Origin of the sequence: Sphingomonas fuzhouensis, assembly GCF_034659795.1 — a bacterium.
Classification (GTDB): Bacteria; Pseudomonadota; Alphaproteobacteria; order Sphingomonadales; family Sphingomonadaceae; genus Sphingomonas; species Sphingomonas fuzhouensis.
The window spans coordinates 265,486-319,605 of the sequence record NZ_JAXSQY010000005.1 but is presented as its reverse complement, the minus strand read 5'-3'; the positions used below and the strand labels follow the sequence as shown (position 1 = coordinate 319,605).

62 protein-coding genes, 2 pseudogenes and 1 riboswitch (2 of these 65 cut by a window edge) are annotated in these 54,120 nt (G+C 64.6%); of the genes and pseudogenes, 29 read left to right on the top strand and 35 right to left on the bottom strand.

Annotated elements, in window-relative coordinates:
- Window positions 1-736, top strand: the 3' end of a protein-coding gene (locus tag U1H82_RS13130; protein ID WP_322965390.1) for a P-loop NTPase. It extends 1,859 nt beyond the left edge of the window; 736 of the gene's 2,595 nt are visible here — the last part of the coding sequence; the start codon falls outside the window, past its left edge; it ends in the stop codon at window positions 734-736.
- A gap of 284 nt (window positions 737-1,020) precedes the next feature.
- Here U1H82_RS13130 and U1H82_RS13125 read toward each other — a convergent pair whose 3' ends face one another.
- From U1H82_RS13125 to U1H82_RS13095, 7 genes are all read right to left on the bottom strand, one after another.
- A complete protein-coding gene (locus U1H82_RS13125) occupies window positions 1,021-1,407 on the bottom strand; it encodes a helix-turn-helix domain-containing protein (RefSeq protein WP_322965389.1) in 387 nt (128 codons plus the stop codon).
- 130 nt (window positions 1,408-1,537) lie between these two features.
- Window positions 1,538-1,738, bottom strand: a complete 201-nt coding sequence (locus tag U1H82_RS13120) for a DUF3606 domain-containing protein (RefSeq protein ID WP_322965388.1) — start codon at window positions 1,736-1,738, stop codon at window positions 1,538-1,540.
- A 92-nt stretch (window positions 1,739-1,830) separates the two neighbouring features.
- Entirely contained in the window at window positions 1,831-2,139 is a 309-nt protein-coding gene (locus U1H82_RS13115; protein ID WP_322965387.1) for a hypothetical protein, read from the bottom strand.
- A gap of 6 nt (window positions 2,140-2,145) precedes the next feature.
- Complete coding sequence (locus U1H82_RS13110) at window positions 2,146-2,805, bottom strand: SDR family oxidoreductase (protein ID WP_322965386.1); 660 nt, start codon at window positions 2,803-2,805, stop codon at window positions 2,146-2,148.
- Window positions 2,806-2,841: 36 nt separating this feature from the next.
- Complete coding sequence (locus U1H82_RS13105) at window positions 2,842-3,249, bottom strand: DUF4267 domain-containing protein (protein WP_322965385.1); 408 nt, start codon at window positions 3,247-3,249, stop codon at window positions 2,842-2,844.
- Between the two features lie 35 nt (window positions 3,250-3,284).
- Window positions 3,285-4,337, bottom strand: coding sequence for a zinc-binding dehydrogenase (locus tag U1H82_RS13100; protein ID WP_322965384.1), 1,053 nt, complete (start codon window positions 4,335-4,337; stop codon window positions 3,285-3,287).
- A complete protein-coding gene (locus U1H82_RS13095) occupies window positions 4,295-4,492 on the bottom strand; it encodes a hypothetical protein (RefSeq protein ID WP_322965383.1) in 198 nt (65 codons plus the stop codon). The genes U1H82_RS13100 and U1H82_RS13095 overlap by 43 nt, the downstream gene beginning before the upstream one ends.
- 318 nt (window positions 4,493-4,810) lie before the next feature.
- Here U1H82_RS13095 and U1H82_RS13090 point away from each other — a divergent pair, with 318 nt between their 5' ends.
- The 7 genes from U1H82_RS13090 to U1H82_RS13060 are packed head-to-tail and all read left to right on the top strand — an operon-like array spanning window position 4,811 to window position 10,308.
- Entirely contained in the window at window positions 4,811-5,278 is a 468-nt protein-coding gene (locus U1H82_RS13090; RefSeq protein ID WP_322965382.1) for a hypothetical protein, read from the top strand.
- Window positions 5,260-6,237: a cytochrome c oxidase subunit II gene (locus U1H82_RS13085; RefSeq protein WP_322965381.1), complete on the top strand. Its 978-nt coding sequence runs from the start codon at window positions 5,260-5,262 to the stop codon at window positions 6,235-6,237. Before U1H82_RS13090 ends, U1H82_RS13085 begins: the two co-directional genes overlap by 19 nt.
- Entirely contained in the window at window positions 6,234-8,108 is a 1,875-nt protein-coding gene (locus U1H82_RS13080; RefSeq protein WP_322965380.1) for a cbb3-type cytochrome c oxidase subunit I, read from the top strand. Before U1H82_RS13085 ends, U1H82_RS13080 begins: the two co-directional genes overlap by 4 nt.
- The gene (locus tag U1H82_RS13075; protein ID WP_322965379.1) at window positions 8,105-8,728 is read left to right on the top strand and encodes a cytochrome c oxidase subunit 3; all 624 of its coding nucleotides are present in this window, start codon (window positions 8,105-8,107) and stop codon (window positions 8,726-8,728) included. Before U1H82_RS13080 ends, U1H82_RS13075 begins: the two co-directional genes overlap by 4 nt.
- Entirely contained in the window at window positions 8,725-9,033 is a 309-nt protein-coding gene (locus U1H82_RS13070) for a hypothetical protein (RefSeq protein WP_322965378.1), read from the top strand. Before U1H82_RS13075 ends, U1H82_RS13070 begins: the two co-directional genes overlap by 4 nt.
- Window positions 9,021-9,893 carry a cytochrome c oxidase assembly protein gene (locus tag U1H82_RS13065; protein WP_322965377.1) on the top strand — a complete coding sequence of 291 codons (873 nt, stop codon included), beginning with the start codon at window positions 9,021-9,023 and terminating at the stop codon, window positions 9,891-9,893. Before U1H82_RS13070 ends, U1H82_RS13065 begins: the two co-directional genes overlap by 13 nt.
- Window positions 9,886-10,308 (top strand): c-type cytochrome, encoded by a 423-nt coding sequence (locus U1H82_RS13060; protein WP_322965376.1) that lies wholly within the window; start codon window positions 9,886-9,888, stop codon window positions 10,306-10,308. The genes U1H82_RS13065 and U1H82_RS13060 overlap by 8 nt, the downstream gene beginning before the upstream one ends.
- Before the next feature lie 31 nt (window positions 10,309-10,339).
- Here U1H82_RS13060 and U1H82_RS13055 read toward each other — a convergent pair whose 3' ends face one another.
- A complete protein-coding gene (locus U1H82_RS13055; protein ID WP_322965375.1) occupies window positions 10,340-12,670 on the bottom strand; it encodes an FdhF/YdeP family oxidoreductase in 2,331 nt (776 codons plus the stop codon).
- 128 nt (window positions 12,671-12,798) lie between these two features.
- Between U1H82_RS13055 and U1H82_RS13050 the strand changes: the two genes are divergently transcribed.
- The 11 genes and pseudogenes from U1H82_RS13050 to U1H82_RS13000 all read left to right on the top strand — a co-directional run bounded on the left by U1H82_RS13050 (window position 12,799) and on the right by U1H82_RS13000 (window position 20,610).
- Window positions 12,799-13,044 (top strand): hypothetical protein, encoded by a 246-nt coding sequence (locus U1H82_RS13050; protein ID WP_322965374.1) that lies wholly within the window; start codon window positions 12,799-12,801, stop codon window positions 13,042-13,044.
- 501 nt (window positions 13,045-13,545) lie between these two features.
- Window positions 13,546-14,721 carry an alpha/beta hydrolase gene (locus U1H82_RS13045; protein WP_322965373.1) on the top strand — a complete coding sequence of 392 codons (1,176 nt, stop codon included), beginning with the start codon at window positions 13,546-13,548 and terminating at the stop codon, window positions 14,719-14,721.
- Between the two features lie 211 nt (window positions 14,722-14,932).
- Complete coding sequence (locus tag U1H82_RS13040) at window positions 14,933-15,775, top strand: hypothetical protein (protein WP_322965372.1); 843 nt, start codon at window positions 14,933-14,935, stop codon at window positions 15,773-15,775.
- 171 nt (window positions 15,776-15,946) lie between these two features.
- Entirely contained in the window at window positions 15,947-17,272 is a 1,326-nt protein-coding gene (locus tag U1H82_RS13035) for a M1 family metallopeptidase (RefSeq protein WP_322965371.1), read from the top strand.
- 239 nt (window positions 17,273-17,511) lie between these two features.
- Window positions 17,512-18,051, top strand: a pseudogene (locus U1H82_RS13030) (NAD(P)H-dependent flavin oxidoreductase); the annotation flags it as partial.
- Complete coding sequence (trbF, locus tag U1H82_RS13025; RefSeq protein ID WP_322965370.1) at window positions 18,017-18,643, top strand: conjugal transfer protein TrbF; 627 nt, start codon at window positions 18,017-18,019, stop codon at window positions 18,641-18,643. The pseudogene U1H82_RS13030 and the gene trbF, both read left to right, overlap by 35 nt.
- Before the next feature lie 60 nt (window positions 18,644-18,703).
- Entirely contained in the window at window positions 18,704-19,033 is a 330-nt protein-coding gene (locus U1H82_RS13020) for a TrbG/VirB9 family P-type conjugative transfer protein (protein WP_322965404.1), read from the top strand.
- Window positions 18,978-19,151, top strand: a complete 174-nt coding sequence (locus U1H82_RS13015; protein ID WP_322965369.1) for a hypothetical protein — start codon at window positions 18,978-18,980, stop codon at window positions 19,149-19,151. The genes U1H82_RS13020 and U1H82_RS13015 overlap by 56 nt, the downstream gene beginning before the upstream one ends.
- A complete protein-coding gene (locus U1H82_RS13010) occupies window positions 19,148-19,399 on the top strand; it encodes a hypothetical protein (RefSeq protein ID WP_322965368.1) in 252 nt (83 codons plus the stop codon). Before U1H82_RS13015 ends, U1H82_RS13010 begins: the two co-directional genes overlap by 4 nt.
- A gap of 328 nt (window positions 19,400-19,727) precedes the next feature.
- Complete coding sequence (locus U1H82_RS13005) at window positions 19,728-20,378, top strand: TraB/TrbI/VirB10 family type IV secretion system protein (protein WP_322965367.1); 651 nt, start codon at window positions 19,728-19,730, stop codon at window positions 20,376-20,378.
- Between the two features lies 1 nt (window position 20,379).
- Entirely contained in the window at window positions 20,380-20,610 is a 231-nt protein-coding gene (locus U1H82_RS13000; protein ID WP_322965366.1) for a DUF2274 domain-containing protein, read from the top strand.
- A 56-nt stretch (window positions 20,611-20,666) separates the two neighbouring features.
- Here U1H82_RS13000 and U1H82_RS12995 read toward each other — a convergent pair whose 3' ends face one another.
- Complete coding sequence (locus tag U1H82_RS12995) at window positions 20,667-20,900, bottom strand: helix-turn-helix domain-containing protein (protein WP_322965365.1); 234 nt, start codon at window positions 20,898-20,900, stop codon at window positions 20,667-20,669.
- Window positions 20,901-21,441: 541 nt separating this feature from the next.
- On the opposite strand from U1H82_RS12995, the gene U1H82_RS12990 reads away from it, so the two are divergent.
- Window positions 21,442-21,642 carry a helix-turn-helix transcriptional regulator gene (locus U1H82_RS12990; protein WP_322965364.1) on the top strand — a complete coding sequence of 67 codons (201 nt, stop codon included), beginning with the start codon at window positions 21,442-21,444 and terminating at the stop codon, window positions 21,640-21,642.
- A gap of 31 nt (window positions 21,643-21,673) precedes the next feature.
- Here U1H82_RS12990 and U1H82_RS12985 read toward each other — a convergent pair.
- Together U1H82_RS12985 and U1H82_RS12980 are read right to left on the bottom strand one after the other, a co-directional pair.
- Window positions 21,674-21,914: pseudogene (locus tag U1H82_RS12985) on the bottom strand (integrase); the annotation flags it as partial.
- Between the two features lie 85 nt (window positions 21,915-21,999).
- Window positions 22,000-22,698, bottom strand: a complete 699-nt coding sequence (locus U1H82_RS12980; protein WP_322965363.1) for a pirin family protein — start codon at window positions 22,696-22,698, stop codon at window positions 22,000-22,002.
- Window positions 22,699-22,811: 113 nt separating this feature from the next.
- On the opposite strand from U1H82_RS12980, the gene U1H82_RS12975 reads away from it, so the two are divergent.
- Both U1H82_RS12975 and U1H82_RS12970 read left to right on the top strand, forming a co-directional pair.
- Window positions 22,812-23,741: a LysR family transcriptional regulator gene (locus U1H82_RS12975; protein WP_322965362.1), complete on the top strand. Its 930-nt coding sequence runs from the start codon at window positions 22,812-22,814 to the stop codon at window positions 23,739-23,741.
- Window positions 23,738-24,334: a TMEM175 family protein gene (locus U1H82_RS12970; protein ID WP_322965361.1), complete on the top strand. Its 597-nt coding sequence runs from the start codon at window positions 23,738-23,740 to the stop codon at window positions 24,332-24,334. Before U1H82_RS12975 ends, U1H82_RS12970 begins: the two co-directional genes overlap by 4 nt.
- Here the strand turns inward: U1H82_RS12970 and U1H82_RS12965 are convergent.
- The 12 genes from U1H82_RS12965 to U1H82_RS12910 all read right to left on the bottom strand — a co-directional run bounded on the left by U1H82_RS12965 (window position 24,324) and on the right by U1H82_RS12910 (window position 36,158).
- Window positions 24,324-25,019: a YoaK family protein gene (locus tag U1H82_RS12965; RefSeq protein ID WP_322965360.1), complete on the bottom strand. Its 696-nt coding sequence runs from the start codon at window positions 25,017-25,019 to the stop codon at window positions 24,324-24,326. The two genes, U1H82_RS12970 and U1H82_RS12965, sit on opposite strands and share 11 nt — an antisense overlap.
- Window positions 25,020-25,030: 11 nt before the next feature.
- A complete protein-coding gene (locus tag U1H82_RS12960) occupies window positions 25,031-26,440 on the bottom strand; it encodes an alginate export family protein (RefSeq protein WP_322965359.1) in 1,410 nt (469 codons plus the stop codon).
- On the bottom strand, window positions 26,433-26,855 hold the full coding sequence (locus U1H82_RS12955) for a DoxX family protein (RefSeq protein ID WP_322965358.1): 423 nt from the start codon (window positions 26,853-26,855) through the stop codon (window positions 26,433-26,435). The genes U1H82_RS12960 and U1H82_RS12955 overlap by 8 nt, the downstream gene beginning before the upstream one ends.
- A 1-nt stretch (window position 26,856) precedes the next feature.
- Complete coding sequence (locus U1H82_RS12950) at window positions 26,857-27,738, bottom strand: glyoxalase (protein ID WP_322965357.1); 882 nt, start codon at window positions 27,736-27,738, stop codon at window positions 26,857-26,859.
- Window positions 27,739-27,764: 26 nt separating this feature from the next.
- Window positions 27,765-29,609, bottom strand: coding sequence for an amidohydrolase (locus U1H82_RS12945; protein ID WP_322965403.1), 1,845 nt, complete (start codon window positions 29,607-29,609; stop codon window positions 27,765-27,767).
- Window positions 29,610-29,689: 80 nt separating this feature from the next.
- Window positions 29,690-29,911, bottom strand: coding sequence for a DUF1427 family protein (locus U1H82_RS12940; RefSeq protein WP_322965356.1), 222 nt, complete (start codon window positions 29,909-29,911; stop codon window positions 29,690-29,692).
- Between the two features lie 21 nt (window positions 29,912-29,932).
- On the bottom strand, window positions 29,933-30,769 hold the full coding sequence (locus tag U1H82_RS12935; protein ID WP_322965355.1) for an alpha/beta fold hydrolase: 837 nt from the start codon (window positions 30,767-30,769) through the stop codon (window positions 29,933-29,935).
- Between the two features lie 36 nt (window positions 30,770-30,805).
- Window positions 30,806-31,465 (bottom strand): hydrolase, encoded by a 660-nt coding sequence (locus U1H82_RS12930; protein WP_322965354.1) that lies wholly within the window; start codon window positions 31,463-31,465, stop codon window positions 30,806-30,808.
- Window positions 31,466-31,595: 130 nt separating this feature from the next.
- Window positions 31,596-31,802 (bottom strand): hypothetical protein, encoded by a 207-nt coding sequence (locus U1H82_RS12925; protein ID WP_322965353.1) that lies wholly within the window; start codon window positions 31,800-31,802, stop codon window positions 31,596-31,598.
- Entirely contained in the window at window positions 31,796-32,629 is an 834-nt protein-coding gene (locus U1H82_RS12920) for an alpha/beta hydrolase (protein ID WP_322965351.1), read from the bottom strand. Before U1H82_RS12920 ends, U1H82_RS12925 begins: the two co-directional genes overlap by 7 nt.
- 101 nt (window positions 32,630-32,730) lie before the next feature.
- Window positions 32,731-35,178 carry an ATP-binding protein gene (locus U1H82_RS12915; protein ID WP_322965350.1) on the bottom strand — a complete coding sequence of 816 codons (2,448 nt, stop codon included), beginning with the start codon at window positions 35,176-35,178 and terminating at the stop codon, window positions 32,731-32,733.
- Window positions 35,179-35,234: 56 nt separating this feature from the next.
- Entirely contained in the window at window positions 35,235-36,158 is a 924-nt protein-coding gene (locus U1H82_RS12910; RefSeq protein WP_322965349.1) for a LysR substrate-binding domain-containing protein, read from the bottom strand.
- A 128-nt stretch (window positions 36,159-36,286) separates the two neighbouring features.
- Between U1H82_RS12910 and U1H82_RS12905 the strand changes: the two genes are divergently transcribed.
- Window positions 36,287-37,060, top strand: a complete 774-nt coding sequence (locus U1H82_RS12905; RefSeq protein WP_322965348.1) for an SDR family NAD(P)-dependent oxidoreductase — start codon at window positions 36,287-36,289, stop codon at window positions 37,058-37,060.
- 91 nt (window positions 37,061-37,151) lie between these two features.
- Entirely contained in the window at window positions 37,152-38,762 is a 1,611-nt protein-coding gene (locus U1H82_RS12900; protein WP_322965347.1) for an FAD-dependent oxidoreductase, read from the top strand.
- On the opposite strand, the gene U1H82_RS12895 is transcribed toward U1H82_RS12900, so the two are convergent.
- Window positions 38,759-39,187 (bottom strand): hypothetical protein, encoded by a 429-nt coding sequence (locus tag U1H82_RS12895; protein ID WP_322965346.1) that lies wholly within the window; start codon window positions 39,185-39,187, stop codon window positions 38,759-38,761. The genes U1H82_RS12900 and U1H82_RS12895 overlap by 4 nt on opposite strands.
- A 339-nt stretch (window positions 39,188-39,526) precedes the next feature.
- Window positions 39,527-40,726 (bottom strand): MFS transporter, encoded by a 1,200-nt coding sequence (locus tag U1H82_RS12890; protein WP_375339527.1) that lies wholly within the window; start codon window positions 40,724-40,726, stop codon window positions 39,527-39,529.
- Here U1H82_RS12890 and U1H82_RS12885 point away from each other — a divergent pair, their 5' ends adjacent.
- A complete protein-coding gene (locus tag U1H82_RS12885; protein WP_322965345.1) occupies window positions 40,727-41,695 on the top strand; it encodes a LysR family transcriptional regulator in 969 nt (322 codons plus the stop codon).
- Between the two features lie 130 nt (window positions 41,696-41,825).
- Here U1H82_RS12885 and U1H82_RS12880 read toward each other — a convergent pair whose 3' ends face one another.
- Window positions 41,826-43,043, bottom strand: coding sequence for a tyrosine-type recombinase/integrase (locus U1H82_RS12880; protein ID WP_322965401.1), 1,218 nt, complete (start codon window positions 43,041-43,043; stop codon window positions 41,826-41,828).
- Between the two features lie 424 nt (window positions 43,044-43,467).
- Here U1H82_RS12880 and U1H82_RS12875 point away from each other — a divergent pair, with 424 nt between their 5' ends.
- On the top strand, window positions 43,468-43,875 hold the full coding sequence (locus U1H82_RS12875; RefSeq protein ID WP_322965344.1) for a hypothetical protein: 408 nt from the start codon (window positions 43,468-43,470) through the stop codon (window positions 43,873-43,875).
- A gap of 36 nt (window positions 43,876-43,911) precedes the next feature.
- Here the strand turns inward: U1H82_RS12875 and U1H82_RS12870 are convergent, their stop codons facing one another.
- The 5 genes from U1H82_RS12870 to U1H82_RS12850 form a co-directional block, all read right to left on the bottom strand.
- Complete coding sequence (locus U1H82_RS12870; protein WP_153007020.1) at window positions 43,912-44,091, bottom strand: hypothetical protein; 180 nt, start codon at window positions 44,089-44,091, stop codon at window positions 43,912-43,914.
- A 202-nt stretch (window positions 44,092-44,293) separates the two neighbouring features.
- Window positions 44,294-44,776, bottom strand: coding sequence for a hypothetical protein (locus U1H82_RS12865; RefSeq protein WP_294195212.1), 483 nt, complete (start codon window positions 44,774-44,776; stop codon window positions 44,294-44,296).
- A 12-nt stretch (window positions 44,777-44,788) separates the two neighbouring features.
- Complete coding sequence (locus U1H82_RS12860; RefSeq protein WP_322965400.1) at window positions 44,789-46,024, bottom strand: molybdopterin-dependent oxidoreductase; 1,236 nt, start codon at window positions 46,022-46,024, stop codon at window positions 44,789-44,791.
- Window positions 46,025-46,113: 89 nt separating this feature from the next.
- Entirely contained in the window at window positions 46,114-47,265 is a 1,152-nt protein-coding gene (locus tag U1H82_RS12855; protein WP_322965343.1) for a TDT family transporter, read from the bottom strand.
- A complete protein-coding gene (locus tag U1H82_RS12850) occupies window positions 47,262-48,134 on the bottom strand; it encodes a LysR family transcriptional regulator (protein ID WP_322965342.1) in 873 nt (290 codons plus the stop codon). Before U1H82_RS12850 ends, U1H82_RS12855 begins: the two co-directional genes overlap by 4 nt.
- A gap of 146 nt (window positions 48,135-48,280) precedes the next feature.
- Here U1H82_RS12850 and U1H82_RS12845 point away from each other — a divergent pair, with 146 nt between their 5' ends.
- Window positions 48,281-49,348 carry a sulfite oxidase gene (locus U1H82_RS12845; RefSeq protein WP_058717476.1) on the top strand — a complete coding sequence of 356 codons (1,068 nt, stop codon included), beginning with the start codon at window positions 48,281-48,283 and terminating at the stop codon, window positions 49,346-49,348.
- Window positions 49,345-49,857, top strand: a complete 513-nt coding sequence (locus U1H82_RS12840) for an MgtC/SapB family protein (RefSeq protein ID WP_058717475.1) — start codon at window positions 49,345-49,347, stop codon at window positions 49,855-49,857. Before U1H82_RS12845 ends, U1H82_RS12840 begins: the two co-directional genes overlap by 4 nt.
- 51 nt (window positions 49,858-49,908) lie before the next feature.
- On the opposite strand, the gene U1H82_RS12835 is transcribed toward U1H82_RS12840, so the two are convergent.
- The 4 genes from U1H82_RS12835 to U1H82_RS12820 are packed head-to-tail and all read right to left on the bottom strand — an operon-like array spanning window position 49,909 to window position 52,993.
- Window positions 49,909-50,679 carry an anti-sigma factor family protein gene (locus U1H82_RS12835; protein ID WP_294195431.1) on the bottom strand — a complete coding sequence of 257 codons (771 nt, stop codon included), beginning with the start codon at window positions 50,677-50,679 and terminating at the stop codon, window positions 49,909-49,911.
- Complete coding sequence (locus tag U1H82_RS12830) at window positions 50,676-51,185, bottom strand: RNA polymerase sigma factor (RefSeq protein WP_058744369.1); 510 nt, start codon at window positions 51,183-51,185, stop codon at window positions 50,676-50,678. Before U1H82_RS12830 ends, U1H82_RS12835 begins: the two co-directional genes overlap by 4 nt.
- A 1-nt stretch (window position 51,186) precedes the next feature.
- Entirely contained in the window at window positions 51,187-52,626 is a 1,440-nt protein-coding gene (locus tag U1H82_RS12825; RefSeq protein WP_322965341.1) for a beta-propeller fold lactonase family protein, read from the bottom strand.
- Window position 52,627: 1 nt separating this feature from the next.
- Window positions 52,628-52,993: a DUF305 domain-containing protein gene (locus U1H82_RS12820; protein WP_206543616.1), complete on the bottom strand. Its 366-nt coding sequence runs from the start codon at window positions 52,991-52,993 to the stop codon at window positions 52,628-52,630.
- Window positions 52,994-53,157: 164 nt separating this feature from the next.
- A riboswitch (Fluoride riboswitch) is annotated at window positions 53,158-53,234 on the top strand.
- Between the two features lie 23 nt (window positions 53,235-53,257).
- On the opposite strand from U1H82_RS12820, the gene U1H82_RS12815 reads away from it, so the two are divergent.
- Window positions 53,258-54,120, top strand: the 5' portion of a protein-coding gene (locus U1H82_RS12815) for a voltage-gated chloride channel family protein (RefSeq protein ID WP_058717471.1). 496 nt of this gene lie beyond the right edge of the window; only the first 863 of its 1,359 coding nucleotides appear in the window; its start codon is at window positions 53,258-53,260; the stop codon falls past the right edge of the window.

Genomic DNA, 54,120 nt, shown 5'->3' with positions numbered 1-54,120 from the left:
TCTTTCGCGGATATTAAAGACCTACGTAAAGTACGAAACGCCAATCATTAAATATGTTAATCGGCAGGACGCGGCGTTGTTTAGGTTCCTTTTGAATCATGATTATGTTTTTGAAAATGCAAAGAGGTTTCAATCGGAGTCTCTTGGAATTGGTCATTACAGTGAGCACGAGATCGCGTTCCAATTGGATGGTCACTTCTGGCTTCAGTATGGGCTGTTTATGGGCCGTCTTGGAAAAGATGAGGAGGCAGTAGACCTTCTAACGAAATCAATTCGCGCCTATCCGGATAATCTATTCGCGTCTCATGCCCTCGCTGATATGCAGCTGAAGATGGCGAGGGGCCGTCGTATTTACGACGCAAAGACTAAGGCTCTCATTGGCAATGCGGTTGCAACTTTACTTTCTCAGGATGCAAGGCATGAAACGAGGACAGATCAGTACCCCATCGTAACTCTTTGCAATGGCCACATTGGTGCGCTTCTTGCACACGGACAGGTCGATGAAGCTAAGGAGCTTGCGCCGGGTTATTACGACAAGCTGTCTCAGCTGGAGAAGACAGTGTCGGCTCCAATGGTAGCGGCAGCTAGAGAGCGCATGCTCTTGTTTGCTTCTACAGGAGAGTGGAACCTTCCGCTTCGTGAGCAGCGCGGGTATAAAGGTGGTCGTTTGAAATCGGAGCAACGTAGCAAAGTAAGAGGAGCGCGCAGCGCGCGGAAGCATGATCGAAGGAACTGATCCAGGGGATCGCTCGATCAACTTGCTATCGTTCGGTGGGTGTCGCTTGTGATTTGAGGAGGTTGCCTAAGCGCTCAGCTAGTTGCAGAACGTGACTATCGTCCAAGTGCGCATATCGAGCCGTGGACGCGATCTTCGAATTACCGAGCCTTCATTGGTCGGCAAACATGCAGTACGGTGGCTCAAACGCTTTGCGGGACCACTTGGTAGCTCCCTTAGCCAAGCTGAACGAGCGACTGATATCGGGACTGTCAAATTTTTCTTTAAATGGCTAATTGTGGGTCTCATTGACTTACGCCGCTCGCGTGCCTTGGCTCGTGATACTCGGCGTCCGTTCCTTCACGTCGTGTGAGGGCGGCAGGCCGAATAGCCAGGGTATATTCACGGCTGAATTGCGATGCGCTTTCATAGCCAACTGCATAGCCGGCAGCTACGACGTCTCGACCCGCGATGATCAGCCTGCGGGCTTCCTGAAGTCGCAGGCTTTTCTGATACTGCAGTGGACTCATCGCAGTGACTGTACGGAAATGACGATGAAACGAGGCAGGGCTCATTCCTTCCTCCTCTACCAACGACTCGCTACGGATCGGCTGATCGAAACGATCGCGGATCATCGCAATCGCGCGGCGCACCTGCGAGAGGCGAATGTCTGCGCGTGCGATCTGACGCACGATCGATCCTTGAGGGCGGCGGGTCCAAGGTGGCGAGCAACGCGTGGGGGCCGGATGTCATGGCGATCAGGAGATACGCGTCCAAAAATGGCTGCGGCCGCTAGGAATATCCAAGCGACCGGCCAAGTCCTCATCCAGCGCCGCGTCGACCCGTCAGTTTTTCGGCCGCAGCGTCCAACTCAGCACGATCATCCCCGATACGGTCGATCAATTCGCGCGCCTGCCCCTGAGACATGCCGTGCTTTGAGGCGAAATACGCGACTTCATAGGGGTCTTTGCCAGCGACCCTGCTACGGCCTTGCTGGCCCTGCTTGTTTTTGTCGTCGGCCATCAGTTCCTCCTGGTTTCGGATAGGTGATGTCCCCCGCGTTCGATCATCCCATGCGCCGATCGCGTTGGGCATCGATATGGCGGGTGGCGAGGCTATTTGTTTCGCATCGCAAATACGCCGATCACGGCGAGGCCGCCGAGCACGGCGCCCACCCCCATGATACCGACTTTCCGTCGCCGTGCGGGGGGCCGCCGCCCGCCATCGATACCGCTGGCGCTCGTGGGTGGCTCGAACAGCGCGCCGTTACTGTCCTCACCAGAATCGGCTTTGCGGCCCCAATTGTCCATGAAGCCGTTCATGAGCCCAGCCGCCAGATTGGGAATGAGCAACTGATTTAGCTTGAGGGCGATCGCGGGGGCACCGATCGCGGTCGTATTGCGGGGGTGATCGGCAAGCCGCACGACCGCCTATGCCACGGTTTCCGGCGCCAGCGAACCGGGGGGTAGTGACAGCTTCGCACCCGTGTAGTTTCCGGCGTGATCGATGCCGGGTGTGTCGACAAAGGTCGGGTAGACGTCGCAGACGTGGATGCGCGGGTGCTTTGACAGTTCGGCGCGCAACGCCTGGCTGAACCCTCGCAGCCCGAACTTGCTGGCCGAATAGGCGGCCGCATAGGGTGTTGCAACGAAGCCCCCGACCGAAATCATGTTGATGAAGATGCCATAATTCTGTGCCAGGAAGATTGGCAGCACCGCGTGCGCGTCGTTCATATGGCCGACCAGGTTGGAAGCGACGACCTGCATATGGTCCGTGATCGGCACGTCCTCATACCGCCCGACGACCCCGACGCCGACATTGCTGAACCAGACGTCAATCCCTCGAAGCGTCTCGGCTGCCTCGGCCGCGAATTCGGCCACGGCCGGGGCGTCGGTTACGTCGAGGGCCCGGATATCGGCCTGCCCGCCCGCGGCACGGCATTTCGCGGCGATATCATCAAGCCCCGCTTGGCCTCGCGCGGCCAGCATCAGCCGCGCGCCGCCCTTGGCGAATGCAATGGCCGTGGCCGCGCCGATGCCGCTGGAAGCACCGGTTATGACAACACGTTTTCCCGTTCGATCCCTTGCCATGCCGACCTCATTTGAAATTAGAAAAATACGAAGATTTCAAGTGGTTGTCGTTCCGGTTGAGGCTGTTCTCATGAGGTCGCGTCCCAAAATTGCCATCGCCGCGAGGCACAGCGCACTGCTCGCATGCAGTACATAGTGAAGCCCAGGGCTGCACGGTGAGAGGATCAGCAACGCCGTATCGCTTATCGGAATGACGACCGTCGCGGCGCCAAGGATCGTCAACCCCCGCACCGAACCCGCATAAGCCAACCCGATCAGATAGGCTGACAAGGCCAGATCACGAAAGCCTACGGCACGGACGTAGAGCAGCATGCCCGGACCATCACCCGCTACGCCATGGATCGCAGCACCCGCCTTCGGCGTGAGGATAAAGACCAGACCAAGCAGCAGAAAGAATCCGCCCAGGACACCCGAAAACCATATGAACAACCATTTCCGGGTCACGAGCAGACGGATCTCAACTCAGGTCCCGCGATGGCTCAGTCAGCTGGTTCGAGTGCGACCTTCAGCCAGCCGGGCTGGCGTGCGTCGAAGGTCTCATAGGCGGTGATTGCGTCGCTCAACCCCTGTTCCTGCGTCAACAGCGCGACCGCATCGATCACTCCCGCGCGAACTAGGTCGATCAGATGTGGCACATATTTGCGGTGGTTGCAGTTGCCCATGCGGATCGTCAGGTTCTTGTTCATCGCCTGACCGATCGGGAAGGCCTCGACCGTCGGGGGATAGACGCCAATGATCGACAGCGTGCCCGCCTTGGCGAGCGCCTCCACGGCCCAACGCAGCGCTTGGGTAGGCGCGTCGCCGGGGGCGAAGGGCGGCGTATCCCGATGGTCAGGGACGATCTTTTCAACCTGTTCGGCGTCATTCCCGGTTTCGGTCTCCTGTGCGGCGGGGCCGTAATGGGCATGTTCGGCCTCGACGCCAACCGCATCGATCGCCCGGTCGACGCCGATGCCGCCGGTCAAGGCCAGGATCGTCTCGATCGGGTCTTCTTCCTCGAAATTGATCGTCTCCGCGCCCTGTCGCCGGGCGATGGCCAAGCGTTCTGGCTTGGAGTCCACCGCAATGATCCGCCCTGCTCCCATCAGCTTCGCGCTGGCGATCGCAAACTGTCCCACGGGACCGGAGCCGAAGACGACGACGCTATGGCCTTCCTCGATCTCCGCGATGTCGGCGCCGAACCAGCCGGTCGGAAAGATATCGGAGATCATGATCGCCTGCTCGTCGGCGACCTCGTCGGGCAGCTTGACCATGGTCATCGCGGCAAAGGGGATACGTGCTTTCTCCGCCTGTAGTCCGTCAATGCCGCCCGCCGCCTCTGGCCCGCCGAAAAAGGCAGTGCCTGCCCGCTTGCCGCCGGGATTGGCCGTGTCGCATTGAGCATAATATCCAGCGCGGCAATAGGAACAATGGCCACAGGACATGGTCGAGCAGATCACGACACGGTCGCCGACCTCGAACCCGCGCACCAGATCGCCCAATGCCTCGATCACGCCGACGCCTTCATGGCCAAGGATCGTGCCAGCCCGCATCCCTGCAAATGTGCCACGAACGAAATGCAGATCGGTGCCACAATCGCCGATGTGGTCAGGCGAACGACGGCGTCGGTTGGTTCCTGAATACGGGGTTCGGACACCGCATCAATCCGGATATCGCCGATCCCGTGCCAGACGACTGCTTTCATCATGCGCTCCTCGCTTCGGCAGAGGAATAACGGAAACGAGAGAACGGCGTTCCGATGTCAAATATACCAACAGATTATCACGCATCACTGATCTGGATTTCGAATTGCTGGATGGGGTAAAATACAAGGGCTAGCCATGGAAGATATATCGCGACATAAAGTGATCACTTATGCTTGCGATTGGTGATGCAGCATATTGACATGTATCATCGAATAATTTCCATTTCTGTCTAAAGATATCCAGCGTTTTGTTGGAGTGCGGTGTGGCGGAAAGGCGAAATCAGGGGAGCGATGCCAGCCTGATCCAGTGCGCATCCAGCCATGTCCGCTACTGATATGCGACGGGCACCGTCCGCCATCCTCGCTATGCTGCTTTGCGGGTGCAGCAACGAGGCGCGGGAGATCGGTCCGACCGTGCCGCAAACCGCACCCATCGGTGAGCGGGACCCGCGCATCGCTTATTATCAGGATAATTTTGGGCAGGTTGCGCAGGGCGGCCGGTATTTCCTCTATTATGGTTGCGCCGGATGCCATGGCGACGACGCGCCGGGTGCGCGCGACCTGACCGATGGGCGATGGAGGCGGGGCGGGGGCTTTGCCGCAGTCTTCACATCGATCGCTCATGGTCATGGCGACCGAGCCTATGCGACGCGCATTCCCGTGGAGCCGCTCTGGCAGTTGACCGCCTATGTCCGCGATCTGGAGCGCCACACGCCTGAGAAGCGACGGCGGCAGGCGCTCGACCAGCAGGCGGAGCCCCAGGGGGCGGCATGGTCGGGGCCGCAATGATGCGGATCATCGTGACGGGCGCGCTGCTGTCACTTGCCGGGTGTCAGGGCATTCAGTCGCCGCTGGCGCCGGGCGGCGACCAGGCGGCGGCGTTGCACAGCCTGTTCCTCCTGATGATGGGGGTGTGCGGCGTCATCTATATGCTGGTTCTCGGCGGATTGAGCTGGAGCCTGTGGCGCGCCCGTTCCACGAGTGAGGCGGCGGTGGTGCCCGAGCGGGGCCTGTGGGTGGCGGCCATCGTGATCGTTGTCGGTCTCACCGTCCTCATCATCGGCAGCTTCGTCGCGGACCGCGCGGTGTTCTCCTCACGGCGACACGGTGCGATGATCGTGCGCGTGACCGGACACCAATGGTGGTGGCGAATCGAATATCGCGACCCCGCCACCGGCCGATGGATCGAGACCGCCAACGAGCTTCACCTGCCACGCGGTCGGACGACGCGGCTCGCGCTGGGCTCGGCGGATGTGATCCACAGCTTCTGGGTGCCCAATGTCGCGGGCAAGCTCGACATGATTCCCGGGCGCCGCAACATCCTGGACCTGACGCCGCGCCGGATCGGCTGGTTTCGCGGCCAGTGCGCCGAATTCTGCGGGACCCAGCACGCACATATGGCGCTCGACGTGAAGGTGGAGAGCGCAGCCGCGTTCGACGCCTGGCTGGCGACGCAGGCGCGACCGGCCGCCGCCATCGCGTCGCGCGGGGCGGCGGTCTTCGCGGGGCCGTGTGCCGCCTGTCATACCATACGCGGAACAGGCGCGTCGGGGCGGGCGGGGCCGGACCTGACCCATGTCGCGGCGCGCCGCTCGATCGCGGCGGGCACGCTGACCATGACGCGGGGTAATCTTCAGGGTTGGATCGCCCAGCCCCAGGCCTTGAAGCCCGGCACCGCGATGCCGAGCGTGCCATTGTCGGGGCCCGATGCCGATGCGCTCGCCACCTATCTGGAGCGCTTGCGATGAGGCCGGACCAGACGCGGCTGGACCGGCTGTCGCTGACCTGGCGCGACCCGCCGGGGCTGTGGGGCTTTCTGGTGACGGTCGATCACAAGCGGATCGCGGCGCGCTATATCGTCACCGCGCTGCTCCTGATGTTCCTGGCGGGCATGTTGGCGCTCGACATGCGGTGGCAGCTGTCGACGCCCGAAAATGTCCGCATGGGGCCGCAGCTCTATAATGAGAGCTTCTCGCTGCACGGGTCGACGATGCTGTTCCTCGTCTCGGTGCCGGTCATGGAAGCCATGGCCTTCTGGCTGGTCCCGTTGATGCTGGGGCAGCGGAACATGGCGTTTCCGCGTCTGGGGGCGTTCAGCTATTGGCTGTATCTGGGCGGAGTGCTGACGCTGTGGATCAGCCATGCATTGGACATCACCCCCGATCTGGGCTGGTTCGAATATCCCCCGCTCAGCGGCCCTGCCTATGCCCCCGGCCACCGCGCCGATATCTGGGCCCAGATGATCACCTTCACCGAGGTCGCGGCGCTCGCCGCCTCGGTCAACGTTGCGGCGACGATCCTGAAGATGCGACCGCCCGGCATGACACTGGCGCGGATGCCGGTCTTTCTGTGGGCGATGCTCGTCGCGTCGATCATGACGATCCTGTCGATGCCCGCGATCATGCTGGTGACGTCGATGCTGATCGCCGACCGGCTGGTCTCGACCCATTTCTTCTCACCCGCCGGGGGCGGAGACGTGCTGCTGTTCCAGCACCTCTTCTGGTTCTTCGGCCATCCGGAGGTGTACATCATCTTCGTGCCCGCAACCGGCTTCGTCTCTGCGATCGTCGAAACGTTTTCGCGCCGCCCGCTCTTTGGTCATTCGGTGATCGTGCTGGCGATCCTGTCGATCGGCGCGCTCGCTTTCGGTCTGTGGGTGCACCACATGTTTGCGGTCGGGCTCCCGCGTCTCGGCAACAATTTCTACACTGCCGCCAGCATGGCGATCGCGTTGCCCGCCGGGCTGCAGATTTTTTGCTGGATCGCCACGATGTGGAGCGGACGGCCCTGGCTGGCGACGCCGATGCTGTGGGTGATCGGCTTCGTCACGACCTTCGTCATTGGCGGGCTGTCGGGAGTGATGACCGCGTCGGCGGCGCTCGACCTGCAACTGACCGACAGCTACTTCATCGTCGCGCATTTCCATTATGTGCTGGTCGGCGGCGCGATGTTCCCGCTCTTCGGGGCGTTCTGCTACTGGTATCCCAAGGCGACGGGCCGGATGATGTCGGAGCGCTGGGGGCGGATCGCCTTTGCGCTGATCGTCGGCGGGTTCAATCTGGGCTTCTTCCCGATGCATCTGCTCGGCCTGCTGGGAATGCCGCGCCGGGTCTATACCTATCCGGCGGGCATGGGGTGGGAAGGGCTGAACCAGGTCGCCACCCTGGGCAGCGTGATTGCGGTGGCGGGCGGTCTGGTGTTCGTCGCCAATGCGATGGTCTGCTACTGGCGGGGTGCGCCGTCCGGGCCGGACCCATGGGGCGGCTCGACGCTGGAATGGGCGGGCGAGGCGCCCGCGCCGTCGTGGAATCTCGCCTATACGCCGATGGTCGACAGCCTGACGCCGATGTGGAACGGCGGCGCTCCGTTGCGCGTCGCGGACGGCGTCGCGATCGAGCGGCGCGAGGTGCTGATCACCTCCGTCACCGATGCCGATCCGCTCTATCGCCAGAAAAGCGCGTCGCCCTCGATCTGGCCGCTTCTGTCCGCGCTGGCGGTCAGCGTGATGTTCATCGCCAGCATCTTCACCCCTTGGGCGATCGTGGTCGGTGCGGTGCCGATCGGCGCGGCCCTGACCGGCTGGTTCTGGCCCGAGCGCCCGCGAAGGACTCGTCGATGACCGCCTCGCCCCCACACCCGTTCGAGGTCGTCGCTGACCTGTCGAGCCTGCCGTCGGGTGCCATCGGCGCGCGGCACCTCGTCTGGTGGGGCAATATCGGTTTCATGGTCATCGAAGGGACGGGCTTCGCGCTGGCGGCGGCGGCCTATCTCTATCTGATGACGCAAAGCCCCGTCTGGCCACCAGCCGGTGATGCGCTGCCCGGCCTGTTGTGGAGCGGGGTCTTCACAGCCGCGCTGGCGCTCAGCACGGTGCCGAACCTCTGGGTGCTGCGTTGCGCCCGCGCCAAAAAGGCGGCGGCGGTGCGCTGGGGCATGGCAGGGCTGGTCCTGATCGGCCTGATCCTGATGGCGCTGCGCGGGGCGGAGTTCGCCCATCTGGGGGTGCGGTGGGACCGGGACGGCTATGGCTCGGTCCTGTGGCTGCTGCTGGTGCTGCATACGACGCATATCGTGACCGAATGGGCCGAATGCGCGGTCCAGGCGGTCTGGCTGTTCACCCATGAGATCGGCGACGACCAATTCTCCGACGTGGAGGACAGCGCCAATTACTGGACCTTCGTTGTCCTGACCTGGCTACCGCTTTATGCGCTGATCTATTGGGCGCCGAGGGCGCTATGAGAATCCGCGCCCGCGCCTGGGCCGCGCTCGTCCTGCCGCCGATCATCTGGTTCGCGTTCGAACAGGGGCTGTCGGCGGTGCTGCACGGCGATTGCACGCGCTCGGGCCTGGGGATCGGCTGGGGTGTCATCAGCCTTGCCCTGTGCCTTGGCGCCCTGTGGTTCGGTTGGCCGTATCGGACGCGGCGGAGCCCGCTTTCGGACGTCTGGCTGGCACGGTCCGCCATGCTGGTGGCTGGCTTCTTCGCGCTCGCAATCCTGTTCCAGACGCTCGCCCTTCTCTGGATTCCGCCATGCGTCGCGTGAAAGCCATGGCCGCGCTGGCGTTCCTGGCCGCCCCGGCCTGGGCGCATGACATCGGGCAGCCCCATGACGAGCCGCCCGGCTGGACCCTCGATCCCTGGATCGTCGTGCCACTGCTGTTCGCGCTGCTGCTGTTCGCGATCGGGTGGCGGCGGCTGGCGCGGCGTTCAGGCCGGGGCAGGGCGCCATGGAGGCGGCGGGCACGGCTCTTTGCAACGGGGTGGTTGATCCTCGGCATCGCGCTCGTCTCACCGCTCCATGAAGCGGGGGAGCGATCCTTCGCGGCACATATGTTCGAGCATGAACTGATCATGCTGGTCGCCGCGCCGTTGCTGGTACTGGCCGAGCCTTTGCCCGTGATGCTCTGGGCTTTCCCGGCGGCCGGGCGGCGCGCCATCGGTTCGCTGGTCATGGCGCCCGTCATCGCGGTGCCGTGGCGCATGGTTTCGGCACCCGTGACGGCGACGCTGGTTCAGGCGACGGCTTTGTGGTTGTGGCATGCGCCCGTCCTGTTCGACCTGGCGCTCGCCCATGAAGGCTGGCACGCGGCGCAGCACCTGTCGTTTCTGGTCAGCGCGCTGTTCTTCTGGAACGCGATGCTGAGCCGCCACGTCGCTGCCGGAACCGCCGCCCTGTGCTTGGTCGCGACCTCGATCGTCTCGGGCGCGCTGGGGGCGTTGATGGCCTTTGCGACGAGCCCCTGGTATGTCGGTTATGCACGGCTGGGCCTTGCGCCGTTCGACCTGACACCCGCCGAGGACCAGCAACTGGCAGGCCTGCTGATGTGGGTGCCCGGCGGTGTCGTCCATGCGGTGGCGGCGTTGTTCGTCATGCGACGTCTGCTGAGGACCGCCCATGCCTAGACGCCCGGTGCCCGCGACACTGATGTGGCTCGCCGCGTTGTTCGGGCTCGCGATGCTCGTGGCGGTCATCGCAGGGATCACTCTCTATGCCGAGACCCGCGCAAAGACGCGGACCTATGCCGAGGCGATCACGGGCGGTCGGGTCGATCGGGGGCGTGCCGCCATCGTGCGGCGCGGTTGCGGCGGCTGTCATGATATTGCCGGGATCACAGGCGCGTCGGGCAGGGTAGGGCCATCCTTGTCCCGGATCGCCACCCGCGCGCATATCGCGGGCGCCTGGCCCAACGATCCCGGCACGATGACGCGCTGGCTGATGCACCCCCAGAAGATGCGCCCCGGCACGGGTATGCCGGAACAGGGGCTGAGCGAAACGGAAGCGCGTGCGATCGCGGCCTATCTCTATACCCTGGATTGACAACCGATCGTCGAAAGCCTGCTCGCGCCCGTCATGCGGTCGAATGATCCTCCATCCCTGGCTCCAGGATCACGTCGCCGTCGCTCGTCACCGTCACAGGGATGGACTTGGCAGCGGGCGTCTTGCTGCCCACCGCATAATGCCAGACCGGCATCAGGACGTTGCACTCGGGGTAATAGCCGCCGATGCATCCGACCGGAATGTCATAGGCGACGACGATCATTCCCGACAGATGCCGGTCGACCCCGTCATCGGAGACGGTGCGCAACGTCACCGCCTGCCCGACCTTCAGACCCCGGCGCTCGATGTCGGAGCGGTTCATCAGCACGACGTTGCGGATGCCGTCGATTCCCCGGAAGCGATCGTTATAGCCATAGACCGTAGTGTTGAACTGGTCGTTGCTGCGCAGGGTCATCAGCCGCAGCACGTCATGCCCGACGTCCGGCATGTCGAGATCCTCGTCCAGCGCCAGCGGCGTCACGAAATTGGCGCGGCCGGTATCAGTTTGCCATTCGCGCCTTTTGGCGGGCAGATCGCGCTGGAAGCCGCCGGGTTCCCACATGCGCGTCTCATAGTCGTGGAAATTGTCGGGCAGGGTGTGGGCGATCTCCTGCCGGATTGCGGCATAGTCGGTCATATAATCGTCCCACCGCACCTTGGGATTGGGCTCGAACACCTGTTTGGCGAGTTCGCACAGCAGCCGTATCTCGCTGATGAGATGCGGCGAAGCGGGCGTGCGAAGTCCGCGATTGCCATGGACGCAGCCGGAGGTGTCCTCCATCGACAAGGCCTGCTGCCCGGCCGCCGTCTCATCGATCTCCAGCCGCCCGATGACCGGCAGGATATAACTGATCTCGCCGGGGAGCAGCGCGGTGCGGTTGAGCTTGGTCAGGACGTTGACGGTCAGCCGCATCCGGCGCCAGGCGGGCTCCATCTGCCCTTGGTCGGGGATAGCGCGGGCGAAATTGCCGCCCAGCATGAAGAACGCCTTCACCTGGCCTTCGAGGATCGCCTCGCAGGCCTCGACCGTATTGTACCCCGCCTCGCGCGGCGGCTCGAAGCCGAATTGCTCACCCAGCTGGTCGAGCGGAAAAAGCTCGGGCTTTTCCGTGATCCCGACCGTCCGTTGGCCCTGGACGTTGCTGTGGCCGCGCACGGGACAGATGCCCGCGCCGGGTCGCCCGATATTGCCGCGCATCAGGAGCAGGTTGACCAGCATCTGCACCGTCTCGACCCCCGCACGGTGCTGCGTCAGGCCCATGCCGTAAATGCCGATGGTCGAAGCTGCACGCGCATAAATCTGTGCCGTCGCTTCGAGGTCGGCACGGTGCAGCCCCGAACGCCGCTCCAACTCGTCCCAATCCTGTGCTCGCAGCCAGTCGGCGAAACGCTCGAACCCATGCGTATGCGCGTCGATAAAGGGGAGGTCGAGGATCGGCGGCTCGCCCGCCGCCAAGGCGTCGTCGTGCAGCGTCAGCACCGCCTTGCAGATACCCGCGATCGCAGCCAGATCGCCGCCATTCTTGACCTGATGATAGTCCGAACTGATCCGCGTATCGTTGCCGGTCAGCATCTCGGTCGGCGACTGGGGGTTCAGGAACCGCTCCAATCCGCGTTCGCGCAGCGGATTGAAGGTGATGATCGGCACCCCGCGCTGGCTGGCCTCCTGAAGCGGGTGCAGCATGCGCGGCGAATTGCTGCCCGGATTCTGACCGAAGAACATTAGGCAGTCGGTGTTCGCAAAGTCCCCCAGATCGACCGTGCCGACGCCCTGGCCGATGCTGGCGGGCAGGGCGACCGAGGTCGTCTCGTGGCACATGTTCGAACTGTCGGGCAGGTTGTTGTTGCCGTAGAGCCGGGCGAACAGCTGATAGAGGTAGCTGCCTTCATTCGACAACCGGCCGGAGCTGTAGAAGACGGTGCCGTGCTGCTTGTCGTCCACGGCGCGCAGTTCGCGGGCGATCTCCGCGATGGCATGGCCCCAGGATACCGGCACATATTTGTCGATCGCGGCGTCGTAGCGCAGCGGATGGGTCAGGCGGCCTGGCTGTTCCAGATGATAGTCGTCCCACGCCAGCAACTCGTTGACCGTGTGTTCGGCGAAAAAGGCGGGTGTGCAGCGATGCGCGGTCAGTTCCCACGCCACCGCCTTCACCCCGTTCTCGCAGAACTCAAAGGGGAGCGGCGTGGCGGGTTTTACCCAGGCGCAGCTGTTGCATTGATAGCCATCGACCTTGTTGTGCCGCGAGAGCGCGATGCTGGCGCTGCCAAGCACGCCCTCCCGGCGCAGGATATTGCCGACCGATCGCGCCGATCCCCATCCGCCGGAGGGGAGGCGATACGGCTTGTAAGTGGCTTTCATCGGGCATCTCCGGCCGGGGCGGCGGGCGTTTCCGTACGAAACATTCGCCGGGTCCTGTCGTTAACCCTGTGGCGGCGGCGGTTATCCCAAATCTGATCTAAGATACGGATTTAAAAAGGAGAAATGCCATGACGGTCGGTCGCGACTATATGCTGAAAAAGACGACGGGCCCTTCGACCCCCAAATTCTTCATCGACACGCAGCTTGTGCCGCGAGTGGTCAACGCCATCGGTCGAGGAGAAGTGATGCTCGACCGTTCGGCGGTCCGTCTTGGCGTTCGCCCCTCGGTCCTTGCCGCCGGGGCAGCGTGTGTCATGGCTGTGCTGCTTTTGGGCATCCCGCGGGGACAGCGAGGGGCGCTGGATCACACGTAACCCATTGAATCAATTTGCCGATCCATATTGAAACCGGGAGCCCCGGTTGCCCCCTGATATTGAAGGAGAATTTAAGCTCGGCTGTTTCTGGGGTTGGCAACCGTCTGTCAGCGTCGATCCGCTCGCATGAACGACCGGGTATGGGGCATCGCGGCGATTGATCGACGGATCGCGCCATGGGCGATCATAGCCGCTCACCGCGTCGATCGCGTTCCCGAAACAAACCCTTTGGGAGGGTCGCGGCTTTCCCGTTACTCCGTCTTGACCCAGTAGTTTCGGGAAAATGCATTCGGGAACAGATTTCGGGAAAGCGGGTCCCGCAAGCCGCCGCCAGCCCGATCGGCGCGGCGGGATACCCGTCACAGGTTCCTTATCGGGAAAATGAAGCCTATCGCCCTATGCGGCGCGGGCCGGGAGTCGTTTTGGCATTCTCAATGCTGACTGCACGTCACAATGCTATGGTCACGCGGAAATACTGCAGGTCCATAGCGGAAACGGCCTTTGAGAACGGAACAAGACCCATCCTGCGCAGCTCGGCGCCATCCCGCAGGCGTTCAACGGCGGGATCATGACCGACGATGTCCAAAAGATCGGCCCCGCGGTGCTGCGCCGCTGGCCGCGATAGTCGGTGGCACCGCTCAACACGTCATCGAAAACAGGTGGAAGAACCGCGATATGAGGATTCCGAAGCAGTTTGCTGCGTTGCTCGCCCTGACCCTGCTCAATTCGGCCTGCGATGCCTCGCAAGCGGTCGATGCCAAGAAATCTGTCGTTGCGACAAACGGAAAGTCGGAGGACTATGCAGGGGTGTGGCAGCAGCCGACCGGATCGGTCCAGATGAACATCTGGCCCGGCCCGGCCCCCGACGGCACCTTCCGGCCCCAACCGCCCGAAAGCGTCGATGTCTATGACGATGCCGGTTCTGCGGGCGGCAAGTCGGAAGTGGTCCTCGACATTTCCGTCCCGACGATGACGGTCATGCCCGCGAAGGGGGCGAATACCGGGACCGCCATTATCGTCTTCCCCGGCGGTGGCTTCCGAAAAGTGTTCGTCGGACTGGAGGGGACGGAAGTTTGCGACTGGCTGGTCGCAAAAGGGATCACCTGCATCGTCTCCAAATACCGCGCGCCGGGCGGCAACGATTTCTGGGATCCGGATCTCGAACGCCAGGTGACGCCAAAAATCCCTCGCGCATTGCAGGATGCGCAGCGGACGATCAGGCTGGTTCGATCGAAAGCAACGGAACTGGGTATCAATCCCAGTCGCATCGGCGTGCTGGGAATGTCCGCAGGCGGTTATCTTGTCGCGCAGACCAGCAACATCCTCAAGCCGACCTATCGTCCGGTCGACGCGATCGACAAGATCAGCAGCCGGCCGGATTTCGCGATCGCCCTCTACCCGGGGCATATCTGTCGCGACGACGGGTCGTTCGATCCCACCCTGCCCGTCACCAAGGTCGCACCGCCGACCTTCATCGTTCAGGCTTGGAACGACGAAACCGATGCGATCTGCAACAGCCTGATGTACGCAACCGCCCTGAACAAGGCGGGCGTCTCGACCGAGGTCCACCTGTTCGCCGAGGGCGGCCATGCCTTCGCGATGCGTCATCCGCAGGAGCCGGTCGGCAAGTGGCCGGAACTCGTCGAGCTTTGGCTGAAGCAGATCAAGATGTTGTAATTTGGCGCACGCGCCGAAATCAAAGTGATCGGGGGCACAGGCGGTGTTCGACAGTATCGGCAGCTCATTGGCATCCGCTCTTCGTGGAGCGAGGTCGGGTAGTTTCCGGGGTCGACGCCGTTTAGCCTTGGCCGTGGGTGTCATGGGCGCGTCGATCGTGGGACTTTCAAGTCCCGTGCGGGCCGATGTAACGAACGATAGGCGCTGCAATATGCCTTTGGGATGGTCCGAGGTCGCAAAAAGGCACCCGCGCTTCGTGATCTTCGGCGAGATGCATGGAACGCGAGAATCGCCGGCCTTTGTCGGGGACGTCACCTGCGCTTTGGCGAGGCGGGGTGAACGCATCCTGGTCGCGATCGAGCACGGCGCGGTGAACGACAAGACGTTTCAGGCAGCGTGGCACCTTCCCCATTCGGCGTTCCGTGCGGCCATCATCAAGGTTGGTTGGGCGGGGCGGCGGGATGGTGTGGCCAGCAGGGCCATGCTCGAGCTGCTCCTGCGCCTGCATCGCCTGAAAACCATGGGCCAGCCGATCGCCATCGTCGCCTTCAACGGCATGCGCGATGACGATCAGCGTCGACGGTTTGCCAACCTCCCCGCGCAAGGCCCGCACGAGGCCGCGCAAGCCGAGAACATCCGCGATGCCGCGAATGCCGGGCATTACGACCGGGTGCTGGTACTCGTCGGCAATCTGCACGCTCGCAAGAATACGGTCGGTGACGGCACGGATGCGTTTCGGCCGATGGCGATGCAACTGGCGCCTGCCGAGCAGATCGTGTCACTGAACATGGTCACGGCAGGCGGCACGATGTGGAATTGCATTATGCGGCCCGGTGTTAATATCGATCCCGGTAAGCCTATCCCGGACAACGCGATCGAGTGCGCCAGTCGCCCAACGCGCGGCGAGGCAAAGCTGGGAAGCCGTTCCTTCATGAGGATCGGGACACCCGATGGATTGGCCAACGAGGGAGGCTATGACGGCATCTTCTGGCTGGGCCCCGTCAACGGGTCTGAGCCTGCGCTACATGACCACTTTCTCTCTTCACCATCCTAACGGGAATGCCCCGGTCGCTTCCCCGGCCGTTCCCAATCGGGAGGTTGAGATTGCCGCGCCGCCCTCAATCTGGGATCGAGCGTTGCGGTCAACTAACCGTCGTTAGTCTCGACCATCATCGCTACGCCTCAAAACCGGCTCGTAGCTGGATTATGCTTAAGGGTGCCAATGATGCGCGGGATGTTTATGGCAACATTGTTGGTCGGGGCATCGCCGGGCATCCCGGTGACCACCGCCACGCCGGGCGATGGCTTCGAGGTAACGAGCTACAGCCTAGCGCTTACTCCGAACATCTTGGCCAAGACGATAGCTGGTCGAGAGACGATCACGTTGCGCGCGACCATCGACGGCGTCCAGCGGCTGAGCTTCTCCGCAAATGCCCTTACCATCGACAGTGCCAGCCTCGATGGCGTGTCGCTCGTCCATAACGTGCAGGGCAATGTGCTTGGCTTCGATCTGCCCCGACCACTCCGCCGCGGACGCAGCGTGTCGCTCCAGGTATCGTATCACGGCCGCCCCGCACGCGGCTTCGCCGGCTCGGCGACTACTCTCTACACCAGTTACTTTGCGTGCGACTGGATGGTCTGTTCGCAGAACAAGTTCGGCGAGAAGGCGGCCTTCTCGCTCGATCTGACCGTTCCGGCCGGGATGACCAGCCTCTCGGTCGGCAACATGATCGCGAAGCGGCGGGGACCGGGCGGCAGCGAAATACATCGCTGGCGGGCGCCCCGACCCTATTCCGCATACCTGTACGGGTTTGCTGTGGGACCATTCACGCGGGTCAGCGAAGCGTCGGGGCCGCGCAGACTCGTCTATCTGAGCGACCTTGCGACCGCGGACGAACTAAGGCGACGCTTTGCAGGGACGAGGGACATGGTCGCCTTTCTCTCTAGCAAGGCCGGCGTGCCGCTTCCCGTCGCCGAATACAGCCAGCTTCTGGTCGAGGGCAACGAGGCGCAGGAAGCGGCGACCTACTCGGTCCTGGGCGCGGCTGCCTTACCGACGAAGCCGGATGACCCCTCGCAGGACTGGGCGATCGTGCATGAGCTTGCCCATCAATGGTGGGGCAATCTCATCACCTGCGAGATGCTCAAGGACTTCTGGCTGAACGAGGGTATCACAACCTTCATGACGGCCGCGTGGAAGGAGCATCGTTACGGTCGTGCCGCCTACGAAGCCGAACTCGACTTAGCGAGACGCCGGGTTGAAAGGGTACAGGCGGCGGGCTTCGACAAGCCGCTGGCTTGGGATGGCGCCTACCCGACCTTAAGCGTCCGGCGGGCGATCCATTACAGCAAGGGCGCGCTGTTCATGGCGCACTTGCGGTCTTCTCTCGGAGAAGACGCTTTCTGGAAAGGTTTACGTCGCTACACCCGTGACCACGTGGGCGGCACGGTTATCAGCGTCGATCTGGAACGGGCGATGGAAGCGTCGAGCGGACGAGACTTGCGCCCGCTGTTCGCCGAATGGGTGTTCGGAGACGGCCTGTCCAGCTGATCGCAGCGATAGCCTAGCGGGCACTTCTTTCCCGTAGAGCAACGCCAACCATCTCTCGGTTGACTATAGGACCTGAGTTTTGGGAAGGGGTTTTCTTTCCCATTTCACGATCCCAATGGGAGTGCTCCCACGTCTAGACGGCCGTTATTGAAAGGAAAGCCCGCGCCGTCCCGACCGCTGTTTCCCGATTTTGGAAGTGATCGCTAGAAGCCGTGCCATCGGTAAAGTGAGGAACGGCCATGTCCACGATAGATCGGTTGCATCTCGCGCTGCCCCTGATCCAGGCGCCGATGGCGGGCGTGTCGACGCCGCAGTTCGCGGGCGCAGTTTCCGAGGCCGGAGGATTGGGCTCGATCGGGGTGGGTGCGACCACTGCCGCCGGGGCGCGCGCGATGATCGATGAAGTGCGTCGGCACACGGATCGCGCTTTCAACGTCAATCTGTTTGTCCATGCGCCGCCAACGTTGAACCCCTCTCGCGAGGCCGCGTGGCTTGGCCGTCTCGCGCCCATTTTCGAGGAGTTCGACGCGACACCGCCAGCGACGCTGCGGACTATCTACCGGAGCTTCGCAGACGATCCCGACATGCTGGCGATGCTGCTCGACGCCGCGCCTTCTGTCGTCAGCTTCCACTTCGGGCTTCCGCCCGCTGGAATGATTGCAGCATTACGAAGCAGGGGCATCATGTTGATGGCGACTGCTACGAGCCTCGCGGAAGCGCGACGCATCGAAGCGGCAGGCCTTGATGCTGTCGTTGCACAAGGGATTGAAGCAGGCGGCCAAGCTCGGCGAGGCACGCGCAGTACAGCCGGCCGACGGCGCATACCGGCCGACCGATCCGCAAGTGGCGTGGCACCTCTCGCGGTTCATCACCAACATTCGTTCGGTGTCGCTCGACCCGGTGCTGATGCGCCGCGACTGGCTCGAGGCCTATGACTTCGCGACCCAGCGCGGTGCCCAGTTCCTGGGGGAATATGCCCGGTCGGCAGCGCCCTTTGCCCAGGTCGGCGACCGGACGGTGTCGGTGCAGGTCACCAGCGTCGTGCGCGCGTCCGACACGTCGTTCCAGGTCAAATGGACCGAGACCATGTTCGAGCGCGGCAGCCAGGCCGGCGTCCAGCGCTGGACGGCAATCCTCACCATCGTCACGCGCGCGCCGACATCGGCCGAGGTGCTGCGCAAGAACCCGCTCGGCATCTATGTCGACGCAATCTACTGGAGCCGCGAACTGGACACCGCGCCATCTTCGCCACCCACACGCCCCGCCGCCCAGTCATCCGCGACCGTACCGCTCGGATCGCCGCTCGACCCTCTCCTCGGCACCCGATCCGGCGCGGCGGGCCTGTCCAACTCACAGGAGAAGAACCCATGAAGTCCGTCATCTTGCCGGCCATCGCCACTATGGTCCTGGCCAGCCCCGCGTGGGCGCAGGATCGCGCCGCGGCACCGCTCAAGGCTGTGCGGTCCGCCACGCGGAACGCCACGATCGAGCCGGCAGCGACCGGGTTCGTCAGCGGCGCAGGTCTATCCGTTCAACGACGGCACAATATATCAAGTCTATACAGCGCCGGGACTGGTGACCGACATCAGGCTCCAGCCAGGCGAAACGCTCGTCGCGGTTGCGAGCGGCGATACCGCCCGTTGGGTAATCGGTGACACCACTTCCGGAGGTAGTGGCAGCGGCTCGGGCGACGGCAAGCAGACGCATGTGCTGGTCAAGCCAGTCTCGGCAGGCGGAGCTGGTCAATTACCGGCTGCGTGATCGCTTCTACGTCGTCGACCGCATCTTCGATGCTGCCGAACTCCCGCTTGGCTTGAAGAAGCAGCAGGTCGTCCGCATCGACAGGATCGCGCCATCCGTAACGCGGAGGGGCGCATGACCGAGGTTAACGAGCCTTCGTCAACCGCACCTTCGCCCGCCGAACCCCCGCTTGACGTGCCCGCACCCGAGGCGCCCGCCCAGCCGTCGAAGGTCGACCCGGAGACATTGGACATCCGTTCCCGTCCGGTACGCGCGATCCGTTTCCGCAAGGGTGCGATCATCGGCATCGCCGCATTCGGCTCGGCAAGTCTCATGGGTATCGCTTGGATGGCGTTGAAGCCGCAGGTCTTCCGACACGTCGCCTAGGAGAGTGATTGTCGCAGCCGATGGCGAAGCCCGGATTTGACGTGCTCTCGGGATTGCCGGCAAGTTACGGCGATGCGCCCAAACTTGGTCCGCCGTTTCCCGGGGATCTAGGCCGTCCAATTCTTCGAGCCCAGCAACGCGCCGAAGTAACTGCTGCACGGCCGCCAGTCGATGCCGAGACAGCGGCAAGACAACACCGGGTCGCCGACCTCAAGGCTGCACGGGAATCGGGCCTGATGGCGCAGACCACGACCGGGCGCGGGGCGGTCGCCTCCGCTTCGCCGGTGGACACCGATGGCACCGACGCGCAATCGGCCCCTCAAGGGCGATGGCGACGCGCAAGGAACAGTTCGCCGCGGCCCGAGATGCGGGTAGCGATCTTAATGCGAGCGGGCTGGCTGCGCCTTTGTCGCCCAATAGCCTCCTTGCCGGCAGCGTGATCCCGGCGAGCCTGATCACCGGGCTCAATTCCGACCTGCCCGGCATGGTGACGGCACAGGTGACCCGGAATGTGTTCGGCAGCGTGACGGGGAACATCCTCCTCGTGCCACAGCGATCCCGGCTGATCGGCAAGTACGATAGCGTCGTGGCGTTCGGACAGCGGCGCGCCCTCGTCGTATGGCAGCGCCTTGTGCTGCCCGACGGTAGCTCCATCCGCCTCGACAACATGCCGGCGACCGACGCGAGTGGCTATGCCGGGCTCGTCGACAAGGTCGACTTCCACACTTGGACGCTGCTCAAGGGCGTGACGATCGCCACCTTGCTCGGGGTGGGGTCCGAGCTGTCGATCGGCGGCGACGGCGACCTCGTACAAGCGATCCGCCAGTCTGCCCAGACGAATGCCGCGCGGGCCGGCGACCAGATCACCCAACGCAACCTCGATATCCAGCCCACGATCACGATCCGACCCGGTGCCCCCGTTCGCGTGCTGGTGACCCGTGATCTCATTCTCGCGCCATGGCGCGGCAGGGAGAACTGACATGGCCGATCTCAAGCTCGGCAAGCTGCCCGACCGGACGCCAGTCAAGCTGACGATCACGATCACGCCGGACCTGCAGGCCGCGCTGCAGGCCTATGCGGCGATCTATACCGCCACCTATGGCGTCGAGGAGCCGGTCGCCGACCTGGTGCCTGCCATGCTTGCCGCCTTTCTTGACAGCGACCGGGCCTTCATGCGCGAGCGCGACGCGCGGGCGCGGAGTTCACGATGATCGAATGGGCAGGCGTATTGTAGATCTTGCGGCGTGCCATCATCAGAAGATTTCGCTCAGGTCGGCTCCGCCCTTGCTGCACGGCGCGATCTGCAGTCGAGGTCAGGCGCCGCCATGACACGAAACAGGGTGTCCAGCTTCGTACCGGTCTGCTCGCCTTCGATGCGGGAGATGGTCTTCTGCCCTGTGCCGACCAAGGCGGCCAATGCTTGCTGGGTGAAGTTGAGCTGGATCTGCGGGTTATGGATGAGCGCACCAAGCTGTTTGGGAGAGCGTGCAATGTGCGCCATCCAAACGCCTTTCAACGACGGCATACCATTCAGGGATAAGGCCGCCATATACCATGCAAGGCATATTTCGGATTTATACCCTGTAGGGAATATTACGGATTCATACGTTGTGAGGCATGATCGGAGCTGCAAACCTTGGGCTATGCCGGGGAGTCGGCAATGCTGCCACCCAAAGCGGGTAGTAGCCGTTCTTATCGGCACCGCTAGATGAGCGCATGTCATCTTCTCCGCTAACGCGTGCGTTTTCGACGTATGCCCGCCCGGCCTGCCCCCTCGCGTAGCTTGGTGGCAACTACCGATGCGTCGCCGGATGGTGTGACACTCGCGCATTCTTCGCCTGTGCGGCTCAAAACAGTACGGGTCCAGGCAGAGCGTCTTGGCATTACACCAGCGGCGTAGATGCCGTTCCTGCAGCATCGCGAGAGACGGTTGCGAATGTCCCTTCAGAGCACCGCCGGGACCTCAGGGAGGCTCTATTCCCCATCAAGCGAAAGCAGGACCTTATCGGCTTCCCAACCGCAACAACCGAAAGGTGACGTCCATGTCCGCTAACCCTGACCGCTTCCTCCGTCTGAAGGCCGTCCTCGCTCAGACGGGACTTCGCCATTCCACCCTCTATCGCAAGATGGCGAACGGCACCTTTCCGACGAACGTTCAGCTCAGTACCCGCTGCGTAGGCTGGCGTGCGTCGGCCGTGGATGAGTGGATGCGCAATCCCACTTCCGACCATCTTGCCGAATAACAGCACCATCATCTGGCAGGCGTCGAAAGTCCTACATGCGCTTGCGAAGCGTGCCCTTGATGACGGCACCGCCGATCCGGCGTAGGGCGATATAATCCGACCACCACTGCGCCATGCGCACCCGTTCCGCCCAGTGCGCGCCGCGATGATAGGCGGCGCGCACCTTGTCCTTCTCGCCTTCGGCCACCACGCTCGATGGCATCGGGATGCCACAGCCCTGACTTGTTGAGGAGCGTGCTGGCCATGGCGCGGATGCCGTCGCTGGTCATCTCGTACGGATTGTTCAAATTTGCATATCGGGCATTCGCGACTTTTGGCGAGGATCGGTCGACGTAGCCGGACCCTCGCCAATCTGCCTTACGCAACGTCGACCAGGATCACTTCGCTATCCTCGATCGCGGTGACGCGCAGCGTCCCGGTCTGGTCGATCGCGGCGCCGTCGCGCGTGCCGACCCGCTGCCCTTCGATCTCGACCGCGCCGGTTGCTGGGACGAGATAGCCACGCCGGTCCGCGCCTAGCGGATATTCCGCCGTCTCACCCGCCTTTAGCGTCGCTGCCACGATCCGGGCATCGGTGCGGATCGTCAGCGCGTCCGCGTCCTCGGCAAAGCCCGAGGCCAGTGTCACGAACTGCCCCGCCCGTTCGCCCTTGGGGAAGGGGCGCGCACCCCAGCTGGGCTTGTCGCCCTTGGCGGTCGGCACGATCCAGATCTGGAAGATTTTGGTCGTCACATCCTCCAGATTATATTCCGAATGGGTGATGCCGGTGCCTGCGCTCATCACCTGGACATCGCCCGCCTCGGTGCGGCCTTTGTTGCCCAGATTGTCCTGATGGGTGATCGCGCCTTCGCGGACATAGGTAATGATTTCCATGTCGCGGTGCGGATGCGGCGGAAAGCCGCTCTTCGGCGCGATGGTGTCGTCGTTCCAGACCCGCAGGCCACCCCAGTTCATCCGGGCGGGATCGTAATAGTCGGCGAAGCTGAAATGGTGCTTGGCGTTCAGCCAGCCATGATCGGCACCACCGAGACCAGCGAAGGGACGAACCTCGATCATCTTCTATCTCCTTGAAACCGGGCGGATCGGCCCGTCTGTTGTCCCGGATATAGGCCTTGCCGACATGCCTGCTCAGTGAGATAAATCAGGCGCTAACGTTCGATGGAATTGAAATGGCCAATCCCGGCTTTCCGACTTTCGACCAGATTAAGATATTCCTGGCGGTGGTCGATACGGGCAGCTTTGCGGGGGCGGGGCGGCGGCTGAACCGGGCGGTGTCGGTCATCAGCTACGGCGTCGCCAATCTGGAGGCGCAGCTGGGCGTGCGGCTGTTCGACCGCGAGGGGACCAAGAAGCCGGTCCTGACGGTCGAGGGCCGCGCCGTGCTGGCCGAAGCGAGGGCGATCGGCGAGGGCGTGGACGGTCTGCGCGCCAAGGTGAAGGGCCTGCTGGAGGGGCTGGAGGCCGAGGTCAATCTGGCGGTGGACGTGATGCTGCCCGCGCCCCGCCTGGGGACGATCCTGCGCGCGTTCCGCATCGAATTCCCGACCGTGTCGCTGCGCCTGCATGTCGAGGCGCTGGGCAGCGTGACCGCGATGGTGCTGGACCAGACGGCGGCGATCGGCATTTCCGGCCCCGTCGCGGCCGGAATCGAGGGGGTGGAGTGTATCGGCGCGGGCGCGCTGCCGATGGTGCCGGTCGCATCGCCCGATCATCCGCTCGCCCAGCTGGAGCGCATCCCGCCGGGCGCGGCGCGCGACCATATCCAGCTGGTCCTGACCGATCGGTCGCGCTTCACCGAGGGGCGCGACTATTCGGTGATGAGCCCGCGCACCTGGCGACTTGCCGATCTGGGAGCCAAGCATTCGCTGCTGCGCGAGGGGATCGGTTGGGGCAACATGCCCCTGTCGCTGATCGAGGCCGATCTGGCGACGGGCGCCCTGGTCCGGCTGCACATGCCCGACCATCCCGGCGGCATGTACCGCTTTGCCGGTGTCTGGCGTCGCGACCTGCCGCCCGGACCCGCCGCATCCTGGCTGCTCCAGCAGTTCGTCGAGGCGGGCGCGGCGGATCGCGATATGCCGGGGCTGGGCGAGATATGAACACCGGGCGGCTGGAAGCCTTCACCGACGGGGTGATCGCGATCATCATCACGATCATGGTGCTGGAATTGAAGGTGCCTGCGGGCGGCGAGCTGTCCGCGCTGTCGCAGGAGGCGCCGGTGCTGCTGGCCTATGTGCTCAGCTTCATCAATGTCGGGCTCTACTGGAACAACCACCATCATCTGCTCCATGCGACCGAGCGGATCGACGGGCGGGTGCTGTGGGCGAACCTGTTCCTGCTTTTCTGGCTGAGCCTCGTGCCCTTCGTCATTCGCTGGCATGACGAAAGCCATTTCGCGGTAGGGGCGACCGCGGCCTATGGCGTCGTGCTGGGCATGGCTGCGGTCGGCTACAAGCTGACCGAGCGAGCGATCATCCTGTGCAACGGCGCACAGTCGCGGGTGGCGAACGCGATCGGACGCGACTGGAAGGGGTGGGGCAGCATCCTGATCTATATGGTCGCGGTGCCGCTCGCCTTTGTCAGCCGGGTCGCCGCGATCATTCTCTATATCGGGGTCATCGCCTTGTGGCTGGTCCCCGATCGCCGCATCGCGCGGGCGCTGGCGACCGAGGACACCCCCCTCACGCCTTGACCACGCCGTTCGCCGCCGGATGCGCGGTGCAGGCCAGCGTGCCGCCCAGTACCAGCAGTCCGGCCAGGGCGAGCGGCGCGGCAAGACCAACATGCAGCAGCAGCGCGGCGCCGACGCACGCCCCGACGAAGATCGCGACCACCGCCGCGATCCGGCGCGCGCCATTGGGATTGCCGCCCCCGGCTGCGGCGGAATCGGCGGCGAGGCCGGTCAGGGTCAGCGTCAGCACGGTGGTGGTCAGGTCCGCGACCTTCATCTGGCGGATGGTCGCATTGCGAAAGCCCATGGCGAGCCCGGTCAGCGCGATGATCGCGAAGACGGGCGCGGACTCCGAGCTGTTGCGCCCCATGCCGATCGCCAGCACGGCGGCGATCCACAGCAAGGCGGTCTCGATCGTCGCCGCCGTCAGCAGCCAGCGCCGTTCGGGCCGCCCGACATGCGCGCGGCCCGTCCGCCCGCCGACCAGCGCGCCGACCAGAAAGCTCAGCAAGGCGGCGACGAACAGCGGCCACGCAAAGCCCGGCGTCCCCGCCGCCGCGAAGCCCAGGAAGACGATGTTGCCGGTCATGTTGGCGGTGAACACCTTGCCCAGGCCCAGCACGCTGGCGGCATCGACCAGTCCGGTCGTCACGGACAGGATCAGCAACAGGGGCACGCGCGGGTCGAAACGGGGGGAGTCGGTCATGGTCATGCTCCTTAGAACCGGAAATTCGCCTCCAGCCCCCACAGGCCCGTGGTGCGGGCAGGGCCGGTCTGGCGAAGGAAGCCGCCCGGCACGAAGGCCGAGAGCGAGGTGGAAAGTTCGAGTTCGGGCGTCACCTGCCAGGCCAGCGCGACCTCGGCCTGCTTGCCGATGAAACGGGCGGTCGCGGTGCCGGGCGCGCGGATCAGGTTGCCGGGAATGTCATAGACGCCGTCACCTAGCGACTGCCGCCAATAGGCCATGGCGGCGACACTCGCCGAGACGCCGTGGCCCAGCACGAAGCTGGCGCGCGGATTGACATTGACGATATTGCTCGGCCCGATGGGCGACAGCTCGCCGAAATATTTGCCCTTGGGGAACAGGGCGTTGAAGGTGCCTAGCTGTCCGTCTCCGGCATGGGCGTCGCCACTGACCATGTTGAACCGCAGGACGAGGTCCGGTGACAGGGGCGCGGTGGGGAAGCGGTAGCCCAGCTCGGTCGCGACGGTCCAGGCGCGAATGGATCGATCGGCGAACCGCCCGAACTGCACCACCCCCTCAATATTCCAATGCCAGGGCCCGGCCGCGCCATAGTGACGCACCCCGAGGCTGTGGCGTCGCTCCGATCCCGTCATTCCGCCGAACCGGGCGAGGCGATTGCGATAGCCGAGATAATAGAGGTCCAGCCCATTTTGCCCCCACGGCATGGTGGCATAGGCGCCCCAGAGCGATTTCGTCGTTGAGCGGCGGTCGTCGAAGCTGTGCGGTCCCGGCTGGACCGGCCGCACCGCCAACAGGTCGATCCGCGCGCCGGGCAGCGACAGGATCGCACGCCCTCCGTCGAACGCCAGCGGGACATTGGGGCCATAGCGCGTGCCGATCAGCCGCTCGCTGCCGAAGGACAGCATCTGCCGCCCGGCGCGCAAGGTCACGCCTGGCGCATTGCTCGCGCCAGTTTCGGCGGGGCCCAGGCGTATGTCGGCGAAACCCTGCAACAGGTCGAGGCGGGTCTGGTCGATCGGCCCGGCGGAAGGCGCGACCCCGATCGCATAGGCGGCGATCGGCTGGACGAAGCCGCGCACCCGGCCGACATGGAGATCGGCATAGGGCAGCGCGCGCAGCCAGACATAGGCGTCATCGGGGGCAGCCGCATTGCCCAACAGATTGTCATGATAGGCCTCGCGCCGCGCCCGCAGCTCCAGCCCGGTGGTCAGATAGGCCCCGTCGTCACCGATCGGGATATATTTGAACGGCTCGGTCCAGTGATCGTCGCGCGCCTCGGGGGCGGCGAGCCGGTCCCAATGCTCGTCATAGCGCACGATGGTCAGCGTCGGTGCCTGCCACGCCTCGGTGCCGCTCTGCCCTGTGGCCCCGGGATCGACCTGCACCGCCGCAGCCGCCAGCAGGAGGGCCAGGTCAAGCACGGTTCCGCCCGGCCAGCATCGCGACCAGCACGAAGCCCCCGACCAGCCCGATATGCTCGAAAAAGCCATTGGTCGCGGCGAACCGCTCCGGCCCCGGCGGCATCGTCCAGAAGGCATTGGCGGTCAGCGCGGCGAGCGCGGTGAATACGCCCAGCATTCCCGCCCCCAGCCAGACGAACCGCCCGGTCAGGATCAGCAGCGACCCGACCAGCTCGACCGCGATGGTGAGCGCGGCCCATATCGCGGGCGACGACATGCCGAAATGCGCCTGCTCCGCCACCGCCCCCGGCCAGTCGGTCAGCTTGACGACGCCGCCCAACAGATAGGCCCCGCACAGGGCCAGCCGCGCGGCAAACCAGGCCGCCCGGTTCTGCACGATCGCCTGGACGCAGGCGGGATTGGCGGAGCCGCGCATGTCAGTAGATCACGGGCGAATGGATTTCGGCGATATAGCCGCCGGGAAAGCGGACCATCGCCGATTGACGGTCGCCCGCGACATGCGGCGACACCAGGGTCTCGACCCCGGCGGCGCTCGCCTTGGCCAGCGTCGCCTGCAGGTTCGTGACCTTGTAGCCGGTCACCTCGCGACCATAGGGCCAAGGCAATTGGCCGTCCGACACGATCACCATCATGTCGCCGTAACCCGAGGTCAGGCGCACCCGGCGATAGGTCTTGCCCGGCTGGCCGATGTCGGCACCGTCCGCCGCCTTATCATCCGACAGCACGCGCGCATGGGCATAGCCGCCCCAGCTTTTCAGGAAGGCACCGGCCGCATCGGCGGTCAGATAGACGCGGTTCTCCGGCACGGTGGCCAGCGGCGCATAGCTGGGTTTGGTGGTGTGCCAGTAAAGCTGCATGTTGATGCCGCCCGGCCATTGCACCACCACGTCGCGCCCGATCGGGTCGGGAAAGGTCGTGATGACCCGCACCGCGCCGTGCTTCACCGCCGCCGCGACCGCCTTGTCCATGTCGGTGACGAGATAGCCGGTCCGCTCCTGTCCGAAGGGATAGGGGATGGGCGTCAGGAAACCGAAGGCCGAGACGCTGCCTGCTGGCGTCAGCGCCAGTTGCGACTTGGTCTTGCTGGGCGTCGGCGTGACCTGGAACTCGCCCTGCTTGCTCAGGCTGCCGCCGAAGGTGGCGACGAAGCTGCGCATGAACGCGTCATACTGGTCCTGCGGGACATAGACATGGGTCGTGTCATATTGCGGGCCGACCGCGAAATCGGGGGTGCTCTGGGCGGTGGCGGGCGCCGTGCCGAGCAGGACGACCACCGCCAGGAACATGGTCTTCTTCATCGCAATTCTCCTTTGGTCAGGATGGATCAGACAGCCCAGCAGCCGCAGCCGAACGAGCCCCAGAAGCTCTGCACATCGGCGGCGGGCACATCGGCGCCGAGGGCGGCTGCATGGTCATGGCCATGGACTGCGCAGCCGCTTGCGCAGCCACAGGCACTCGCCAGCTTTGCGCTGGCTTCGGGCGAGCGGTGATAGCCGCCAAAGGTCGCGACCGGGGACCAGTCGGGCATAGGGCGCGGCAGCGCGGGCGCGAGCGGGGCATAATCCCCTTCGCCCGACACGACCTTGCCACCCAGGATGGTCAGGACCGAGCGCAGATGCGGAATGTCGCTTTCGGGCACCGTGAAATAATCGTCCGACAGGACCGCCAGATCGGCGAGCTGGCCGACCTTGATCTGCCCCTTCTTGCCCACCTCGTTGGAGAACCACGTGTTCTCGTGCGTCCACATGCGCAGCGCCTTTTCGCGGCTGACGCGATTGGCGCCGGGATAGAGCGACAGGCCACCGACCGTCCGCCCCGTCACCAGCCAATTGAGCGACACCCAGGGATTGTAGCTGGCGACGCGCGTCGCATCGGTCCCTGCGCCGACCGGAATCCCGGCGGCAATCATCCTGCCGATCGGCGGCGTCCGCTCGGCGGCCTTCTGGCCATAGCGTTCGACGAAATATTCGCCCTGATAGGCCATGCGGTGCTGCACCGCGATGCCGCCGCCCAGCGCCGCGATCCGGTCGATATTCCGGTCGCTGATCGTTTCGGCATGGTCGAAGAACCAGTTGATGCCGGTCAATGGGATGTCACGGTGGACCTTCTCATAGACGTCGAGCGCGCGGCCGATCGTCTGGTCATAGGTGGCATGAAGCCGCCACGGCCAGCGATGCTCGGCGAGCAGGCGGATCACCGGCTCGAGATCGCTCTCCATGCTCGGCGGCATGTCGGGACGCTCGACACGGAAATCCTCAAAGTCCGCCGCCGAATAGACCAGCATCTCGCCCGCACCGTTGTGGCGATAGGTGTCGTCGCCCTGTCCGGGCGACACCTGCTTCACCCAGCCGGAGAAATCGGCCAGCTCTTCCCTGGGCTTCTGGGTGAACAGGTTATAGCTGATGCGGACGGTCAGCTGATCGTCGGCGTGCAGCTTCTCGATGATCTCGTAATCATCCGGGTAATTCTGGAACCCGCCGCCCGCATCGATCACGCCGGTCACGCCCAGCCCGTTCATCTCCCGCATGAAATGGCGCGTCGAATTGAGCTGATATTCGGGCGGCAGCTTGGGGCCCTTGGCGAGCGTCGAATAGAGGATCGTCGCATTGGGCTTGGCGAGCAGCAGGCCGGTGGGGTTGCCCGCCGCGTCGCGCACGATCTCGCCACCCGGCGGGTTGGGCGTATCCTTGGTATAACCGACGACCCGCAACGCGGCGGCGTTGAGCAGTGCGCGGTCGTAGAGGTGCAGGATGAAGACCGGCGTGTCGGGCGCGACGGCGTTCAGCTCGGCGATGGTCGGCAGGCGCTTTTCGGCGAACTGATGCTCGGTAAAGCCGCCGACGACGCGCACCCATTGCGGCGCGGGCGTGTTGTCGACCTGCCGCTTCAGCATCGCCATCGCATCGGCCAAAGTGGGCACGCCGTCCCAGCGCAGCTCCATATTATAGTTCAGGCCGCCCCGGATGATGTGCATGTGGCTGTCGATCAGGCCGGGGATGATGCGGCGCCTGCCCGCATCGATCACCTGCGCGCGGGGTGCCGCGGCGCGGACCTCCTGCTCGGTGCCGACGCACAGGAACGTGCCGTCGCGGATCGCGATCGCCTGTGCCTCGGGATTTTCCCGGTCGAGGGTCGTGACCTTGGCGTTGACGAGGATCAGGTCGGTCATGGCGGCATTTCCTTGGGCGGGGAACAGGGGTGACGCGGCGGTGGCGGCGAGCCCTGCGAGCGTCTGGCGGCGGGTGGGCATCATGGCTTGCGGTCCGGGGACGAGGCCGAGGACAGGGCCGTGACCGTGCTGGCCGGGGTGCCGATCCAGTGCCGCGCCACCGGCACCGCCTGCTCGCCGAGCAGGATGCCTAACAATCCGACCAGCGCGATCACCGGCGGCGCGGGCGATTTGACGCCGAGGAGGCTGTAGACGATGCCGACCAGCAGACCGGCACCCAGCGAGAGAAGATAGGGTTTCATCGGACCGCCTCCTCGGGTCGATCAGCCGCGCACGAAGGCGAGCAGATCGGGGTTGATGACGTCTGCGTTGACGGTCAGCATGCCGTGGCTGAAACCCGGATAGATTTTCAGCGTCGGGTTCGGCAGCAGCCGGCCCTGCAGCTCGGCGCCCTGGTGATAGGGCACGACCTGATCGTCATCGCCCGCCAGGACGAGCGTGGGGACGGTCATCGCCTTCAGATCATCGGTCTGGTCGGTCTCCGAAAAGGCCTTGATGCCCGCATAATGCGCCTGCGCGCTGCCCATCATGCCCTGGCGCCACCAATTGGCGATCACGCCCGGTTGCGCCGTCACGCCTTCGCGGTTGAAGCCGTAGAACGGCCCGGCGGCGACATCCTGAAAGAATTGCGCGCGGTTGGCCGCGGTGCCGTCGCGGAACCCGTCGAACACGCTGATCGGAAGGCCGTTCGGATAGGCCTCGGTCTTGGCCATGATCGGCGGCACCGCGCTGACCAGCACCGCCTTGGCGACGCGGCCCTGCGGGATGCCATATTGCGCGACATAGCGGGCGACTTCCCCGCCGCCGGTCGAATGGCCGATATGGACCGCATTGGTCAGGTCGAGGTGGCGGGCGACCACATCGGCATCGCTGGCATAATGGTCCATGTCATGGCCGGTGCCGATCTGGCTTGAGCGGCCATGCCCGCGCCGGTCGTGCGCGACGACCCGGTAGCCCTTGTTCAGGAAGAACAGCATCTGGGTGTCCCAGTCGTCCGACGACAGCGGCCAGCCATGGTGGAAGACGATCGGCTGCGCGTCCTTGGGGCCCCAATCCTTGTAGAAGATCTCGGCGCCGTCCTTCGTGGTCACATAGGTCATGGGTCGTTCCTTTCGTGTCTTGATGGGGGGATGGGATCAGGCGTGGCCGCCTTCGGAGGCGCCGAACATCGACTTGGCGTAGGTGACGCCCAGGCCGTAGGCCCCGCCCCACTTCTTCGCGATGCCGGTGGTCGATTCGTAGGTGTCGGTGCGCGCCCAGTCGCGCTGCAGCTCGAGCAGATATTGCAGCGCGGTCATCGGCTTGGCGCCGAGCTGGATCATCCGCTGCACCGCGCGCTCATGCGCTTCTTCGGAGATGTCGCCGCAGGCATCGGCGATGAAATAGACGTCGAAACCCTGGTCGATCGCGGAGGCGACGGGGCCGACGATGCACACGCTGGTCCACAGCCCGGCGAACACGATCCGGTCCTTGCCGATCCGGTTCACCTCATCGATCACGGCGGCGTCTTCCCAGGTGTTCATGCTGGTGCGGTCGAGCATCGGCTGGCCGTCGAACGCCTCGACGATCTCGTCGAACATCGGGCCGGAAAAGCTCTTTTCGGCGACCGTGGTCAGGATCGTCGGCACGCCGAACGACTTGGCGGCGCGGCTGACCAGCGCGGCATTGTTGCGCAGCAATTCGGGTGCGATCGACTTGGTCGCGAACGCCATCTGCGACTGGAAATCGATCAGGATCAGGCTGTGGTCCGTCGGCGAGAGCAGCGAGGAACCGGGGGTCGGGGTGGCTTTCGGCATCGTATCTTCCTTCCTGTGTTTTGAGCGACTTGGCTGGTGTTGAGGGGAGAGTATGCAGGACCGGCTTGGCGGAATATCCCGATAGTTTCGGCCTGTGCGTTCAAGAAAATCGAATAGACGGTGAAGCGCTTCACTGGCGCGCGGCAGGCGCCATCACGGCGCGCAGCACGATGGCCAGCCCGATCAGATAGAGGAACAACAGCATCGCCAGCGTCCCGTCCGGGCCCATGGCAAGGCAGGCGAGCCCCACCAGCAGCAGCCCGCCGCCGCCGATCAGGATACGGGAGAACAGCGCGTCCCGGTGGGTGGGCGGCGACAGATCGTGCGGCATCAGCATGGGGAAAGCTCCTCGGAGGCGGGGATGTGAAGATGATCGCGCAAGGCGGCTGCGATGACGCGCATCGCGTCGGTGGCACCGGCAGCGTCGCGTAAGGGTGGTAACCAAGTGAAATCATGGATCATGCCGATGACCCGCGCGGCGGACAGGTCGACGCCCTGGGCCATCAGCCGGCGACCCAGCGCCTCGGCCGGTTCGGCAAAGGGGTCCGCTTCGGCGGTAAGCAGCAGCGTGCGCGGAAAGGCGAAGGGCTCGACCGTCAGCGCGGCCGGGTCGACGATCGCGGCGGCCTTTGCCGCCAGGTGCGCGGCCCGCCCGGCGTTCAGCCATTCCGTGCCCGGCACATCGGACGGGCGCCCCAGCACCGGGGTCGCCAGCACGAGCAGGCGGATCGACCAACCGGCGGGTCGCGCCACGACCAGCGCCAGCGCCATGGCCGCGCCCAGGCCGTCACCGCCGATCGCGATCGGGCCCCGATCGGCCAGCGGCATCGCCGCGACCAGGGCGACAGCGCCGGACAGATCGGCATCGGCGATGCGGTAGCGCAGGATCGCCACCCCGGCTTCCTCGGCCAGCGCCCGAAGTGCGGGCAGCCGATCCTCGTCACGATCGGAGGCGACCTCCAGATATAGAAACAGCGGCAGCGGCCGGTTGTCCCCCGCCGGACGAAGCGTCTCAAGCGACGACGCGCCTGCGTCTTTCTGGCTGGCGCGTTCCTGCCAGCGGTCCAGGAACGACTGGACGACGGGATCGAGCACGGGATGCTCGGCGACCGTCGAAAGCCGCACGGTGCGAGACGGGATGGCAGGGTTCGTGTCGTGAGGCACGGGCTAAGTCCTTCAAATCGTGCGTCGATCACTGACCGACTGACAAGAAGGACTATGGCCGCCGCACCCGATCCCCGCGAGTGAAGCGTCGTGAAGAGTCGTTAAGCACCTTCGCGCCGCCAGGGCACGTCACCCCCGCCGCCCGCCGCGACGGCATACATCTCCGCCTGCATCCCGCTGACCCGGCCGGGCGCAGGGACGGCGGGATCGAGCGCCTGCCCATAGCCCGCGACGAAGCTGTGCCAATGGTCCAGGCCGTGGCGGGTCGTACGCCGCGCCAGCGCCGCGATCCATTCCGCCGCCAGCGCGCGCTGCTTCGCCGCGATCGCCACGGGAATGCAGCCGACCGCCAGCCCGTAACAGACGGACAGCGCATGATCGATCCGTTCCGCGTCCAATGCACACTCGCGCGCAAGCGCCATCGCGGTCGTCAGATCGCCCTCGGCCCAGTGGAGCCGCATCAACAGACTGAGCACCGCGATCTTGCCATCGACCTGCGCATGATTGGCATGGTTGGCGCGTTCGGGGGCGGCGTCGCCCGCCATCACCACCTCCAGCATCCGGCGCGACCCGGCGTGATCGCCTGAGAAATGCAGCGATAGCGCCAGCATGTGCGCCGCCGTCTGCCGATCCGCCAGCGCGCCGTCCGCGCCGACCCGCGCATCGAAGCGCCAGGCGAAGACGAGGCTTTCCGCATAGCGCCCGGCCAGGATGCTCTGCGCCCACACGCCCCATAGCGCGCGCAGCGCCAGCGGGGCTGAACCGATCTCCTCGGCCAGCGCCAGCGCGCGGGCAAAGGCATCGGCCATGGCGGGCACCGGCCCCTCGGTATGCCAGAGACCATGGCCATAGGCGGTCAGCAGCTCGACCTGGCGTGCAGGCTCAACCTGTCCCTCGGCCATGTTCGCAATGACCGTCTCGGCATAGCGCAGGAATTCGGCGGGCAGCGACAGGTGGAACCATAGGGGCGCGGCGGCGATCACCAGTTCCGCCGCCAGGCTGGCGTCCTTGCCGCCGCTGGCCCAGGCGATGGCGCTGCGCACGTCGTCGATGCGCACGCTATATTCGGCCAGCCACTCGCGCGGCGCCTTGCCCTCCCAGGCGGCGGCGCTGTCGGCCAGCCCGCGCAGCAGCACGTGCGCATGATCGCGGTGCCCCTGTTCGGCCATGCCGGTCGCACGCAGCCGCTCCTGTCCATAATGGCGCGTGCTATCCAGCAGACGGTAGCGCATCGACCGGGGCGATGGCGTCGCCACGACCAGCGACTTGGCGACGAGTTCGGCGAGCAGATCATCCGCCTCGAACCGGCTGACACCCGCCCCCGCTGCCATGGCCGCCGCATCCTCCGTATCGAAATGGCTGCGGAACAGTGCCAGCCGATCGAGCAGCTTCTGCAGCGGCGGGGCGAGCAGGTCGTAGCTCCAGTCGAGCGCGCCGCGCAGCGTCCGGTGGCGCGGCAGGGCCGTGCGCCGCCCGCGCGTCAGTAGCGCAAAGCGATCGTCCAGCGCATCGGCGATCGCCTGCGGCGTCATCGTATCGATCCGCGCGGCGGCCAGTTCGATCGCCAGCGGAATACCGTCCAGCTTGCGACAAATGTCGACGACCACCGGCGCGCTCTGCGCGTCGAGGCGGAAATCACCATTGGCCGCGCGGGCGCGTTCGTCGAACAAGGCGGGCGCGGAGAGCAGGGCCACCTGCTCCAGGCTGGTCGTCGCCTGTTCGTCCGGCAGTTCGAGCGCGGCGAGCCGGTGGACCCATTCGCCCTGCGCGCGCAGCGGCTCACGGCTGGTGACGAGCAGCATCGTCTGGGGCGCGCCGTGCAGCACCTGCTCGGCGAGCGACGCGGCGGCGTCGATGACATGCTCGCAATTGTCGAGCAGGATGAGGGTGGGCCGCTCCCCCAGCCTTGCCGCGATCCGCTGGGGCAAATCGGTGCCCGACGCGGGGAGTTCGAGCGTGGTGGCCAGCGTTGCCGTCACCATCGCCGCCTCCGTCACCGGAGCAAGGTCGACAAACCAAGCCTCGATCCCCATCGCCTGCACCAGCCGGTGGCCGATCGCGGTCGCGGCGGTCGTCTTGCCGATTCCGCCGGGGCCGACGATCGAGATGAAGCGCCGCTCGGCCAGCTCGTCGGCGATGGTCGCGATCACGTCCTCACGCCCGAAAATCCGCCCTATCGAGGCGGGCAGCCGGGATATGCGACGCTCGACCGATGCAGGGATGTCCCCACCCCCCAATCGTTCGACCGGTAGGGCCAGACGATAGCCTCGCCCGGCATCCGCCACGATCGTCGCTTCGCCGTCCGGCATCGCCAGCGCCTTCCGCGCGGCGGACAGGTGAACACGGATCGCGCTGTCGTCGATCGCCTGGTTGGGCCAAACGCGATCAATCAGCGCATCGCGCGCCACCAGCCGTCCCTCCGCCTCGACCAGCACCGCCAACAGGTTGAGCGCTCGGCCGCCCAGCTTCAGCGGCACTCCGTCACGGGTCAACGCCAGATGCGGAACGTCCATCTGAAAGGGACCGAAACGATAACGGGCGCCGGTCATGGCATGATGGAACCTTTTGCGGGTGATCGATCATGCTTCTCTAACCACGAGACATTTCATTGAGAATATTCTGTTTTCGGCTCGATGAGGAAGGTGCGCAATCGTGGCACCAGAAAGTCCAGCATCGCGCGGGTCCGCTTCGGCAAGCGCCGTCCACCCAGATACAAGGCGGCGACCTGCTCCTCGTCACCGACGCCGTGATCGGCCAGCACTTCCACCAACCGGCCGGCCGCCAGGTCATCGCGGACATGATATTCACCCAGCCGGGCAAGGCCCGCGCCTGCAACCGCCAGTCGCCGAACCGTCTCGCCATTGTTGGCGAGCAGATTGCCCGTCACCATCCGGTCGATGATGCGACCGCCGGTCCGCATCGGCCAGACCGGCTGCGCCCGTTGAAAGTTGAAGCCCAGGCAATTGTGCCGATGCAGGTCGTCCACGCGGCGCGGCGTACCGGCGCGCGCCAGATAGGAAGGGGATGCGACGATCAGGCGCCGCGCCCGCCCGATCACCCGCGCCGTCAGCGATGAGTCGCGCAGGCCGCCGACCCGGAATGCGATGTCGGTTCGCTCCAGATACAGGTCGGTCATCGCGTCCGACAAGGACAGGTCGATGACGATCGCGGGGTGCGCGTCCCAGAAGGATGGCAGCAAGGGTTCGATGGCGAGCGTTCCGAACGCCACCGACGCCGAAATGCGCACCGTTCCTCTTTCGCTGGCGCTCCCCGCCGCCAGATCACGTTCGAGCATGTCGAGATCGCGCAGCATCTGCGTCGCACGCTCCTGATAGAGACGACCCTCAGCCGTCAGGGACAGGCGCCGCGTCGAGCGCTCGACCAACTGCACGCCGAGCCGCTCCTCCAGCCGCGCGACCAGCTTCGATATGGTGGATGGCGTCATCGTCAGCCGTCGCGCCGCCTCCGAAAAGCTGCCGGTTTCGGCGACGGCCACGAAGACCTGCATTTCACCAGCGCGGTTATCCATGCGATCTCACCTGTGACTTGAGTTCACAACTCAAATGGCCCTTGCCCCTGTTATCAACCGGTTAGTCGGTCTCCAAATTCTTGAGTGACGGGCGTTGCGACGCTCCTTGCAAACGGAAAGGCTATAAAATGGACCTGGAACTGAAGGGAAAGACGGCACTCGTCACCGGCGCGACGGCCGGGATCGGCCTTGCGATCGCGCGTCGCTTGGGCTCGGAAGGGGCCGACGTCGTCATCAGCGGGCGCCAAACGGCGAAGCTGGAGGCGGCAGCGGCGGACATCGGCGCGCGCGGAATCCTGGCGGACCCGGCCACGGCGGAAGGCGCGGAGACGTTGGTCGCGGCGGTTCCGCAGGTCGACATTCTGGTCAACAATCTCGGCATCTATGAGGCCAAGCCGTTCGGTGACATCACCGATGCAGACTGGCGTCGCTTCTTCGAGATCAACGTGCTGTCCGGTGTGCGACTGGCTCGTGCCTATTTCCCCGGCATGATCGCCCGCAATCAGGGGCGGATCATCTTCATCGCCAGCGAATCCGGCGTGATGGTGCCGCCCGACATGATCCATTACGGCATGACCAAGACCGCCCAGCTTGCCGTCTCCCGTGGTCTTGCCGGACTCACGAAGGGCACCGCCGTGACGGTCAACACGGTCATGCCCGGCACGACCCGCTCGGAGGGGATCGTCGACTTCCTGAAGAGCGTGGCCGATGATCCGCACGCCCCGATCGAGGAGATCGAAAGCGCCTTTTTCGCGCGCGACCGCGCGACCTCGCTGATCCAGCGCATGATCGAGCCCGAGGAAATCGCTTCCATGGTCGCCTATCTCGCCAGCCCTTTGTCGGCGGCGACCAATGGCGCGGCCCTTCGTGTCGACGGAGGCATCACGCCGACGATCGTCTGAGCCCATGCAACGGGCTGGCCGCTGCGCGCGCCAGTCCGTTGCAGCAGAGGGCCATGATCGATAGCACCAGGGGTGACAGGGAGCTTGGGGCATGGAATCGATCGGGCGTGATCTCAATGAGATGCAGCGAATTCCGCTGGCTCCGGCACATGTCGCGGCGATCCGTGCCGCGGGTGTGCAGAAATGCTATGCGACGGGCGAATGGCTGGCGGAGATCGGAACGCCGGTCGACCGGTTCGTCTATGTCGAGGCAGGCGAGGTCGAAGTAGTGAACCCCTTCACGGGTGAGCGGCTGCGGCCCTCGACGCTGGGACCGACCCAGTTCATGGCTGAAATCCCTCTCCTGTCGGGCGGGAATTGGTCGATGGCGATGCGCGCGGCCGTTGACACGCGGGTCGTGGAGGTGCCGCGCGACCGCATCCTGCACCTGATGACGGTGATCCCCGAGATGTCCGACATCATCATCACGGTCCTGGCGGCACGCCGCAGACGACAGTTGGAGTCCGGCGATGCCATGCTTGTCCTGGTCGGCGAGGAAAAGGATCGCGCCATCCGCCGGATCGCCGAATTCGCCGCACGCAACCGCATTCCCCATCGCTCCCATCCGCTAGACAGTCCTGAAGCGGCGGAAGTGGCGGGGAGTTGTGGCATGCCGCAGGACAGTCCGATGGTGGTGTTCGGCCGCGATCTGGTTGTCACCGATCCGACGCCGGAAACCGTCGCGCGCCTCTTGGGGATCGAGCAGGACCTGCCCAACGATGCCGAATTCGACGTTCTGATCATTGGCGCCGGGCCAGCCGGTGTCTCCGCTGGCGTCTATGCGGGAGCGGAAGGGTTACGGGCGCTGGTCGTGGACGAAACCGCGATCGGGGGACAGGCTGGCACCTCAAGTCGGATCGAAAACTATATGGGTTTCCCGACCGGCATCTCGGGCGGCGACCTAGTCTGGCGCGGTGAGATCCAGGCAATGAAGTTCGGCACCCGCTTCGTCATGCCCCGGCGGGTGGCATCGCTCGAACAGCTCGACGACCGCGGCTTCTGCGCGCATTTTTCAAACGGACAGCGCATTCGCGCCGCGGTCGTGGTGGTGGCGACCGGGGTGCAATATCGCCGATTGCCGCTCGATCGCCTGGCGGAACTGGAGGGGGCGGGCATCTATTATGCGGCAACCGAGAGCGAGGCGCGCTTCTGCCGCGATGCCGATGTCGTCGTCATCGGGGGCGGGAATTCGGCTGGGCAGGCTGCGATGTATCTTAGTCGGGTGGCCCGCCACGTACGGCTGTTGGTGCGCGGCGACACGCTGGCGACGTCGATGTCGCATTATCTGTCCAGTCGATTGGAAGCCGATCCCGCGATCACCATCGAATATGGCGCCAAGGTCACGGCGCTGCATGGCGAAACGGCGCTGGAGGCGGTGACGATCCGCAACGACGATGGTCTTCGCACCCTGCCGACCTGCGCGATGTTCGTCATGGTCGGCGCGGTGCCGAACACCCATTGGCTGGCCAACCTCGTCCGCTTGGACGACAAGGGTTTCGTCCTTACGGGCGAGGCCGTTGGCACCACATCACCTTACGCCACGTCGCGTCCCGGCATCTTCGCGGTTGGCGACGTACGATCGGGCTCGGTCAAGCGCGTGGCCTCGTCCGTCGGCGAAGGCTCCGTCGTCATCTCTAAGGTGTGGGAGCACGTCCGAACCTAACGGGTCGTCGGCCGGATACCTGCGGGAAGCATATAGGGCGGGCAATAACGATATTCGGTCGTCGGACCGCGGGTCTTGATGCCGAAGGTGAGCGCATCGCGGATGCTGACCGTCTGGCGCTCGACGAAACGCGGTGCCGGACCTGCGCCAGCGTCGATGCAGGACTGGCTGACCTCATAGCGGTCGCCACGGCGAGACAGGATGCGTGCGCGGCACTCGCGGCTGTGCGGCGTACTGATGCCACGCCCGTCATATTGCCGGATCGCGGCATTTGGTGCCGATGCGCAGGCCGTCCCCTTCTGGACATAGATGCCGGGCTTCAACCGATAGACACCGCCCGGCTTTGGCGACGTATCGACGCTGGCCGGCGCTGCCGTGGTTCCCGTAAGCATGCCGATGGCGAGAATGATGGTCGATAGGCGCATGATGTCGGTCCCTGGCTAATGGCGATCCATCTTTAGGAAAGCGAAGCTGAACGAAAGGCGCAGGGCGGCCCCGATCCGGGCGAGGTTTTCCATCAACGCCTCCGCGCGTATAATCTTTCTTGTGCTAGCAATGCGGGCGTACTTTCGCGTGGTTCCAAAATCCGCTTTGCCCCCAATGCCGAATGACATCTTCTCCAAGCCTTAGTGATATCGATTCCGACGCCTCGGCGATCCCGGGTCCCTTTCGCCAGGCCGCCAGCCGACGGCGCGCCCGCAAAGAAGAGGCCCGCCCGAGCCCTTTTGCGGCGATTCCCGTCAAACGCCGGGCAGACCGATGCGCTACTGGACTTGGTTTACCCGCTTGATCGCGACGAGTTGGATCAGCACGGCCGCGGCGGAGAGGGTTGCGCCCAAAATGACGACTGCGCTCCAACCGCCAGCCTGCCAGGCGACCGTCACACCGGCCGAACCCGCCGCGCCGCCCAGGAACATGGCCCCCATGAAGATCGTGTTCAGCCGCGCGCGGGCGTCGGGCCGCAGCGCGTAGACGATATGCTGGTTGGAGACGAGTGCGCTCTGCACGCCGAAATCGAGCAGGATGACCCCGGCGATCAGGCCCGTGATTGATCCGACGGCTCCGAACACGCCCCAGGCGACCAGGGTCAGCATCGCACTGAACAGGATGACGCGCTGCGGTCCGCGACGATCGGCGATCCTGCCTGCGACAGGTGCAGCCAGCACCCCGACCGCTCCGACGATCCCGAACAGCCCTGCCACGGCCGCGCCGAGCGAAAAGCTCGGTTCCTGAAGATGCAGCGCCAGAATGGTCCAGAACGCGCTGAAACCGGCAAACAGCAGCGCCTGGGTCAACGCCGCTTTGCGCAAGGCGGCAAATTCCGACCAGAGGCCGCCGAGCGATCGCAGCAGCGATCCATAGCTGTGCGTCGTGTCCGGAGCGCTGTGGGGCAGCGTCCATTGCATCAACGCGCCCGCCCCGATCGCCATCGGCACGCCGAGCCAGAACATCTCGCGCCAACCGCCATATGTTGCGACGAAACCCGCCAGCGTCCGGCTGAGCAGGATACCGCATAGCAATCCGGCCATCAACGTGCCCACCGTCGCGCCGCGACGCTCCGGCGTCGCCAGATGCGCGGCAAGCGGCACGATCTGTTGCGCGACGGTCGACAGTACGCCGACGAGCAGCGAGGCAAGGACTACCATCGCCGCACTTGGTGCGATCGCCGCGATCGCCAGGGCGACGGCCAGGCCGCCGAATTGGATGACGATCAGGCGCCTGCGCTCGATCAGGTCGCCCAGCGGGACCAATAGGAACAGCCCCGCCGCATAACCGAGCTGCGTTGCGGTCGATACGAACCGGGTCAAGGAAGCGGGGAGATCCTTTTCCATGATCCCCAACATCGGCTGATTGTAATAAATGTTGGCGACCGCGACGCCCGCCGCGACCGCCATCACGAGGTTCAGCCCCGGCCGAAGCTTCGTTGTCCTGTCGGTCTTATTGATGGGTGCGGTGGGCGTCATATGATCCTCCTGCAGGCGCATTTGCCCATCTGGACCTTATCGCACGAAAGCATAAGTAGCGTTATCAGATCAGCCGGTTTATCACCTGGCGATATGCTGGATCTCTCTGACATTGCCGTGCTTGTCGAAGCCGTCGAGCAGGGCAGTCTCTCTGCGGCAGGGCGTCGGCTCGGCTTGACCCCGGTCATCGCGTCGCGCCGGTTGGCGGCGCTCGAAGCTGAGATCGGTGCCCGGCTCGTGCATCGGACAACCCGTTCCTTGTCGCTTACTGCGGATGGCGAGGCATTCCTGCCTCATGCCAAGGCCATGCTCGCGCATGCCGAGGATGCGCGAGCGGCGGTTGCCAGTGGGGGCACGGGCGCCGTTGGGTTGCTGCGGGTAGCGGCATCAGTTCCGTTCGGACGAAAGGTCCTGACGCCGATGCTGGTCGGCTTTCTCGCCCAGCACCCGCGGCTCAAGGTAGAGTTGCTACTCAGCGATGCCGTGGCCGATATCGTCGCGCAGGGTGTCGATGTCGCGATCCGCTTCGGGGACTTACGCGACAGCAATCTGATTGCCTGCCGCCTGGCTACCAATGCAAGGGGGCTTTACGCCGCCCCTGCCTATTTGGCGATGCACGGCACTCCGACCATGGTTGCCGACCTACGCGATCACGAGTGTCTCGCCGTCGCTAGCGGACAGCAGTGGACATTCGAACGATTGGGCAAAACCGTTCGTCAGTCGATCAGCGGCCGCTTCGCTGCGGACAGCGTGGAGGCGCTGCATGAGGCGAGTATCCGCGGCCTCGGCATAGCCCAATTATCGGAATGGAACGTGCGCGAAGACGTCGCTGCAGGGCGGCTTCAACATGTCACGCTGACTGATGGAGCGGTGCCTGATCAGGGCATATGGGCCGTGCTGCCAACAAGACGTCTTACTCCGCAGAAGGTGCACCTCTTCCTCAACGCAATTTCCGACCATCTTTCTTGATCTTAAATGCTTCGCCTGTTCATTTGACGTAATTCTGGGCTGATCGAGGTTCAGGATTCATTGATCATTGCCGGAAGAAGACGGCGGCAGCGAGGGCGACGGCGGAGAAGAAGGTGTTCGGGCAGCGGCCTTACGCCCGCTTTCGAAACTTGCCCTTGATGACGGCACCACCGATCCGGAGTTGATCGAAATAATCCGACCACCACTGCGCCATGCGCACCCGTTCCGCCCAGTGCGCGCCGCGATGATAGGCGGCGCGCACCTTGTCCTTCTCGCCATGGGCCAGCGCGCGCTCGATGGCATCGGGATGCCACAGCCCTGACTCGTTGAGGAGCGTGCTGGCCATGGCGCGGAAGCCGTGGCTGGTCATCTCGTCGTTCTCGAACCCCAGGCCGCGCAGCGCGACGTTCAGCGTATTGTCCGAGATGCAGCGCTTGGTGGTATGAAGCGCCGGGAAGAGGAATTCGCTGTCCCGCGCCAGCGACCGCAGATCCTGCAAAAGGAACAGCACCTGCCGCGACAAGGGTACGGCATGCGGCTGCTTCATCTTCATGCGCTCGGCCGGCACGCGCCAGACTTTTTCGGCAAAGTCGATCTCGCTCCACTTCGCCTGCCGCAGCTCACCCGGGCGCAGGAAGACATGCGGCGCGATCCTGAGTGCATGCAGGGTCTCGGGCCGGCCCGTGTACCCGTCGATTGCGCGCAGCAGGTCGCCGACCTTCTTGGGCTCGACGATCGCGGCATGATGCTTGACGCGCGGAACAGTAAGGGCGCCGCGCAGGATGTCGGCTGGATTGCGCTCGGTGCGCAGGGTCGCGAAACCGTAGCGGAAGACGCGGCCGGCAAAGGAGCGTAGCCGAAGCGCCGTCTCATGATGCCCGCGACGCTCGACCCGCTTCAGCACGTCGAGAAGCTCATGCGGGGTGATCGCAGCGATCGGGCGCTTGGCGATGCCATCGAGCAGTTCGAGGAACCAGCGCGCCTTCTTGATGGTGGCGGGGGAACGGCCCTCACGCTCCATCTTCTCGATATATTCCCCGGCGACGAGCGCGAACGTCGTCGGCGCGGCCAGTTCGGCCTTCAGCCGGCGCTGGCGCTTTTCCTCGACGGGATCGATCCCGTCATCGAGTTCGGCCTTGGCCTCGTCGCGCTTCCGGCGCGCCTGGACCAGGGAGACATCGGGGAAACTGCCCAGCGACAATTTGCGCTCGATGCCGCAGCATCGATAGCGAAAGCGCCAGAGCAGGGCGCCGGATGGCTGCACCAGTAGATACAGGCCGCCCGAATCAGCCACCTTGTAGGGACGCTCTGCCGGTTTCAGCGCCCGGATCTGCACAACCGTAAGCATGGGGCCACGCCTCCTGCAACGTTCGTGGCCCCATGATTCGTGGCCCCTTTTGAGTGGGCCACGGCGGAACATAATGAGATTTCACGGGACCGCCGAGAGGCAGTTTACCGCAGATTTCTGCGGTTTTCCAGGTTTGTTCCGGAGACGTGATGGTGCACCCAATCGGACGAAACTGGGCACTCAGATTGCTGGGAAATTTCGGTGCCAAGGGGCTGATCTGAAATGATGCGTCTCTTCTGAGTTGATCGAGGAATTAAAGGGCATCATGCGGCTTTGAACCACCGCACCGTTTTCCCGAGCGTTCATATTGATACGCTACTCGCGATGCGCTCTTGTCAGCGGACCCCAGCATGCCAGGTTTGGCGGCGCCTTTGCGCCCTGCTCTGATGCATCGCCGCTAAACCAAGCCGAACTCAACTAAAATGTGAGCCAGCCCTTATCATCATATAATATTTACATCGAGGAGGCTATTTTAAACGTGGAGGTAAAAATGCAAGTTTTCAAAGCTCTTATCGGAAATCAGTTTCATACGAGCGAGGTGTATGTCGCCGCTACCGACAAAGAGAAGGCGTGCGCCGCTATTGAACGCCATCTTCTATCTGAAAGCTGGCAAGCTATTCAGCGTCGGGAGTTGGAGTGGTCAGATCAACTAGAAGATAGCCGTAAGGCTACCGCTGAGGATCATCGCTACGAGCTGATGCGAGACAGCGTTGAAGCTGAAACGGAGCCGGCGGAAGCCGATGAATTGAAAACTCACTCATTCTATGGTCCTTTGCTACAGGACCCCGAATCGGTGAATACATCAAGCGGACAGACGTGGGCAAACGGCTAGAATTTGGAGTGATACATCAAGAAGATATCAGCTTGATTATCTGCTAAACACAAAGATCGCAGCCATGTATCTGTCGCCGCCGCCGCAATTCATCATTCCGGCGAACGGCAGCATCTTGAGGCAGGCTCTGGTTTTCGGGACAATGCAGATCGTCATTAGCGTTTTCGTCAACGCCATGATCGCAATCTCGGCGGCCACGGTCGCTGTGTTGCTCACGCAACGTTCTACCTTCGCGCGCTGGTCCAGTGTTGGGTTATGGGCACCGTCCTGGCCGGCTTGGCGGTCAAAATGGCTACCGAAGCGCCTCGATAGGCCAGACTATCCTCACCCGGTGACAGCTTGGCGGGGATGTCAGCAACGTAAGCGGCTGAGGCGTTCCTGCCGGGATGGTATTTCGGGATTTTAGAAAGATGCTGACCTAGCCTGTTCCACCTGAGACGTCGGGAGCCACCTTGGGATCGGGATCCTGCGCCTTGCCGGTCGCAGGTGCGGCCTTCTGGCTCGGCATGGCGGTGAGATAGGCGACGATCGCGTCGACGTCCTTCTCGGCCACCGGCGCCTTGTACACCTCGCGCATCTTGGCGACGGTCGCCTTCCACTGATCCGCCGATAGCGATGGCTGGGTCAGCGCCATGCTGGCCGAGTGGCACGAGGTGCAGTTGGCGTTGACGACGTCGGCGTGCGGCCCGTCGGGATAGGTCGCGTCGTCGACCGGCAGGTCGACGCTGGTCGAGGCAAGCGAGAGGCCGCGCGCCGACACGCTGGCGGCCGGTGCCGGCTCAGAAGTCTCGGAGATCGGAACGGGCGCCTTGCGGCTGCTCGGCGCGCCGATCGAGACGAGGATGATACCGGTTAGGCCGATCAGGCCGGCGGCCATGACGCCGGGAGACGGGGTCTTCATGCTACTCGCTCCTCAAGAGGCGATGATGGTGGTGGTCTCGATATTGCCGCGCATGAACCCGCCGGGATTCCAGATCGGCTTCATCGGCTGGGCGACCCCGTTGGTGTTCCAGCAGCGCACCATGATCGGGTTGGGGCCGCGTCGGAGCGGCACGCGACCATCCCAGCGGCGAAAGCTGTACCTGCCCTCGTCCGCGCCGAGCGTCGTCCTGTACCAGGTGCGGCCACCGTCCGACGACACATCGACCTTGGCGACGCCGCAGTCGCCGCCCATCGCGATACCGCCGACCGGGATCGACGCCTCATAGGCGATCGCCTGGCCATCGGGCAGGCTGGTCATCCAACTGCGCGGGATCATCCTATTGATGGGGACGGTGGGGAAGTCCTTGGTACCGGGCTCGACATTCGCGCCGGGTGTCGCAGGGATCTTGTAGGCCTTGGCCATCCAATACTGGTCGTCGGGGCGGGGCAGCACCTCGATCGCGTTCAGCATCTTGACCCAATAGGTCGAGTACCAGCCCGGCACGATCAGCCGGCAAGGAAAGCCGTTCAGCAGCGGCAGCTGTTCCCCGTTCATAGCAAAGGCGATCATTACCTCACCGTCGCGGGCATGGTTGATGTCGAGCGCCTTCTCGAAGTCAGGGGCACCCGCCACGACCGGCTGATCGAGCGCGCCGAAGCGCACCTGTACTGCGCCTGTCTTGACCCCGGCGAGGTCGAGTACGTCGCGCAGACGCACGCCGAGCCATTTGGCATTGCCCATCGCGCCGTTGCCCCATTGCGCACCGGCGACACGCGGCTGGAACAGCCCACGACTGTTGCCCGAGCACTGGTTCACCGCCGCCATTTCGACCCGCGGCAGGCGCAGCAGCTGGGCGAGGCTGATCGATAGCGGTCGGTTGACATGGCCGAAGACGTTGAGGCGGAATCTCTCGACGTCGATCGAGGTCGGAATGTCGGCCCAGTGCCAGCGGACGAAGAACTGGTCGTTGGGCGTGAACACCGACTTGTCGAACACGTCCATCGGCGTCTCCAACAGCGGAGGATGGACGCGCTGGAGGATCATACTGCCCTTGCCGGGAAAGGCGCTGGTCATCGGCCGTTCGGCATTGCCGCCGGGCAGCTTCAGGTCGACGAGCTGCTGCGCCAATGCCGGGGCGGCGGCAAGGCCGGCGCTGCCGAGCGCGGCATGCCTGAGAAAGCGGCGACGGCTGGTCTCACTCGCCAGCCGGGCGTCGAAATTGTCCATGACGAAGCTCTCCTGTGGCCAGCCACGCTGGCGGATCGAAGGGACGTTCTGCAAGTGATCGAACCGACTGATCCGATCACCACGGCGGATCAGTTCGGGGTGGCGATGCAGGGCGAGACGAACAGGTTGCCCCGCCATGCACCGGCTAGCGTCTTGGCACCGACCAGCAGCCACATCGCCGCGAGCGCAACCGTCAGCACCGTGCCGACGATACCGAAAAACATCAGGTTCAGCGTCGTGCCGAGGCGGAAGGTGGCGACGGTGTAGACGCCGAGCGGGAAGGTGTAGCCCCACCAGCCGAGATTGAACGGCACGCCGGCGCGCCAGTAGCGGATGGTGATGAGCGTCGCGAGCGCCAGCCACCACAGGCCGAAACCCCACAGGCAGAGCCCGGCGACGACGCCGATCCCTTGTGCGACGCTACCAACACCGGCCAGCCCGTGCGCCGCGAGGATCGCCGGCGCATCCGCCCCGAGCACCAGCATACCCAGCGCCCCGGTGCCGATCGGCCCCAGCGCGAGCCAGGAGGATGCCGCCATGCTCTCGTGCGGGAGCTTATGGAGCGCCATGCGCAGGATGAGGATGGCGAGGATGCCGAACGCGACCGGCACCGAATAGGCCCACAGCACATAGGAAGTCGCAAGGGTTACCAGCTGCGCTTGGGCGTCAACCAGATGCGGCGCGAGCAGCCCGCCGCTGGCACCCGCCACTTCGGCAGCGACGACCGGCAACAGCCATACCGCGGTCATGCCGTCCAGGCTGTGCTCGTGGCGGGTAAACATCAGGTACGGGATCAACACGCCGCAGGCGAGCGACATGGCGACGTCGATCCACCACAGGACGTGTGCGACCGGCACGATGCCGTTACCGAACCGCGCGATACCGAAGGCGAGGCATCCGTTGATGATCGTCGCCAGGCCCATCGGGATGGTCCCGATGAACATAGACACGGTGTTGTGCCCGAAGATGCGCCGCGCCTCGTGCCCGAACATCACCCAGCGCGCACCATAGAGGTTGGCGAACAGCGCGAAGAGCGCGATGTTGAAGAACCACAACACCTCGCCGACCGGCTTCAGCGAGGGGCCAATGCCGGGCACCTGCGGTAGCGCGAGCGCGAGGATGCCCGTGCCCATCGTTGCGGCGAACCAGTTGGGCGTGAACTGGCGGATCATCTCGCGGGGGTGATCGAGCCGGCTGAGCGGCTTGAGGCCGGTCAGGACCGAGGGGGTGTCGGCAGTCATGCGACCTGCTCCTTGATGAGGTCCGTCAGCGCGTCGGCCGCGCGGGTGCGATAGCGCTCCTTGTGGCGCAGCGCGTGAAAGGCGCGGTCGGGCAGCCCGAGCGGCAGCTCGACCAGATCGCCGGCCTTGAGCGCGCGTGCGACGACCAATCGCGACAACACGGCAACGCCGGCACCGGCCTCGACCGCGGTGCGCACGGCTTCGTTGGACGGCAGCGTCATCGCTACCGTCAGCTGGGTCGGATCAAACCCGCGCTTTCGCAGCACGTCCTCGAAGGTCGAGCGCGTGCCCGAACCCTGCTCGCGGACGATCCAGCGTGCAGCCCGAAGCCAGTCCTCGTCGACGCGCCCGGCGTCCTCGCGGCCGACCAGCACCATCGGGTCACGCCCGACATTCCAGTGGGCGAGCGCCGGTTCGTCCACCTCGCCCTCGACAAAGCCGAGTTCCGCCGCGCCGCTCAGGACCTGCGCTGCTGCACCTTCGGTGTTGTCGATCGCCAGTTCGACCGCGATCTGCGGGTGGCGTTCGTGGAAGGCGGCGAGCTTTGCCGGCAACCAGTAGCTCGCGATCGTCTGGCTGGCGACGATCCGCAACGAACCACGCGCGAGCCCGGCATAGTCCGCCAGCATCGTCTCGGCATGGGCTGCCCGCCCCAGCACCGCGCGCGCTTCCTCCAGAAAGCCGCGGCCTGCTTCGGTCAGCTGGATGCCACGCCCGACGCGGTGAAACAGAGGAACCCCGTAGCGCGCTTCGAGGGCTGCGACCGCGCCGGAGGCAGCAGACTGCGTGACATTCAGCGCTTCCGCTGCCTTGGTGACGTGTTCGCGCTCGGCGACACCGACGAAGATTCTGAGCTGCTCCAGGGTCATGCAGCTTATATCGCGCAATCTGATTGATACGACCAACCGTTTGATCTGTTTATTCCAATCTGGATATCGGAACGATCGGTAATCCTTCGTCTGCGACAGTCTTGAAGACTTGAAGCGATCCGCGCGCTTGCGGCGTTGGTTCGTCCATGACTGATATGATCGAGCGCAAATCCGATCCTTACAACGCCGAGCCGACGCCTAACGCGCTGATCGAACGGTTCCTGACGCCGCAGGCGCTGTTCTACGTGCGCAGCCATGGTGCAGTGCCTGACCTGCCCGCTGATCACCGGGTCGAAGTGAGCGGGACAGGCGTGGCGAGCCATTCCTTTTCGGTCGAGGAGTTGAAGAGCACGTTCGCCACACACACAGTGACGGCTGTGCTCCAATGTGCCGGCAACCGGCGCACGGATCTCCAGCAGGTCGCCAAGACCTCCGGCGATCCGTGGGATGTGGGCGCGATCGGCAATGCGGAGTGGACCGGCGTACGACTGTCCGACGTGCTAGATGCGGTCGGCGCGCCGGATGCGTCCGAATTGTTCGTGGGCTTCACTGGCGCGGACGAGGTGGACGTGGACGGCGGCGAAGCCTTGTTCGGAGTATCGATCGCCATGAGCAAGGCGCGGGAGCCCGACGTACTCCTCGCCTGGGCGATGAACGGCGAACCGCTGACGCCCGAACATGGCGCCCCGCTCCGCATGGTGGTGCCGGGCTATGCAGGCGTGCGCAGCGCCAAATGGCTGACGCGGATCGAGGTGCGCGACACGCCCTCCGACGCACCGATCCAGGCGCACGACTACAAGCTCTTTCCCGCCGATGTGACGAGCGACACCGTCGACTGGGACGAGGGTCTGACCATCAATGCCATGCCGCTCAACGCCGCGATCTGCTCGCCCGGCTCGGGCGAAACCCTGCCGGCCGGGGAAGTGCGGATCGAGGGTTATGCGATCGCCTATGATCGCCGCATCTCGCGCGTCGAGGTGTCGGTGAACGGCGGTCGTGACTGGCAACAGGCGACGTTCGCCGATGATCCGGAGACACGCTGGAGCTGGCGGCGCTGGACCCTCGACGCCACGCTCGGCAAGGGGCGCCAGCATCTTGTCGTGCGCGCCTTCGACGAGGCTGGACAGGGTCAGCCTGAACGACCGGACACGATGTGGAACTTCGCCGGCTACCTGTGCACCGCCTGGCACCACGTTCACGTGCTGGTCGAATGATCGAAGCATCAGCGGCATCGGACATCACCTTCTGGATCGATGCGATCGGCCGGCTGGTGGTGGCGACCGCAGCCGGGATGGTGCTCGGCTGGGAACGCTCGCGCGAGAACCGGCAGATCATGGGCCTGCGGACGCTGGGTCTGGTCGGTCTGGCGAGTTGCATCGCCGTGCAGGCGATCGTGCATAGTGGCTTGCCGAACGTGAACGCCGATGCCGCAGGACGGGCGATGCAGGGCATTCTGTCCGGCGTCGGCTTCATCGGTGCCGGTGCGGTGCTGCGGGTCGGTCAGGGTCAGGAAGTGCATGGTTTGGCGACCGCCGCGTGCATCTGGGTCACCGCCACGATCGGCGCGGCAGCGGGATTGGCATTGTGGCCGCTCATCGTCGGCGGGGTGAGCCTCGCAATGCTCGTCCTGTTCGTCGGAGCGCCGCTGGAACGCCGCATACGCGAGCGGGCCCGCCTGACGCCGGCCGAGGCCGACAGGAAGGATGCCGAGCGCAAGCCGTGATCTCGGCGGTCTACCCAGTGCCTGTCGGCGCCGAGAAGCGGCAAGGCGCTATCAGGACACAAGCGCCGCATCGGCCTGGCGCCGGACCTCGTCGGCGATCGGATGCAACTCGGCCGCGGGTCGCTCGCCCACCACACTATAGCCGATCCCATCAACCGCCCATGTGACCCGGCCCATGGTCCCGCTGGACGTGCTGGTCATGCTCGCGGTCTTGTCGATCTGCATGGGCCTCGTCAGCACCGCGAGTTTCGACGCTTGCGGTCCGTCGTAGAGGAGCAGTGCCGCAGGGCCGTGAGGCGTCGCGACCAATCGCCCCCCGCCATAGCGATAGCCGGCTGTGCTGAGGTCCGGGATGGTGACGCGCTCACCCAGTCGGGCGGAGGTCCACCGGATCAGCATGGCGCGCTGGTCGGGGCCGATTTCCGCCGGTCGTATCCGGTCGGCGGCATAGACACGGAAATTGTCACTCGCCTCGTTGGCCAGCGCCGCGATGCCCGCGCGGGGTTCACCGCTCCACCGCGCGCTCGACCAGCCCCCGCCAAACCCCAACGCCAGCAGAAGTGACGCGGCAATGGCGAGTTGCCAACGCGGTTGCCTTTGCCGTCCCCTGATCGCTGCCACGCGCATCGTCGCCGGAATGGGTTCGTCCGCGATCGTGGCGAACAGGGATGCAAGGGCTCGCGCCTGCTCCGCCTGCTCCCGCAAACGGGCATGCAGATCCGGCTGGCCTTTAAGGTAGGCGTCAACCAGGCGCTGCCGCTCGGGCGACAACCTGCCATCGATCCATGCGGCCAGATCGTCCTCGCCGATCGGGCTGGTCATTGCACGCTCCTCAATCGCGGCCGTTCACCCTCCCGGAGGAGGGTCGCCAGACGGTCGCGCCCCCGCGATATGCGCGACATCACCGTGCCGAGCGGTACGCCGACGACGGCAGCGACCTCCGCATAGGGCAGGCCCTCGACCGAGACTAGGAGCAGCACCGTTCGCTGCTCCTCGGGCAACGCATCAAGGGCGCGCAGCAGGTCGCGGTGGTGTAGGCCTGTGTCCTGATCGGCCGGACGGCCGAGCGTGGCGTCGTCCACGAGGTGGAGCGGAACCGCTGTGCCTCGCCGGCTATGCTGCCGCTGATGGTCGACCAACAGATTGTGCAGGATCGCATAGACCCAGGGGCGGACCTCCGCACCCCGTCGCTGTCGCCAACGCCCGACCGCGCGCTCCAGGCAATCCTGCACCATGTCATCCGCCATCGCCCGGTCGCGCAACCACGACCGGGCATAGCGGCGCAGACCGGGGATCAGTGGCTCGATCGCGGCGGCAAGCGGGTCCATCTCAGTCGCGCTGCACCTGCACGATGCGGCCCGGTGCGCCATTCACTACCTCGGCGACCGCCAAAAAGCGCCGGGGGGCCGCTGCACTGCCCTGAACGATCTGCCGGATCGGACCAGACGCGTTGACGATCGCCGCACCTGCCGGGTTGCTCATGAAGTTCGCAAGCGGCTCTACCGCACCGCTGCCGTCCGCATTGGCAGTCAGCACGAGCATGTAAGGCTTTTTGGGCTGCAAACCGGTCACGGCACTCTGCACGACCTGAATGATGCCCTGGTCGAAGAGGGTAATGCTGCTTGCCGTACCATTGCCGCCAACCGGCCCCATAGTCAGATGCACCGCCTTGCCGGCCGTCCCGAGCGGTTGGAGATTGTCGGTGCCGGGGCCTGTCGGGACAGCGTTCGGCACATAAGCGATCGCCTGCGGTGCCTGTCCGACCGGCACGGTGGCAACGACCGTGTTGCCGGCGGTGTCGATCGCGGCGAGTTCATCGGCATTCTCCAGCCCGACGTAGATGCGCCGGCCGTCGCCCGATGGCCAGACGCCGTGCGGCATCTTGCCGACCGGGATGGTGGCGACGGGCGCGAAATCGGACGTGCGGAACACCTTCACTGCGTTTTCCCCGCCGACCGTGACATAGGCGAACTGCCCGCTGGTCGTGCGGGCGAAGTTGACATGGTTGGTGATCGGCCCGGTATCCAGCACCTTGAGGATCGCGAAGGGTGGCCTGGCATCGAATGCGACCGTCTTGCCGATGTCCTTCAGCGTGAACCACACCTGCTTGCCGTCCGGCGTTGCGGCGATGTTGGGACAGAACGGGCTTGGCTGTGCCACCTGTCCGACCTGCGCGTGGGTCGCGACATCGAACACGGCCAGCACCGGATTGAACGACGAACAGACATAGCCGTACCGGCCATCGGGCGAGAAGATCGTCATACCCGGACCACCGGGCGTCTTGATGCGCCCCGTCTCCTTGTACGTCGTAGGGTCGAGCACGGCGATATAGTCCTCGCCGCGGACGGTGACCCAGACCTCCTTGCCGTCCGGTGTGAAGAACGCCTCATGCGGACTGCGCCCGACATAGGTCGTGTGCTTGACGGTGTTGGTGGCGGTGTCGATCCACGACACGGCGTTCGATCCGATCGACACGACTGCGAGGGTCTTCCCGTCCGGTGAGAAGCCGAGGCCGTGAACCAACACCTGCCCCTTATAGAGCGGCGAGAAGTTCATCGGCTGCGGATCGCCGAGTTTGATGACGCCGAGCAACCGGTTGTCGGCCGGGTCTGTCACCGACACTGTGTTGGAAAATTGTTCGGATGCATAGACACGGTCGCGGTGGCTGACGGGTACGTCCCTGGCGTTCCACGGCGCCTGCTGGGCCATGGCGATGCTCGGTGCGGCGCTTATCAGCAAGGCGGCCGAGCGCAGGATGGTCCGGATCATGTCAGTGCTCCATATGGCTATGGTGGTCGCCGCCCTGCGTAGGGGCTGGCGTCGAAGGGGGTAGCGGCTGACCGATCGCCAGCTTCATGGCGGCGATCTCCTGCTGCTGATCGATGATGATCTCTTGCGCGATGCGCTTGAGCTGCTCGTTATGGCCGTAGCGCAGCTCCGCCACCGCCATATCGATGGCACCCTGATGATGCGGAAGCATCATCGCCACGAAGTCACGGTCGACGTCGCCGGACGGCTTGACCATCATGCCCGCCATCATCCGGTCCATCGCGGCAGACACCATGCTGGCGTAGCCATTGGCAGGGGCGGCCGCGGCTGCGCCGGTGAGTAGGGTTAAAGCAGTCAGACCCAGCATCCAATCTCGTCTATGCATAAGCCTCCGGCGCATCAGTCTCGAAAGCGTAGACGATGCTCGTCGGGGTTTATTCCATGGGTGAGCCAATTATTGATCCTCACCAAAACAATGGTCTTATCGTAACCCTGCCGTTGGTTGACCAGGTCGCCGTCAAACAGCATATGGTCGGGCACGGCGATGGATTTCCGCCGGGCCATTCGGCCGAACCGCCCTCGCAAGGGCCGATGATTCCTACCAGGCGCCGCAAGGCAGCAAGGAGGAATCGTGCGCGCGACGTTTCGCAATCTCTACGACCAGTTCAACATGGCAGCGTTCATTCGCGATCGCCGCACCCATGCCATGTCGGTGCTGCGGTGGACTTTGATTTTGGTACCGATGGCCGCAGCGGTGGGAACGCTATGCGCGACCTTCTTGTGGAGCCTCGATGCCGTAACCCGGCTTCGCTTTGCCTTTCCCTGGCTGCTCTACCTGCTGCCGATCGGCGGGTTCATGGTCGGACTGCTCTATCATCTGACGGGGCGATCGGTCGAAGGCGGTAACAACCTCATCGTCGAGCAAATCCACGAGCCGGGGGGCGGTGTGCCGCTGCGCATGGCCCCGCTCATCTTCTTCGGCACGGTCGTGACACACCTGTTCGGGGGATCGGCGGGGCGTGAAGGCACCGCCGTGCAGTTGGGCGGCAGTCTCGCCAGCGGGTTCGGCCGCGCACTCAAGCTGGATGCGGAAGCGACACGCACCCTCCTTATGACCGGGATTGCGGCGGGGTTCGGCGCGGTGTTCGGGACGCCGATCGCGGGCGCAGTCTTTGCACTGGAGGTGCTGGCGATTGGCCGGGTCGAGTATCGCGCGCTAGTACCATGCCTGGTCGCGGCACTGGTCGGTGACTGGACCTGTCTTGCCTGGGGCATTCACCACGGCGTCTACCATGTCGATGCGATAATACCGGTCGACGCGCCGGTCGTCGCCAAGGCCGGTGTTGCCGGCATTGCCTTCGGACTGACCGGGCTGACCTTTGCCGAGGCCAATCACGCGCTAGGTGGATGGCTGAAGCGTCTCGTTCCCTATGGCCCACTACGACCCGTTATTGGCGGGCTGGCCGTGATTGCGCTGGTCTGGCTGCTCGGAAC

What these genes read in the sequence shown, in the direction of transcription:
- U1H82_RS12860 (WP_322965400.1), bottom strand. Translation starts at nt 46,024, where the DNA reads ATGGACAATTTCGACGCCCGGCTGGCGAGTGAGACCAGCCGTCGCCGC.
- U1H82_RS12990 (WP_322965364.1), top strand. Translation starts at nt 21,442, where the DNA reads ATGTCCGCTAACCCTGACCGCTTCCTCCGTCTGAAGGCCGTCCTCGCT.
- U1H82_RS13080 (WP_322965380.1), top strand. Translation starts at nt 6,234, where the DNA reads ATGAGGCCGGACCAGACGCGGCTGGACCGGCTGTCGCTGACCTGGCGC.
- U1H82_RS12930 (WP_322965354.1), bottom strand. Translation starts at nt 31,465, where the DNA reads ATGCCGAAAGCCACCCCGACCCCCGGTTCCTCGCTGCTCTCGCCGACG.
- U1H82_RS12825 (WP_322965341.1), bottom strand. Translation starts at nt 52,626, where the DNA reads ATGATCCGGACCATCCTGCGCTCGGCCGCCTTGCTGATAAGCGCCGCA.
- U1H82_RS12945 (WP_322965403.1), bottom strand. Translation starts at nt 29,609, where the DNA reads ATGACCGACCTGATCCTCGTCAACGCCAAGGTCACGACCCTCGACCGG.
- U1H82_RS13065 (WP_322965377.1), top strand. Translation starts at nt 9,021, where the DNA reads ATGCGTCGCGTGAAAGCCATGGCCGCGCTGGCGTTCCTGGCCGCCCCG.
- U1H82_RS12850 (WP_322965342.1), bottom strand. Translation starts at nt 48,134, where the DNA reads ATGACCCTGGAGCAGCTCAGAATCTTCGTCGGTGTCGCCGAGCGCGAA.
- U1H82_RS12840 (WP_058717475.1), top strand. Translation starts at nt 49,345, where the DNA reads ATGATCGAAGCATCAGCGGCATCGGACATCACCTTCTGGATCGATGCG.
- U1H82_RS12935 (WP_322965355.1), bottom strand. Translation starts at nt 30,769, where the DNA reads ATGACCTATGTGACCACGAAGGACGGCGCCGAGATCTTCTACAAGGAT.
- U1H82_RS13085 (WP_322965381.1), top strand. Translation starts at nt 5,260, where the DNA reads ATGGTCGGGGCCGCAATGATGCGGATCATCGTGACGGGCGCGCTGCTG.
- U1H82_RS13000 (WP_322965366.1), top strand. Translation starts at nt 20,380, where the DNA reads ATGGCCGATCTCAAGCTCGGCAAGCTGCCCGACCGGACGCCAGTCAAG.
- U1H82_RS12900 (WP_322965347.1), top strand. Translation starts at nt 37,152, where the DNA reads ATGGAATCGATCGGGCGTGATCTCAATGAGATGCAGCGAATTCCGCTG.
- U1H82_RS12980 (WP_322965363.1), bottom strand. Translation starts at nt 22,698, where the DNA reads ATGATCGAGGTTCGTCCCTTCGCTGGTCTCGGTGGTGCCGATCATGGC.
- U1H82_RS12885 (WP_322965345.1), top strand. Translation starts at nt 40,727, where the DNA reads ATGATCCTCCTGCAGGCGCATTTGCCCATCTGGACCTTATCGCACGAA.
- U1H82_RS12950 (WP_322965357.1), bottom strand. Translation starts at nt 27,738, where the DNA reads ATGAAGAAGACCATGTTCCTGGCGGTGGTCGTCCTGCTCGGCACGGCG.
- U1H82_RS12845 (WP_058717476.1), top strand. Translation starts at nt 48,281, where the DNA reads ATGACTGATATGATCGAGCGCAAATCCGATCCTTACAACGCCGAGCCG.
- U1H82_RS13035 (WP_322965371.1), top strand. Translation starts at nt 15,947, where the DNA reads ATGCGCGGGATGTTTATGGCAACATTGTTGGTCGGGGCATCGCCGGGC.
- U1H82_RS12895 (WP_322965346.1), bottom strand. Translation starts at nt 39,187, where the DNA reads ATGCGCCTATCGACCATCATTCTCGCCATCGGCATGCTTACGGGAACC.
- U1H82_RS12835 (WP_294195431.1), bottom strand. Translation starts at nt 50,679, where the DNA reads ATGACCAGCCCGATCGGCGAGGACGATCTGGCCGCATGGATCGATGGC.
- U1H82_RS12855 (WP_322965343.1), bottom strand. Translation starts at nt 47,265, where the DNA reads ATGACTGCCGACACCCCCTCGGTCCTGACCGGCCTCAAGCCGCTCAGC.
- U1H82_RS12910 (WP_322965349.1), bottom strand. Translation starts at nt 36,158, where the DNA reads ATGGATAACCGCGCTGGTGAAATGCAGGTCTTCGTGGCCGTCGCCGAA.
- U1H82_RS13075 (WP_322965379.1), top strand. Translation starts at nt 8,105, where the DNA reads ATGACCGCCTCGCCCCCACACCCGTTCGAGGTCGTCGCTGACCTGTCG.
- U1H82_RS12965 (WP_322965360.1), bottom strand. Translation starts at nt 25,019, where the DNA reads ATGACCGACTCCCCCCGTTTCGACCCGCGCGTGCCCCTGTTGCTGATC.
- U1H82_RS13090 (WP_322965382.1), top strand. Translation starts at nt 4,811, where the DNA reads ATGTCCGCTACTGATATGCGACGGGCACCGTCCGCCATCCTCGCTATG.
- U1H82_RS13110 (WP_322965386.1), bottom strand. Translation starts at nt 2,805, where the DNA reads ATGGCAAGGGATCGAACGGGAAAACGTGTTGTCATAACCGGTGCTTCC.
- U1H82_RS12925 (WP_322965353.1), bottom strand. Translation starts at nt 31,802, where the DNA reads ATGCTGATGCCGCACGATCTGTCGCCGCCCACCCACCGGGACGCGCTG.
- U1H82_RS12890 (WP_375339527.1), bottom strand. Translation starts at nt 40,726, where the DNA reads ATGACGCCCACCGCACCCATCAATAAGACCGACAGGACAACGAAGCTT.
- U1H82_RS13040 (WP_322965372.1), top strand. Translation starts at nt 14,933, where the DNA reads ATGCCTTTGGGATGGTCCGAGGTCGCAAAAAGGCACCCGCGCTTCGTG.
- U1H82_RS13060 (WP_322965376.1), top strand. Translation starts at nt 9,886, where the DNA reads ATGCCTAGACGCCCGGTGCCCGCGACACTGATGTGGCTCGCCGCGTTG.
- trbF (WP_322965370.1), top strand. Translation starts at nt 18,017, where the DNA reads ATGCTGTCGTTGCACAAGGGATTGAAGCAGGCGGCCAAGCTCGGCGAG.
- U1H82_RS13015 (WP_322965369.1), top strand. Translation starts at nt 18,978, where the DNA reads ATGTGCTGGTCAAGCCAGTCTCGGCAGGCGGAGCTGGTCAATTACCGG.
- U1H82_RS12915 (WP_322965350.1), bottom strand. Translation starts at nt 35,178, where the DNA reads ATGACCGGCGCCCGTTATCGTTTCGGTCCCTTTCAGATGGACGTTCCG.
- U1H82_RS13095 (WP_322965383.1), bottom strand. Translation starts at nt 4,492, where the DNA reads ATGATGAAAGCAGTCGTCTGGCACGGGATCGGCGATATCCGGATTGAT.
- U1H82_RS12865 (WP_294195212.1), bottom strand. Translation starts at nt 44,776, where the DNA reads ATGAAGACCCCGTCTCCCGGCGTCATGGCCGCCGGCCTGATCGGCCTA.
- U1H82_RS12975 (WP_322965362.1), top strand. Translation starts at nt 22,812, where the DNA reads ATGGCCAATCCCGGCTTTCCGACTTTCGACCAGATTAAGATATTCCTG.
- U1H82_RS12995 (WP_322965365.1), bottom strand. Translation starts at nt 20,900, where the DNA reads ATGGCGCACATTGCACGCTCTCCCAAACAGCTTGGTGCGCTCATCCAT.
- U1H82_RS13070 (WP_322965378.1), top strand. Translation starts at nt 8,725, where the DNA reads ATGAGAATCCGCGCCCGCGCCTGGGCCGCGCTCGTCCTGCCGCCGATC.
- U1H82_RS13050 (WP_322965374.1), top strand. Translation starts at nt 12,799, where the DNA reads ATGACGGTCGGTCGCGACTATATGCTGAAAAAGACGACGGGCCCTTCG.
- U1H82_RS12880 (WP_322965401.1), bottom strand. Translation starts at nt 43,043, where the DNA reads ATGCTTACGGTTGTGCAGATCCGGGCGCTGAAACCGGCAGAGCGTCCC.
- U1H82_RS13010 (WP_322965368.1), top strand. Translation starts at nt 19,148, where the DNA reads ATGACCGAGGTTAACGAGCCTTCGTCAACCGCACCTTCGCCCGCCGAA.
- U1H82_RS12830 (WP_058744369.1), bottom strand. Translation starts at nt 51,185, where the DNA reads ATGGACCCGCTTGCCGCCGCGATCGAGCCACTGATCCCCGGTCTGCGC.
- U1H82_RS12905 (WP_322965348.1), top strand. Translation starts at nt 36,287, where the DNA reads ATGGACCTGGAACTGAAGGGAAAGACGGCACTCGTCACCGGCGCGACG.
- U1H82_RS13100 (WP_322965384.1), bottom strand. Translation starts at nt 4,337, where the DNA reads ATGCGGGCTGGCACGATCCTTGGCCATGAAGGCGTCGGCGTGATCGAG.
- U1H82_RS12940 (WP_322965356.1), bottom strand. Translation starts at nt 29,911, where the DNA reads ATGAAACCCTATCTTCTCTCGCTGGGTGCCGGTCTGCTGGTCGGCATC.
- U1H82_RS13120 (WP_322965388.1), bottom strand. Translation starts at nt 1,738, where the DNA reads ATGGCCGACGACAAAAACAAGCAGGGCCAGCAAGGCCGTAGCAGGGTC.
- U1H82_RS12970 (WP_322965361.1), top strand. Translation starts at nt 23,738, where the DNA reads ATGAACACCGGGCGGCTGGAAGCCTTCACCGACGGGGTGATCGCGATC.
- U1H82_RS12820 (WP_206543616.1), bottom strand. Translation starts at nt 52,993, where the DNA reads ATGCTGGGTCTGACTGCTTTAACCCTACTCACCGGCGCAGCCGCGGCC.
- U1H82_RS12955 (WP_322965358.1), bottom strand. Translation starts at nt 26,855, where the DNA reads ATGCGCGGCTCCGCCAATCCCGCCTGCGTCCAGGCGATCGTGCAGAAC.
- U1H82_RS13055 (WP_322965375.1), bottom strand. Translation starts at nt 12,670, where the DNA reads ATGAAAGCCACTTACAAGCCGTATCGCCTCCCCTCCGGCGGATGGGGA.
- U1H82_RS13005 (WP_322965367.1), top strand. Translation starts at nt 19,728, where the DNA reads ATGGCGACGCGCAAGGAACAGTTCGCCGCGGCCCGAGATGCGGGTAGC.